We start from the raw sequence: 49,758 nt of genomic DNA on the forward strand, positions 1-49,758 counted from the left end.
TGGAGACTGCTTCGATGAACATCTAGACAGGGGGTTCCCATGTCCCGCGTCCAGCTCGCCCTGCGCGTGTCCGACCTCGAAGGCTCCGTGGCCTTCTACAGCAAGCTGTTCGGCGTCGAGCCGGCCAAGCGCCGCCCCGGCTACGCCAACTTCGCGGTGGAGAACCCGCCGCTGAAGCTCGTACTCCTCGAAGGTGAGCCCGGCCTGCCGACGGTGATGGACCACCTCGGGGTCGAGGTGTCCACCACCGAGGAGGTCAACGCCGCGACCAACCGCCTCACCGAGTCCGGCCTGATCACGCTGGAGGAGAACGACACCGAGTGCTGCTACGCGCTCCAGGACAAGGTCTGGGTACGCGGCCCCGGCGACGAGCCGTGGGAGGTCTACACGGTCAAGGCCGACTCGCCGCAGCTGGCGAAGGCGACCGAGAGCGCCTGTTGCGCCTCGGACGCGGCGGAGCAGCCCGCCGCTGTCTGAGCCGGATGCCACGAGGTCCCCACCGGCCTGCACGCCGGTGGGGACCTCTTTCGTGCGCCGGCGGCTACCGTGCCTCGGCGAATTTCAGCCGTTCGAGCTTTTCGACGTAGACGAACCGCTTCCCGTCCGGCGAGAAGCTCGGGTGGTAGGCGCGGGCGCCGCCGGCGATCCTCGTCTTCTTCCCGGTGCGGACGTCGACCGACCAGACCCCGCCCACGTGGTCCGACGCGACGGCGGCGATCACCGACCGGCCGTCCGGCGACACCGCCAGGTCGGCGAGGCCGGGAAGCTCCGTGATGAACCTGGCTGTGGCCGATCCGACGGCCCACTCCGTCAGGTGCCAGGTGAGATCGTCCGGACTCACCTCGGGCGGCAGCGGCAACCTGCCGAGGGAGTCGGGTGCGGTGATGAAGAACAGCCGTTCACCCAGCGCCGCAGGCGACCGCGCCAGCACCGTCGACTCGCAATCCGTGTCACCGCCGCTCAGGTTGAAGGTCACTCCGCCCACCGTCACCGGAGAGCCGAACTCGTACGCCTTCCCGTCGGCGAGCAGCTGGACTCCCCCCGGACCGCACTCCCGGGGCGCCTCCACGTATCCCCCGCCGCCACGGTTCACGAGTGCGGCTTCGGTGAGGAAACGCGTCGACGCCAGAGGCTCGAACGTCTTGTCGGCCGGCGAGTAGCTGAGCAGCTCGGTTTCGTCCCAGCCGCATTCGAGGGCCACCCCGAGGTCGCCGCCGGGGCCGGCGAACAGGAAGCTGAACAAGCCCGCTTCGCAGGTGGATACCGCTGGCGCGCGCTTGAGAACGGGTTCCTCGGCGCTCCCATCGGGTCGCTGCCGCCACACCTCGGCTACTCCCGAGCCCGAGGTCGAGGTCACCTCCCGCAGGTAGTAGACCCAGCCGTCGGCGGCCCAGACCGGATGGAACAGGGAGACTCGGTCCAGGAGCCCCGAGACCCGGCCACACCCGCTGAGCAGGATCACGGCCAGTACGAGGACCGGCGTCAGAGCCGTACGCAGCGCACGCACACGTGGCCTTCCGGTGGCATCCTGTCCGCCACTCGGCGGGCCCGCTCACCGTAGACGCGGGACGCGTCGCGCGAGTGCCCGCTCCACGCCGCGGTGCCTCCGTCGCGACGCACCGGGCAGATGGAACCACCGGGGCCGTCCGAGCGTCGGTATCGGTGTGAAGCTGCGCGCCGCGATTCTGCTCGCCCTGACCGCCCTCAGCCTCGGCCTCGTCGTGGTCGCCTCACCGGCGGAGCCGGCCTGGGCGTGCAGTTGCGCGCGCACCGGCGCGGACGAGCGTGCCGACCTCATCGTCGTCGGGACGATCACCGAGGTGACCGACACCGGGGTCCAGCTCGCGGTGGAGTCGGTCGAGAAGGGCAGCCTCCGGGCAGGGGCCACGCTCCGGCTGAGGGTGGGCCGCCAGGAGGAGAACTGCGGCTACGACTTCCGCGCCGGCACCCGGTACCGCGTGAACTCCCGCGACGGCGTCACCGGGCTGTGCGCGGGAATCACCGCTGCACCTGCCCAGGTGCCGACCACACCGTCCGCGCCCGCAGCCGCCCCGACGCTCGTCACGGCCTTACCGGCACCTGCGCAGGTGCCGGGCCGTCTGTGGCTCGTGGGCGGTGCCGTGCTGACAGTTCTCGCCGCCGGACTGGTCGCTGTGTCCATGCGACGGCGCCGGATCGAAGCGAAAAGGTAACGGGCAGACCGGACAGGCAGGCTTCTAGCGCACAAAGCAGAACGCCGACCTGCGTTCCCGCTGGTCGGCGCTCCTGTAGCCCGGCGAAAGGCTATGTGGCCAGGGGCGGGGTCGAACCGCCGACCTTCCGATTTTCAGTCGGACGCTCGTACCAACTGAGCTACCTGGCCGTGGTGCTCGGCACATGCTACCGCACGGGCCGATACGCAGAACGCCGCGCATCGAGCTGCGCGGCGTCAGCGCTTGCGGTCCTGACGGGACTTGAACCCGCGACCTCCGCCTTGACAGGGCGGCGAGCACTCCAACTGCTCCACAGGACCTGGCTGGTGTTGCATCCGGCGCGAGCCGGACCGTGCCCCCAACGGGATTCGAACCCGTGCTACCGCCTTGAAAGGGCGGCGTCCTGGGCCGCTAGACGATGAGGGCGGCCCCGCCATCATTGCACACTCGCAACTTCAAGCGGACTTGCTCCCATCCGGCCCCGCCGGAGGCAGGAGAAGCATATGTCATGCCTGCGCGGACGACAAAACCGGTATGGGGATGGCCGTGGTGGCGGGTGAAACCGCAGGTCAGCGGGGTAGGGCGATGCCGTACCGCCGCTTGAGGTCCGGGATCAGGTGCCGGCACGCGGCCATCGTCTGGGCCCGGTCGCCGCCCGCGTCGTGCATCAGCACGACCGAACCGTGCCGGGTGGCGCCCGTCACCCGCTTGATGATCGTCTTCGCCGGCGGGTGATCCCAGTCCTGCGGGTCCACGCTCCAGTGCAGCGGGCGCAGGCCCATCTGCTTGGCGATCGTGACCTCCTCGGCCGTCCAGCGGCCACCGGGCTGCCGGAACCAGGTGATCGGCGCCTTGGGCGCGGCGGCGTGGATCGCCTCGTTCGTCCGTTCCAGGTCGGATCGGATCTCGGCGGCGGAGCGCCGGCCCAGGTTCACGTCGTGGTGCCAGCTGTGATTGCAGAGCTGGTGCCCCTCCCGGACGATCCGGGCCACCAGTTCCGGGTAGCGCTTGGCCTGCTTGCCGACGACGCAGAAGGTGGCCTTCACGCGGGCCGCCCGAAGCTGGGCCAGGATCTGCGGGGTGTACCGGGGATCCGGCCCGTCGTCGAAGGTGAGCGCCACGCCGCTGCTCCCGCTGGCCCGGTGCAGGCCCGCCGGCAGCTTCTTCGGCACCGGGCGCAGCTTGGGCTTCGCGGGGGTGGTGTGTGCCGGTGAGGGCTTCGTCACCGGCGTCGGGGACGGCGACGCCGAGGCCGACGCCGGTGCGGCGGCCTTCTCGGGTGACTTGCCGGCCTCGCCGCAGCCGGTGACGAGAAGCACCAGGCCCAGGGCGAGCGCCGACAGGGCGCGTGGACGCATTCGTCGCTCCCGGAGGGGTCGGGGTCAGACGGACTTTCCGACCGTAGTGGACGCCGACCCGGAACGGGAGAGGGGCTCAGCTCGTCGTCGACTGGTCCAGCGAGTCCCGCACGGCCACGGCCAGCGACAACGCCTCGGCCAGGTCCACCGGCCGGACCACCCCGGCCGGCAGCGAGTCGGCCCGCCAGCCGGGCCCGGCGGCGAGCACCAGCAGCGGCCGGCGCGGCACCGCCAGCAGCGCGGTGAGCTGGCACGGGTCGGCCGTCGCCCGGATGTGCGACCAGAGCACCACCGCCGCCGGACCGGTCCGGTTGACAGCCTCGACCAGGGCCGGCACCGGTACGCGGGCACCGAGCATGCGATAACTCACACCGACCTCGGCCAGCGCGGCGGCGAGCGCCTCCAGCGGCAGCGAATGCTGCTCCTCGTCGGCACAGGAGAGCAGGATCCGGGGCGGCCCGGCGGTCGGATGCGCCCGCGCCACCGTGGCGAACGCCTCGGAGACGCACCGGGACATGAGGTGTTCCACCTCGATCAACCCGGAGGTGGCGGCGTGCCGCTCCCCGATGCCGGCGAGCACCGGCCGCAGCAGCCCCTCCCAGGTCGCCACCACCCCGTCGGCGGCCAGCGCGTCGGCGATGGTGCGGCCGATGGTCACCGAGTCCAGCCGCATGGCGGCACGAGCCAGCCCGCGCGCCGCCGGCCCGGCCCGGCCGACCGGGATGGTGGTGCCGCCGCCGTCGCGTACCGTCGAGGCCCGTGCCTTGAGGCCGAGCCGCTCCGGAGGCAGCACGGCCGGCGCCTGCCGGGCCCAGCGGGCGGCCTCGGCGGGCGCGACCCCCTCGGTGGTCAGCCGGCGCATGATCTCCAGGCGGGCGAGGTCGGCCGGCGTGTACCGCCGGTGGTGACCCGGCACGTGCTCGCTGGGGCCGAGACCGTAGCGCTGGTGCCAGGTACGCAGCGTGGTGACCGCCACACCCAGTCGGCGTGCGACGGCCCCCGCGCTCAGCGCCTCATCGGCCACCCGACCGCTCCGGTGCCTCGGTGGCCGGTACGCCCGGCCGGGACGCGTCGGTGGGGTGCAGCAGCCGGTTGACCACGCCGCCGAGCCACGGGGCGTACTCACGGGGGTGGGCGTCCAGGTCGGCCACCACCGCGCCGGGGTCGACCCAGCGCAGGTCGGCCACCTCGTCCGGGTCGGGCCGCGTGACCAGGTCGGCGGGTACGTCGGCGCGCAGCACGTGGTCGTACTCGAACTCGACCCGTCCGGTCGCCGGGTCCTCGGCGTAGTAGAGGTAGACGCCCACCTCGGTGAGGTCGACCGGGTCGACACCGAGTTCCTCGGCGAGCCGCCGGTTGGCGGCCTCGGTCAGCGACTGGCCGGGCAGCGGGTGCCCGCAGCAGGAGTTCGCCCAGCGCAGCGGGAACCGCGTCTTGACCGCGGCCCGCTGCTGCAACAGCACCCGCCCGTCGGGATCGACGAGGAGCACCGAGAAGGCGCGGTGCAGCCGCCCGGGTGGCTGGTGGGCGGTCGCCACCGTGGTCTCGCCGATCACCAGCCCGTCGTCGTCGACCAGCTCGACCAGGTGGGTCTCCCGCTCGCTCACGACATCGCCCCGGTGATCCGGGCCGCGGCGATCTTGCCGCTGATCAGCACCATCGGCACCCCCACGCCCGGCTGGGTGCCGGAGCCGACGAACACCACGTTCTCCAGCGTCCGGTGCAGGTTGGAGGGGCGGAACGGGCCGGTCTGGAAGAGGCTGTGCGAGGCGGCGAACGGGGTGCCGGCGGCCATGCCCTGCGCCGCCCAGTCGGCCGGGGTGACCGCCCGCATCACCTCGATGCCGTCGCCGAAGCCGACGTAGCCGCGCTCCTCCAGCGTGCTCACGAGCTGGTCGGCGTATCGCTGGGTGAGGTCGCCGGTCCAGTCGAACGGCGCCCGTTCCAGGTTCGGCACCGGGGCGAGCACGTAGTAGGTGTGCCTGCCGGCCGGCGCCACCGACGGGTCGGTGCGGCTCGGGTTCGTCACCAGCAGCGACGGGTCGGTCATCAGCTCGCCTCGCCGGATCACCTCGTCGAACGTCCCCTTCCAGGAGCGCCCGAAGTGGATGTTGTGGTGGGCGATCTTGCCATAGCCCTGCGTCGAACCGATGTGCAGCACCACGCACGACGGCGAGTAGGTCAGCTTGCGCTGCCGGCTGGGCGGCAGCAGGTCCTGGTAGGCGACCGGCAGGTCCGGGTTGAGCACCACCGTGTCGGCGGGGATGAAGTCGCCGTCCGCGGTGACGACGCCGGTGGCGCGGCCGTTGGCGGTCTCCACCCGGGTCACGGTGGTGCCGTACCGGATCTGCACGCCGTGCTTCTCGGCCGCGCCGGCCATCCCGCGGGAGACCGCGTGGATGCCGCCGCGCGGGAAGCACACACCGGCCACCGAGTCGAGGTACGCGATGACCGCGTAGATCGCCAGCGCGTCGTGCGGCGACAGGCCCGCGTACATGGCCTGGAAGGAGAAGATCCGCTGGGTACGCGGGTCGCGGAAGAACTGGTTGATCTTCGTCTGGAGCCGCCGGAAGGCGCCGCTGGCGAACAGCTTCAGCAGGTTGCCGGTGAGCAGGTCGGTCGGCGCGTCGAGGTTGCGCTCGATGAAGTCGGCCCGTTCCCACTGCCACAGGTTGCGGGCGTAGTCGACGAAACGCAGGTAGCCGTCGGCCTCGCGGGGACCGCAGACGCGGGCGATCTCGGCGGCCATCCGGGTGGTGTCGGTGATGACGTCGAGCGTCGACCCGTCCGGGTAGTACGCGCGGTATGCCGGGTCGAGCGGGGTCAGGCCGAGCCAGTCGGTCAGCTCCTCACCCACCGCGCCGAGCGCCTCGGCGATCAGGTCGGGCATGGTGAGGACGGTCGGTCCGGTGTCGAACTCGTACCCGTCGACGCTGAGCCGCCCGGCGCGGCCGCCCGGCACCGGCTCGCGTTCCAGCACCGTCACCTGCCGGCCACTGCCGGCCAGGTGCAGCGCGCAGGCCAGCCCACCCAGCCCGGCGCCGACCACTACCACCCGGTCGGTCCGTCCCTTGACGGTACGCATTCCGGCCCCCTTGCTCACGAAGTTGCTCATCATGCCCGCCGCGCCGTGGCGGCGGTGGCGAGGCCGGTCAGCGCGGTGCGCGCGGTCTCGTCGATCGGTGCGGTGCCGAGCGCGGCGAGCGCCTCGGTCACCCGGTCGGAGATCATCCGCTCCACCCGGGCGGTGGCCCCGGTGTCCCGGACCACGTCGGCCAGCCGGTCCACCTCGTGTGCCGAGGTGACCGAGCCGGCCCGCTCCAACGCGCGGCGCTGCGCCGGGTCGGCGAGCTGCCGGGCCAGCATCAGCAGCGTTGTCGGCTTGCCGGTACGCAGGTCGTCGCCGGCCGGCTTGCCGGTGGTCTCCGGGTCGCCGTAGACGCCCAGCAGGTCGTCGCGGAGCTGGAACGCCTCGCCGACGGCCAGCCCGTACCGGGTGTACGCGGCGATGAGCGGGTCGTCCGCGTCGGTGCCGGCCAGGCAGGCGCCGAACAGCAGCGGACGCTGGACGGTGTAGCTGGCGGTCTTGTACCGGGCCACCCGCAGCGCCCGGTCGACGGTCCAGCTCGCCGAGTCGTTCTCGCCGAGCACGTCCAGGAACTGCCCGGCGACCGTCTCGACCCGCATCTGGTCGTAGCAGCGGCGCACGTCGAGCAGCCGGTCCGCCGGGACCGCCGCGTGTGCCATGAGCCGGTCGGCCCACACCATGCACAGGTCGCCGATGAGGACGGCGACGGCTTCGCCGTACCGGTCGGGGTCGCCCGTGTGCCCGGCGGCCCGGTGCCGGGCGGCGGCGGCCCGGTGCGCGGTGGGCAGCCCGCGCCGGGTGTCGGAGGCGTCCATCACGTCGTCGTGGACCAGCGCGAACGTGTGCAGGAGTTCGAGCGCGGACAGCGCGGGGAGCACCGAGCACAGCGGTTCCTCGCCGCCGACCACACCCCGCCAGCCCCAGTACGCGAACGTGGGGCGGACCCGTTTGCCGCCGGCCAGCACGCAGTCGCGTGCCGTAGCGGCGAAACCACCCATCGCTGCGTCGATCTCGGTGAGCGATTCGACTTCCGCGGCCAGGAACGCCGCCAGCGTCTCATCGACCCCTTTGATCAGGTCTTTCGTGAACGCGGCCAGTACGCCGCGGACCGGATCGTCCGTCGCCCCGGCCTGAGCCGGCGCGACGCGGAGCGCATTACCCGCAACTGCGTCGTTGGCCATGCGGGGGAGCGTACCCTAGGGTTACGAGTTGCGTCGATTGCTGCGTCGAAACTGAGGAGGGCCGATGGACACGGATCTGACCGCTGCCTATGACCGTTGCCGCGAGCTGCACCGGCGTCACGGCCGTACCTACTATCTCGCCACCCGGCTGCTTCCCGCCTGGAAACGGCGACATGTGCACGCCTTGTACGGCTTCACCCGCTACGCGGACGAGATCGTCGACCGCACCGAGGACCTGCCGCCGGCCGAGCGGGCCGCCCGGCTGCGCGAGTGGTCGGATCGATTCGTCGCCGGGCTGCACGGTGCGTCGGTCGACGACCCGCTGCTGCCCGCGGTGCTGCACACCATCGCCGTGTTCGACCTGGACCGCGACGACTTCGCGTCGTTCCTGCGCAGCATGGCGATGGACCTGACGGTCATGTCGTACCCGACCTACGACGACCTGCTCGACTACATGGAGGGCTCGGCCGCTGTCATCGGCACCATGATGCTGCCGATCCTGGGCAGCTCCGACCCGGCGGCCGCCCGCGAGCCCGCCCGTCAGCTCGGCTTCGCGTTCCAGCTCACCAACTTCATCCGGGACGTCGCCGAGGACCTCGACCGGGGCCGGACCTACCTGCCCGACGAGGACATGGCCAAGTTCGACCTCACCCGCGACGACCTGCTCGCCGCCAAGGCCGCCGGCCGTACCACGCCGCGCATCCGCGAGCTGATCGAGTACGAGGTGACCCGTGCTCAGGCCCACTACGTCGCCGCCGCACCGGGCATCCCGCTGCTGGAGCCGGCCTCGCAGGCGTGCATGCGCACCGCGTACGCGCTCTACGGCGGCATCCTCGACGAGGTGGCCGCCCAGGACTACGACGTCTTCGTGCGGCGTGCCCTGGTGCCGCAGCGGCGCCGGATGGCGGTGGCCGCCCGGGCGCTGCTCACCCCGCCCGGCACGCCGGTGCGGGTGCCCGGCCCGGCGCTGGAACCGGCCCTGGCCGGATGACCGACCGTACGGCGGTGGTGCTGTTCACCCGTGACCTGCGGGTGCACGACCACCCGGCGCTCGCCGCCGCCTGCTCCGCGTTCGACCGGGTGGTGCCGCTCTACGTGCTCGACCCGGCGTTGCAGAAGCTCTCGCCGAACCGCACCCGCTTCCTGCACCAGAGCCTGACCGACCTGCGTGAGGCGCTGCGCAAGCGCGGCGGCGACCTGGTGATCAGGCGGGGCGACCCGGTGGCCGAGACGGTGAAGCTGGCCCGGAAGGTGGGCGCCGAGGGCATCGGGCTCTCCGCCGACGTGAGTCGCTACGCCCACCGCCGGGAACGCCGGCTGCGCGCCGAGTGCGACAGGCACCGGATGTTCCTGCGCCTGTTCCCCGGCCTGACCGTCGTCGAGCCCGGCGCGCTGCGTCCCGGCGGCGGGGACCACTACCGCGTCTTCAGCCCCTACTTCCGGGCATGGCAGGGAGTGCGGTGGCGGGACGAGCTGGCCGCGCCGAAGCGGGTCCGGCTGCCCGACGGCGTCGACCCCGGCCGGCTGCCGGACCCGCCGAAGGGCGACAGCCCGGACGCCGCCGTCGGCGGTGAGGCCGTCGCCAGGCGCCGGCTCACCGCCTGGCTGCCCACCCTCGATCGGTACGACGACATCCACGACGACATGGCCGGCGACGAGACCTCGCGGCTCAGCCCGTACCTGCGCTTCGGATGCCTGTCGCCGCTGGCCGTGGCGAGCCGGGCCGGCGACCGGGACGGTCCGTTCGTCAGGCAGCTCTGCTGGCGCGACTTCTACCACCAGGTGGTGTCCGGTTTCCCCGACCTGTCCACCGTCGCGTACCGGCGCGGCGCGCGGGAGGACTGGCGCGACGACGCGCACGCGTTCGGCGCCTGGGCCGAGGGGCGTACCGGCATGCCGATCGTGGACGCGGGCATGCGCCAGCTGCGCGCCGAGGGCTGGATGCACAACCGGGCGCGGCTGATCACCGCCGGCTACCTGACCAAGCACCTCGGGCTGGACTGGCGGCCCGGCCTCGAGGTCTTCTTCCACTGGCTGCTCGACGGCGACCGGGTCAACAACTCGGGCAACTGGCAGTGGGTGGCCGGCACCGGCAACGACACCCGGCCGTACCGCGGCTTCAACCCGGTGCGGCAGGCCGAACGCTACGACCCCGACGGCGCGTACGTGCGGCGCTGGGTGCCCGAGCTGGCGTCGGTGGCGGGCAAGGCGGTGCACCAGCCGTGGCGGCTGCCCGACGAGGTGCGCCGCACGCTCGACTACCCGCCGCCGCTGGAGGTGCCGGGCACCGACCCGGTCTGGCTCCGCTGACGCCGCCCACGGGCGTAAGCGCCGCGTGCGTCGCCCGCGGACGATCACGACCGCCGCCGGCGCGGACCTCCCGCGCCTCGCGGGCCGGCTTCCTCGGTTACCGTCGGTGAGCGTGTGCCCCGCCGGCACCCTTCACCTCCGGTCCCCTTTGCTCTGCAGCCATATCCGCACCGGTTGCGGAACGTGACCACCCGGGCCTCACGCGGTTTTCGGACCTGAGACGAAATGCCTGTTCAAAGCGGTGCTGCGCCGATGGCTGCAGAGCAAAGTCGGAAAAGGGAAGACAGGGCCGCCCGGCCAGCCGAATGCGCTGCGTAACGATGGCTCGGGATCACCGAGGGTGACCGACAGTCAGAGGCAGGAGTGCAACGCCTCGACCAGTTCCTCCACGCGGTCGTGGTCGGCCAGCCGGGCGGTCGCGTACGCGAAGGTGTAGCCGCGTTCCGGGTCGGCCCAGGCGCTGCTGCCGCCGATCCCGCCCATGCCCCAGCTGCCGTCCGGCTCCCACTGCATGCCGAGTGTCCAGTCCACCGGCCGGTCCAGCAGCAGATCCGGTCCGCTGTACTGCACCCGCGTCGCCTCGGTGACCAGTTCCGGGCTGAACAGGCGTACCCCGTCCAGGGTGCCGCCGGCGAGCAGGCCCGCGTACAGCCGGGCGAGCCCGGCGGCGGTCGCGTGCAGGTTCACCGCCGGGATCTCGGCGGCCCGCCACAGGTCGCTGTTCACCATCGCGACGTCGCGCCCGCCCGGCGGGTTGTCCAGCGCCCGCGCCCGCAACGAGCCCGGCTCGCCGCGCATCGTGTCCGGCCAGGCCGGATCCGCGTACGACAGGTCGGCGCACCGCCGCCGGGCGGCCTCACCCAGCCCGAAGGCCAGGTCCAGGCGCCACGGTCCGGCGATCTCCTCGGCCAGGAACCGGCCCACCGAGCGTCCGTCCACCCGGCGGACCAGCTCGCCCACCAGGTGCCCGTACGTCCAGGCGTGCTCGGCCGCGACGGTGCCCGGCGTCCACTCGGGCTCGGCCGCGGCCAGGTCGGCGCAGAGCAGGTCCCAGTCGGCGATCGCGGCGGCGGGCCGGGGCACCGGGAAGGCAGGCAGCCCGGCGGTGTGGGCGAGCACCTGCCGGACGGTGGCCGGGCTGCGGAACCCCGGCCAGTACACCGAGACCGGCGCGTCCAGGTCGACCCGGCCCCTGTCGACGAGCAGCAGCAGGCAGAGCGCGACCACCGGCTTGCCGGTCGAGTAGACGTCGACGAGCGTGTCCGGTCGCCACGGCCGGTCCGCCCCGGCAACCGGTACGACAGCGCCGGGCGGGACCGCAGCGGTGGTGCCGCCGACCAGTTCGATCACCGGTACGCCGTCGTGCCACACCGCCAGCGACGCGCCGGTCTCCCGGCCGGTGGCGAACAGATCGTGGAAGCAGTCCCGGACCGGGGTGAAGCGCGTGTGCATGCGGCCACGGTAGGCGGTCGCGTTCGTGACGAGCGCGGGAATTCGGGCCCGGTGCGGTGGCCGGTGTCCCGAAGGTACGGAATGCTTGCGGAATGGCGGAGCCGGAACTGGTGGACGTAGTAGTGGTCGGGCTCGGCGTCGGCGGCGAGGAGGTGGCCGGGCGGCTCGCCGAGGCCGGCCTCACCGTGGTCGGCATCGAACGGGACCTGGTCGGCGGCGAGTGCCCCTACTGGGGGTGCGTGCCGAGCAAGATGATGATCCGGGCGGCGAACGCGCTGGCCGAGGCGCATCGGGTCAACGAGCTGGCCGGGTCCGCCGAGGTGCGGCCCGACTGGGCGCCGGTGGCGAAGCGGATCCGCGCCGAGGCCACCGACACCTGGGACGACAAGGTGGCGGTGGACCGCTTCACCGGCAAGGGCGGCCGGTTCGTCAGGGGCAGCGGGCGGCTCGACGGCCCGAACCGGGTGCGCGTCGGCGACCAGGTGTTCCAGGCGCGCTACGGGGTCGTCCTCGGCACCGGCACCCGGCCCTCGGTCCCGCCGATCGACGGGCTGGCAGACACGCCGTACTGGACCAATCACCAGGCCATCGAGGTCGAGGAACTACCCGCGTCACTGCTGGTCCTCGGCGGCGGCGCGATCGGGCTGGAACTCGCCCAGGTCTTCGCCCGGTTCGGCGTCCGGGTGACTGTCATCGAGGCGGCCGACCGGGTGCTCGCCGTCGAGGAGCCGGAGGCGTCGGCGCTCGCCGCCGACGCGCTCCGCGCGGACGGGGTGGAGATCCACACCGGGGTCAAGGCCGGCCGGGTCGGCCACGACGGCGGCGCGTTCACCGTGTACGCCGACGGCGCCGAGTTCACCGGCGAGAAGCTGCTCGTGGTGACCGGCCGCAAGGCGCACCTGGAGGAGCTGGGCCTGGAAACGGTCGGGGTGGACGCCGGGCAGCGCTACCTGCCGGTCAACGACCGGATGCACGTCACCGACGGGATCTGGGCGGTCGGCGACCTCACCGGCGAGGGCGCGTTCACCCACATCGCCATGTACCAGGCCGGCATCGTGGTGGCCGACGTGCTCGACCACATGCGGCGTACCAAGGGCGGCCCTGATGCCAGCGGCACCGCGAGTGTGGTCGGCGGCGCGGCCGGGGTGGTCAGCGCGGTCGGCGGCGCGATGAGCGCGGGCGGGTCGGCAGCGGCGCCCGGCAGCGTCCCGGTCGCCGACTACCGGGCGCTGCCCCGGGTCACGTTCACCGACCCGGAAGTCGGCGCGGTCGGCCTCACCGAGCAGCAGGCCCGCGAGCGCGGCGTCAACGTCCAGATCGGGTACGCCGACCTCACCTCGTCGGCCCGCGGCTGGATCCACAAGACCGGCAACGCCGGGTTCATCAAGCTGATCGCCGACGCCGACCAGGGCGTCCTCATCGGCGCCACCTCGGCCGGACCGGCCGGCGGCGAGGTGCTCTCCGCGCTCGTCGTGGCGGTGCACGCGGCGGTGCCGATCAGCCAGCTCCGGCACATGATCTACGCGTACCCGACGTTCCACCGCGCCATCTCCGACGCCCTGCGCGCGCTGAAGTGACGCCTCAGCCGGCCGGCGCACCGTGCCGGCCGGCCCCGTCGGCGAACCGGCCGGCGCCGCGTACCCCGTCCACCGCCAGCGACTCCAGGCCGTAGGCCAGCTCGGTCGCCATCGCCTCCGGCTCGGGCCGCCCCGCGCCGTCCCGTACCGCCGCCCGGTCGTTGCGCAGGCACGTCTGCGGTGACCGGGCGATAGCGGCGCCCAGCTCCTCGGCCGCCGCGCGGGCCTCACCCGGCGCGACCAGCCGGTTGACCAGACCCATCGCGTACGCCTCGTCGGCGCCCACCGCGCGGCCGGTGAGGATCAGGTCCATCGCGCGGCTCTCCCCGATCAGCCGGGGCAGCCGGACCGTCCCGCCGTCGATCAGCGGTACGCCCCAGCGTCGGCAGAACACGCCGAGTGTGGCGTCCGACTCGGCGACCCGCAGATCGCACCAGAGCGCCAGCTCCAGCCCACCCGCCACCGCGTACCCGGAGATCGCGGCGATCACCGGCTTGGACAGCCGCATCCGGGTGGGGCCCATCGGCCCGTCGCCGTCGGGCTCGACCCGGTTGCCGCGCGGCGTGCCGACGGCCTTGAGGTCGGCGCCGGAGCAGAACGTGCCACCGGCGCCCCAGAGCACCGCCACCGCCGCGTCCGGGTCGGCGTCGAATGCGCGGAACGCGTCGGCCAGCGCTCGTGCGGTCGGCCCGTCCACGGCGTTACGTGCCTCGGGCCGGTCCAGGATCACAGTGGTCACGGCACCGGCGTGCTCGACGCGTACCCCCATGGGCCCAGCATGCCCGCGACGGCGCTGTCGCGGCTACGGCCTATTTGATCGTGCCGGGCCGGGCCAGCCAGCGCATCGGCTGGCCGGTGACGGCACCGACCTGGTCGAAGTCCCGGTCGTAGTGCAGCAGCGAGAGCCCGTGGTACTCGGCGGTGGCGGCGATGAGCAGGTCGACCGCGCCGGCCGAGCGGTGCGTCCCCCGCGCGGTCAGCTCGCCCTGGATCTCGGCGGCGCGCTCGTAGATCCGGTCCGGCATCGTCACCCAGCTGAAGGCGACCCGGAGCTGCTCCGCCAGCAGGCGCGTCCGGTCGGCGACGGACCGGGCGGTGTAGAGGAACTCCAGCTCGATCAGCGGGCACACGGCGAGCAGGCCGGCGGTCACCTGCTGATCCCAGCGAGCCAGCACGTCGGGATCACGCAGGAGCCGGACGAGGGCGCTGGTGTCGATCAGGTAGTCGGCCAGCTTCACGAGCGGTAGGCGCCCTTGTCGAGCAGTTCGTCGAAGTCACCGGCCTGCCCGCGCTCCGCCAGCTCCGCGAGCGCCCGGGCGCGGCGCAGTCGCGCCGCGCCCTCGCGGAGAGCGACGTTCACCGTGTCCTTCTTGGTCTTCGTGCCGAACGCCTCGGCGGCATCCGCCAGCGCCTCGTCGTCGACGTCCACCAGGATCTTGGTCATCGCGGCTCCCTATATACGGTCGGCCGCCCGAGTATATCCAGCGGGGATGCCGTGCGCGGGAATTCCGGGGCGTCCGGTTTGGGGGCTCTCCTGCCGGGAAGTCGGAACAGGTGCGCGAACTACTGACGAAGATCGAACAGGCCACCGGTCTCGACCGGGTGGGTGACCGCTTGCAACGCGCCGTCCAGGGCACGCTGCGTTCCCAGCGGGTACGCGACGCGCTGCACGGCGTGTGGCTCGGCCATCCGCTGCACCCCGCGATGGTGCAGGTGCCGGTCGGCGCCTGGATCTCCGCCGCCGTGGTGGACCTGCTGCCCGGCCAGCGCCGCGCCGCCACCGCCCTGGTGGGTCTCGGTACGGTCAGCGCGCTGCCCGCGGCGGTCGCCGGGCTCAACGACTGGGCCACGCTCTCCCGGGACCAGCGCCGGGTCGGGCTGGTGCACGCCGCCGCCAACACGGTCGGCCTGGCGCTGTTCGCCGGCTCGCTGGCGGCCCGGCTCAACGGGCGGCACGGCCTCGGCCGGACGCTGTCCTACCTGGGGCTGTCCGCCGCGAGCGGTGGGGCGTACCTGGGTGGGCACCTCGCGTACAAGCAGGGTGCCCAGGCCAGCCAGAGCGTCTCCGAGCTGCACCTGATCAGCGACGGCTGGCACCGGGTCGGCGACCTGAGCAGCCTGCCCCGGCACGAACTGGTCACCAAGAAGATCGACGACGTCTCGGTGATCCTCTACCGGGACGGCGACGACGTCACAGTCATGCTGGAGCGCTGCCCGCACCAGAGCGGCCCGCTCGGCGAGGGCACGATCGAGCAGGTCGACGGCCACGCCTGTGTGGTCTGCCCCTGGCACGGCAGCGCGTTCCGGCTCGACGGCGGCGAGGTGGTGCACGGCCCGGCCGCCAACGACCAGGTCGTGCTGCCCACCCGCGTGGTGTCCGGCCGGGTCGAGGCCCGGCTGCCCTGAGTCAGTCCCGCCGGTGCCGCCCGCTGGACAGCGCCCGGGCCGGCACCGGCCGCTTACGCAACCCGAGCAGCGCGCCGATCTGCGCGCCGACGATGCTCGCCACGGCCAGCACCGCCGAGATGGCGAGCGGACGGTTGATGCCCTCCTCGGCGGTGGCCCGGGACGCGCCCGCCGACATGGCCGGCGGCTGACCGACCGGCGCCTCCACCGTGGGCGTCGCGTCCCGCGGGGTGGGCTTCGGCTTCGCCTTCGGGGTGGTCGACGAGGCGCCGCCGCCACCCGGCTTCACCGGTGCCGTCTCGGCCGGCTTGGTGACCACGATCCGTCCGGCGGCGTGCCGCCGGGCACCCGAATCCGTCGCGCCATCGGGCAGCGTGATGAGCTGACCCGGGCGGATGCGGTCCGGGTCGGCGAGCCGGTTCAGCCGGGCCAGCTCCTTGTACCTGTCGAAGTCGTCCAGGTAGCGATCCGCCACCTCGCCCAGGTAGTCGCCCTTCGCCACCCGGTACACGGCCGGGTCGTCCGCCTTCGACGCGACCGGGGCCGGCGGCGCGACCCGGCTCGGCGCGGTGACGGCAGAAGCGGCGACCGCCGGTTGCGGGGCGGTCAGCGCGGCGGCACTCGCCGCGGCCGGGCTCGCGACCAGGATCAACGCGACCGAACCGACGAGCGCGGCTGCCGCCTTCTGCTGACGGTGCATGCCGGGCAGCTTCGGCGCCGGCCGGCGTACCGCCGCCGCGAGCAACTCCACCACGACGGAGAACGCGAACGTGGCCCAGCCGAACCAGCCCACCACCGCCAGCGCGCGCAGGAACAGTCGACCGTCGTCGCGGCTGGTCAACGCCGTACCGACCTCGGCCAGCGTGGGCAGGTGATCCGGCAGCGGGTTGCCGGCGAACGCCAGCAGCGCGACCGGCCCGCCGGCCAGCACGCCGACGAGCACGACGAGAGCGCCGAGGCCGGTGAGAACCTGGCCGGCGCGGCGGACGGGGGAGCGTCGGGGTGCGCCCATGGCGGCCTTCCCTTCCTACGGTGGTCCGGTGAGCGCCCGAGCGGTGGCCTCACCGGTGACGGTGGCGGTCTCTTGCACGCCGAACAGACTCAGCAGGTTCCGGCTGTAGGTGATCTGCACGCTCACCCGGATCTGGGTCTCGGTGCCGACCACGGGGAAGTCGACGTCGTGGTCCTGGACGCCGCCTGCGGCGTTCAGGTAGGCGGCGACCGCGGCGCGGGCGGCGACCTGGTCGATCTGCTTCGGGCCGCCCTCGATGGCCCGCGCCCGGTCGATCATCTGGCCGCCGGCGCGGGCCGCCTCGGCGGCCAGGTTGTCCGCGCGCTGGAGTGTGCGCAGTTGACCCGCGCCGTCGTAGGCGAGGCCGATGATCGCCAGTACGCCCGTCATCGCCACGGCCAGGAACAGGCTCACCCGGCCGTTCTCCGCCTCGCGCCGCCCGGTCATCCGCGACTCCGGTAGGTGTCCAGAGGCGAGGTGAAGCTCGCCGAGACGGTCTTGCCACCCGGCACGCCGGGCAGGCCGGGCGCGCTCAGGTCGTCGAAGGAGACGGTGCAGGTCACCGTGACGGTCACGGTCGCCGGCACGCCCGCGGCGCTCTGGTACGCGGCGGCGAAGCTCGTCGTCGTCCCGGCCACCGAGCCCGCGAGATCGAGCTGGGGCTGGCCGGTGCAGTTCAGTCCCGCCCAGCCGAGCTGGTCCCAGGCCGCCGCCTCGGCGGCCTCCGCACCGTCGTCGGCGTTACGGGCGAGCGAGGCGGCCCGGGCGGCGTCGTGGGCGGCCGACTCCACCGCCTCGTCCGCGACAGCGGTCCGCCCGGCGACCCCGGCCAGCACCATCAGCCCGATGAAGGCGGGCGCGAGCACCGCCACCTCGATCGAGACGGAACCCCGGTCCCGCCGCGCCCCGGCGCTCATCCGGTGGTCCAGCGTTCGGCCGGGCCGTGCGCGGTCTGCGTGACCTCGAACGAGACGCCCGGGATGACCGACAGGGAGCGTCCCTGCACCGTGCAGGTGACGCCGGTGGCGCTCTCGACGCAGGTCGGGCCGGTCTGCTCCCAGTCGACCAGCCAGTCCCCGGACTGTTGCAGGAAGCTGATCGCCCGTTGCCGGCCGGCGTCCGGCCCGGCGTCGATCGTGCGCTGGGCGTTCACAGCGGTCTGCGCGGCGTTGAGCGCTGTGGACCGGGCCACGAACCAGACGGCGACCTGGATCGAGCCGAACAGCATCACCAGGATCACCGGCATCACCACGGCCAGCTCGACCGGGTTGGCGCCCCGCTCGCCCTCGGCCAGGCGGGCGCGGAGGGCGGCGGCGATCCGCCCCGGGCCGGGCGGACCGGCGGGCCGGCCGGCGTGCGCCGGCCGGCTCCGGGCCGTACGGGCGGGGCGGGGCATCACGGGGCCTGCGGCGCCGTGTTGTTCGGGATGGCGTTCATCCAGTTGTTCGCCTTGGCCAGGGCGAGCCCGGTGACCGCCATGGCCACTGCGACCAGGCCGAAGATGATCACCGCGGTCGGCACCGGGCTGTCGCCGCGCTCGGAGTCCCGGCGCAGCTCGGCGAGGCGGGTGCTCACCGCCACGTACAGGTAGGCGTAGAGGTGCATGGTCGTCTCCTTCTCGAAGGTGGGTTCACAGACGGGCGAGGAACGGATAGACGGCGAAGCCGAGCAGGACGAACACCAGTAGCGAGCCGGGGATGTCCAACTTGCTGGTGACCCCCTCGGCCCGGGCCAGGTTGTCGGTACGGATCTGGTCGCGCAGCGAGTCGGCGCGGGACCGCAACGTCTCGTGGACCTGGGCGCCCTCGCTGCCGGAGGAGCGCATGATGGCGCCCACGTCGCCCAGCTCCGGGATGCCGATGCGCTCGGCCAGCTCCTGCAACTCGTCCCAGGGCGAATGCATCTGGAGCTGGGCGAGCCGCAGCGCCTCCCGGATCCGGTCGAAGACCCAGCCGTCGCAGACCGCCGCCGCGCGTTCCAGCGACTGCACCGGGCCGTGCGCGGCGGACAACTGCAACGCCACCAGGTCGAGGTAGGTGCAGACCGCCTGCCGGAACTCGTCCCGGGCGGCGTCCGCCTTGGCGAGGACCGCGCGGTGCGCCAGCAGTCCGGCACCGAGCGCCAGGCCCAGGCTGGCCACCACCGGTACGGCCACCGGCAGCGCCACCCCGCCGACGAAGAGCACCGCCGAGGCGACCGCCGGGGTGGCGAAGCCGATGAGCGCGGACAGCAGCACGGACAGCGCGTACTGCTCGGGGGTGCGGTCGAGCAGGGCGAGTTGCCGGTGCGGCGGGCGAAGCCAGCGGGCGAACCCACCGAGCCAGTCCGGCCCGGCGCCGGCGGCCGGGGCCTGGCCGGGCGGCTGGTGCAGCCGGCGCAGCGCCGGGCCGAGCGCCGGGGTGGCCGGCAGCGTCTCGCGGACGACGAGGAACAGCCCGAGCCCGACCGCGCACCCGCCGAGCACCGCGATCGCCAGCTGCCAGTTGAGTGCACTCATGCGATCGCCTCCTCCAGGTCGGGCGCCGGCAGGAACCGCGCCGGCCGGGGCGGCTGGCTCATCGAGCGCACCCAGACCAGCAGGCCGACGAACGCCGCGCCGAGCACCGCCATCACGAGCTGACCGGTCACCGTCCCGTACGGACGGATGTAGTCGCTGTTCACCAGCCCGTACGCGAGCGTCGCCAGCGTCATGCCGGTGAGGAAGCGGACCGCGAACCGGGGCTGGGTGCGCTTCGCCTCGACCTCGCGCCGGGTCGCCACCTCGGCCGAGGCGGCGGTGGCGATCGACCCGAGCACGTCGCCGAGGCGCTCGCCCCGGTCGGTGAGGTGCAGGATCAGCGCGGCCACCACCTGGTCGGCGACCGGGTCGGCGATCTCGTCGGCGAAGGCGAGCAGGGCGGAGCGGGCCAGCCAGCCGGCCTGGAGGCGGGCGGCGAGTGTGCGTACCTCCTCCTGGATCTCCTCCGGCGCGGTGGCGATGGTGCCGATGATCGCCTGTTGGAGTCCCTGGCCGGTGGCCGAGATGTCCTTGAGCCGGCGGGTCCACTCGCCTACGGCTTCGACCCGGGCGATGGCCCGCTGCTCGGCGCGGCCGACCGCGAACAGCCACGGCACGCCCGGCACCGCGAGCGCCACCAGCAGGCCGACCACCGGCAGCCCGGTGAGCAGGAACGCCGCCGCCCCGGCGACCACAGCGGCGCCGAGCAGGAGCTGGTAGCGGCGCTGGTCGGCGCGGCTCGCGCCGGAGCCGGTCCAGAGCCGGCTCAGGCCCGGCCCGGTACCTGGTGCCGGACCCGGCGGCCGGCGGGTGCCGACGAGCGCGACGACCGTCAGCACCAGCCCGGCCACGCAGGCGGCGCCGGAGACCAGGGCGATCAGTTCGATCTGCGTCACGCCGTTCCTCCGCTCGGCCGTGCCCCGAGGCGGGTGTGCCGGGGCCGCCGCCACGCGCCCATGCCGGCCTCGACGAACCGGGTGAGCAGGCGGGCGTCGTAGCCGACGCGCAGCAGTTGGTCGCGGATGCGTTCGGGCAGGTGGCGGGGGACCGCCCGGCCGTCCGGACCGGGGCCGAAGACGGTCGTCGTGGTGATCCGGTTGCCCTCGCCGACGCCGATGACCTCCTCGACGTGCGACACGAACCGGTGCTTTCGGCCGCCGATCGCTGTCTCGTCCTCGACCGTCACGTAGACGATCAGGTCGAGCGCGTTACCCGCCATCCGGCGGGCCTGGTCGACAGTCATCTCCCGGCCGTGGGACAGCGCCAGCTCGATGATGCGTTCGCTCACCCCCGAGGGGGTACGCGCGTGGATGGTGCACATCGACCCGCGGCTGGTGGTCATCGCCTGGAGCATCGGCACGATCTCCCGGGACCGCACCTCGCCGACGATGATCCGCAGCACGCCCATGCGCAGCGACACCGGGATCAGGTCGGCGATGCTGACCTCACCCGCCGGCCGCCCGTCCGCGCCGCGCTCGCCGTGCCCCTCCCGGGACTCGAAGCTCATCACCGCCCGGTGCTTGTGCCCGCGCCGGGCCGGCAGCAGTTCCCGGCTCTCCTCCAGCAGCACGTACGGCTCGTCGGCCGGGATCTCGTCCATCAGCGCGCGGATGACTGTGGTCTTCCCGGCCCCGGCGAGCCCGGCGACCATGATGTTCAGCCCGGCCCGCATGGACGCGCGGAGGAAGTCGCGCAGCAGCGGATCGATCATCTCGTCCAGGTCGGGCCGGCCGCCCGCGATGTCCTCCAGGCTCACTTCGAGCGTGTTGTGCTTGCGGATCACCGCGTACGGGCGGTGACTGACCAGGAACACGGCGGCGAGCCGGCTGCCGTCGGGTAGTTGCAGGTCGAGCGTGGGCTTCGAGGTGGACAGCGACCGCTCGGTGGCACCGGCCCGGCGGGCCGCCGCCTGGAGGATCTCGACCAGCTCGTCGTCGGTCTCGGCGATCGGCTCGGCCCAGTCGACGCCCCCGCCGTGCCGGGTGATGCGCACCTGGTCGCAGCCGAGGATGTGCACCTCCTCGATGCTGTCGTCGACGAGCAGCGTCTGGAGCCGGCCCAGCCCGACGAGTTCGGCTGTCACCTGGTCGAGCAGCAGGCGTTCCTCGTCGGCGGCCATCGGCGTGCCGGCCCGGCGTACCGAGTCGGCGTACGCGGACACCACGGCTACCGCCAGCCGGGCGCGCTCGACCTCTTCGGCGTCGGCGTCGAACTCGCGTCCGCGCTGCCAGTGGGTGAGCCGCTCGCTCAGTTCCCGGCGCAGCTCGCGGACCACTGCGAAGTCGACACGGGGGCGTGGCGGTGGCGGGGGCGCGGCGGGCATCGGACCGGGTACGTGGTGCCGCCCGTTCGGCGGGGCCAGCGGCGGGACAGTGGAGACGACGCCCGGCTGCTGGACGCGCGGGTCGTGGGAGACCGGCTCAAACCGCACCGGACACCCCCGGCACGCTCGGCGCGGTCACCGCGCGCGGTGTGGCCGCCGCCCCGGGCCAGGCCAGCCGGGCGCGCCGCCGGTCCAGCAGCGCCCGTACCGGCACCTCCAGGGCGCCGGCCGCGCGCATCAGCGGCCGATTGGCCCGTACGGTGCCGCCGTGGGCTAGCACCTCGGCGGTACGCGGGTCGTGCGGCAGACGGGCGATCACCGGCAGCCGCAGCGCCTTGCTGATCTCGCTGGTCCCGTGCCCGTCCCCGACCACCAGGAGGCGCAGCGTGCCGGGCGGTACGCGGTGCTCGGTGAGGTCCCGCTCGATCGCGCGGGCGGTGGCCCGGGTCGCGGAGAGGTCGGGCAGGTGCGCGCGGGTGACGAGCAGCACCACCGCGGCGGCCCGCAGCAGCGGCCACGGTGGACCGCCCACCGCGAGCCGGCCACAGTCGACCAGTACGTCGTACGGCGGTTCGCCCCGTTCCAGCCCGGTGAAGTAGTCGGCGAAGCGCTGCCAGAGCGGGATCACGCTGCCGGCCTGGGCCGGGTCCACCACGCCGGGCAGTAGCAGCCGCTCGCGGCGGGGCGCGTCCAGGTCGACCAGCTGGGACCAGAACGCGTGCTCCAGGCTGCCGTCGCGCAGCTCGCCCACCGCCAGCTCACCGATGCCGCGCGGCCCGTCCAGCGCCCCGCCGAGGTATCCGGCGAGGATCGAGCCGCCCGCCGGATCGCACTCGGCCAGCACGAGCCGCCGGTGCCAGCTCAGCGCGGCGGCGAGCGCGGCGGTGGTGACGCCCGGCGAACCTTTCGCCGACACCAGGGCGATGATCGCCATCAGGCCGCCTCGGTGAGCACGAGCGCGATCCGGTCGTCGGCGGCGAGCGCCACGACAGCGGGCACGTCCCGTACGGCAAGCGCCAGGTAGACCACCACGTCACCGTTCTGCGGCGTGGCGGTGTCGATCACGGTGCCCTCGAACCGGGTGCCACCGCCACGGGACGCCTCCGAACTGCCGCCGGTGGCGTTCGACGGCGTGCTGACCAGCAGCACCTTGTCGCCGGGGTGCAGCTTGCGGGCCGGCACCTGCTCGGGTTCGAGCCCCAGCGCGATCTGCTGCTGACCGGCGCCGAGCAGCGGGGCCTCGGTGAGCTGCGCCTCGGTGAGCAGCGTGCCCGGGGTGAGCCGGACGGCCGCCCGCAACCCCAGCACCTCGTCCATCCGGTCGGCGGGGACGGGCCGGAGTTCCCGGCCGCCGGAGACGCGTACCGGCACCAGGTCGTCGGCGCTCAGTTGCTGTCCCACGTCGACCTGCCGGGCCACCGCCAGGTACGTGCCGGTGGAGCTGACCGAGGTGACCGCGAACGCGGCGCCCAGACCGCCGAGGGCGATCAGCAGGACCGCCAGGCCGAGCAGGCCGGGGCGGACGCGTCGTTGCCGGACCACCTTCGGCGGCGCGACCGGCGCCTCCACCGGGGTTCCGTTGCGGGCTGCCACGACACTCATCGGGTCACCACCTGAAGCTCGTTGATCTGTACCGTGACGACACCGCTGGACCGGCTCTGGGCGATCACGCCGCTCTCGCCGCCGCCGGACCACTCGACGGTCCAGAACGTCGTGGCGCTCACCTCGTAGGTGCCGGCCTCCGGATAGCCCTGGTCGAGGCCGCAGTCCGGTGAGGTGGAGCCGGCCCTCGGCCCGTCGGCCCGGTACGGCGTGCCCGGCCCGTCGCAGGTGACGTCGATGTCGTCGGACATGTGCCAGACGATCCGGTCCACCTTCGCGGTGATCTCCACGGTCAGTCCCCGGTCGGAGGCGGACGCGGACAGCGGCCCGAAGTACGCCTCGCCCGGGCTGGCCCACATCCAGACGGGCAGCCCGACCAGGCCGGGGCCCTGGCTGCGCCGGGGCGCCACGGCGGCGCGGGGCGGGAGCAGCGAGATCGACGCAAGCGCACGGCGGGCCAGTTCCTCCGGGTCCGGCGGCGCGCCGTAGCCGGGCGGCGGCGCGTCGAGAAGCGCCCGGCGCAGGCTGCCGAGGTCGCCACCGTTGCAGGTGAGCTGGTACCACTGCTGGCCGGGAGGCGCTTCTCCCTGCGGCTCCTCGAGCTTGTAGTAGCAGCCGTCGGCGTTGTTGAACCAGCCGAGAATCGGGTGGTAGCAGGGGATGGCCCGGCCGTTCCACTGGCACTTCGGCGTACCGCCGCCGTTGCCGCCCCCGCCGCCGTTGTCCCCGCCGCCACCCGGTCCGCCCGGTCCGCCGGGGGTGCCGGGGTCGTCGTCCCAGACGTCGCAGTCGGTCTGTTCCGGCGGGCACGAGCCGCCCGGGTCGGCGGCGCGGGCTGGTGCGCCGGTGAGCGTCAGCAGGGCGGCCAGGCCGGCGGCGAGCAGCAGCCGGCGGAGCGTCCCGGCCCGGGCCGGCCGGGCCGGGACACCCCTTCCTCCCCAGGTCAGCACGGCTGGTCCTGGTGCGCGGCGCCGCCGTTGACGCGCCACCGGCCGTCCGGGTACCGGACCGCCGTGGCGGTGGCCAGGTAGCGCCCGCCGCGCGTGCCGGGCACGGCCTTGCGGTCCTTGGCGTAGACGAGCCGGTAGCCGCTCGCGTCCAGGCAGTCCTGGATCTCGACGGTGGGCGGGCGCGCGGTCAGGTCGACCGACACGACCTCGGGGTCGGAGAGCAGTTTCCCGGTACGCATCGCGCCGTGCTCCTTCGCGTCGAGAATCGCCATTCGGACCCGAGTCAGCAGCGGATCAGCCAGAAAACGGGTCAGAGCGGGATGGGACGGATCGCTGCGCGCACTGGCTGCCCGGGACGCGTCGAGATAGCCGGAATAGGCGGCCAGGGCCGCTTTTCCGGCCGCGTTCTCCTCGGCGCTGGAATGGGCGGCGGGTGCGGCGGCGCGGCCGGTCAGCGGACGGGTGGCCGCCTCCGGCTCGGTGCCGCAGCCGGTCGAGCCGACCACCAGCGTGACGCTGAGCAGGAAGATTTCCCATCGGCGGGATTGCCGTGTGCGCAACGCCGATCCCTCCTCGGTGCCGGCCCGGGGCGATCACGCCGACCCGCTCCGGGCATGCGGAAGCGCGCCCGGAACTGTCACTCCGGGCCCCCGTCGCCATCACTTGTATTGACCTGTACTGATCGCTGCGGATTCTGTGCCCTGACTCCTCCGACGCCAATTGATCGGGGGTTGCGTCGTACCCAAGGGGCGAGCATAGGCTCACGTCCGCCGATGCAACAGAGGCAATTCACGTGAACACGGTGAGTGAAGACGGGAGGTGGTGGCTGGTGTGTGTCACCACGGTGACGAGCGGGCTTCGGCGGGGTTCCGGGCCGGCTGGTGTGTGCTCACCCGTACGCGCCGCGGCGGTGGCGACGGGCCGCCGGTATGGGTGGGGAGCGTGCCGCTCGTCCGATCCGTCCCGCCGGTCCGGCGGGGTTCACGCCGTGGCTCGTCCCGGCCGGTCGCGCGTCGCGCCGCACGCCGCCGCGGGCTTCCCCCGTCACATCCGCGCGACCGATAAATCACTCTGCGTGCTCCACGACGGAACGCACGGCGACCGGACGGGGGATCCGGCATGACGGCTGAACGGGTGCGGCGTACCGGACCTGTGGCCGATGCCCGCCGTCCGAGCGCCCGGCTGGCCGCCGCCCTGACTGTCGTACCCCTGCTCCGGCTGGCGGTGGTGCGCTACGCCGTACCGCCGGGGTGTCCGGACCGGACGGCGTGCGACGGCTGCGGCGCCCCGATCGGGCTGGGCCGGCCGCTGCCGGCGCTCGGCCCCGCCGCCCGCTGCCCGGCCTGCCGGGCCCGGGTCGGCGCGGCGCCCGCGGTGGTGGAGGTGGCGTTGCTGCTCGCGGTGGCCGTGCCGGTGTTCGCCGGCGGCGCGCCCGCCGCGCGGCTGGCGCTGGCGTGGTGGCTGGTCTGGGCGGTGCCGATGACGATCGTGGACGCGATGGCGCACCGCCTGCCCGACCGGCTCACCTGGCCGTCCGCCGCCGGCGTGTGGGCGCTGCTCGGGGTGGCCGCGCTGACCGGCCCGGGCGTCGACCCGCTGGTACGCGCCGTCCTGGCCGCCCTGGTGCTCGGCGGCGGCTTCGCCGCGACCACGCTGCTGTTCGGGCGGCGCGGATTCGGTCTCGGCGACGCCAAGCTGGCGCTCGGCGCGGGCGCGCTGCTCGGCTGGTACGGCTGGCCGGTGCTGGTGGCCGGGCTGGTGCTCGCGCTCCTGCTCGCCGGGTCGGCCGGGGTGGCGCTGCTCGCCGCCCGGCGGGTCCGCTGGTCCGGGCACCTGCCGTTCGGTCCGTTCCTGGTGCTCGGCACCGCCGCCACGCTGGTACTCGTCACCGTGTGATCGGCCACCCGCAGGTGCGGGCGGGTTCGCCACGGGTACCGGAGTCCCAGCCACCTCCCAGCCGGGTCTGGTTCGGTGGCGGTCCAGGCTTCGGACTCGGGAGGGCACGTGCCGCACGGCGACGACGGTTGGCGGATCCGGCGCACGAGCGCGGACCTGGACCGGCTGGGCGAGACCGAGTCCGTCTTCGCGCTCGCCAACGGCTGGGTGGGCTGGCGCGGGACGCTCGACGAGGGCGAGCCCTGCGGCATGCCCGGCAGCTACCTCAACGGGTTCCACGAGCAGCACGAGCTGACCTACCCGGAGAGCGGATACGGGTTCCCGGAACGCAGCGACACCGTGATCAGCGCGCCGAACGCCGCCCTGATCCGGCTCTGGGTCGACGACGAGCCGCTGGACCTGGGCACCGGCACGGTCCGGCGGCACCACCAGGAGCTGGACCTGCGCGCCGGGGTGGTCCGGCGGGAGACCGAGTGGGTCTCGCCGGGTGGCCGGGGTGTGCGGATCCGCAGCACCCGCCTGGTCTCGCTGACCCGCCGTCCGGTCGCCGCCGTCGACTGGGCTGTCGAACCGCTGGACGAGCCGGTCCGGCTGCGGGTCGGCGCCGACCTGCTCGCCAACCAGCGGGTGCCGGAACGCGCCGACGACCCTCGGGCCGCCTCGGTGATCCACGACCCGCTCACCGGCGAGATCCGCCGCGACGACGGTCTCGACGGGGTGCTCGTGCACCGGACCGGGCGCAGCGGCCAGCGGGTCGCCGTCGCCGTCGCGCACCGGGTCGAGGCGCCCGACGAGATCGCCACCGCCACCGAACTGACCGCCGACCGGTTCCGGCTGGCGCTGTCCGGTCCGGTACGCCCCGGCGAGCGGATCCGGGTCACCCGGTTCGCCGCGTACGAGTGCGCCGACGTCGACGGCACCCCGGCCGGTGAGCTGGCCGACCTGGTCGTCGCGGAGGCGGACACGGCCCGGGACGACGGGTTCGACGCCCTGCTCGCCGAGCAGCGCACCTCGCTCGACGCGGCGTGGGCCACCGCCGACGTCGAGCTGGACGGCGACCCGGAGCTGCAACTCGCGGTCCGGTTCTCGGTGTTCCACCTGCTCCAGTCCGGCCGCGCAGACGGCGACCGGACCATCCCGGCGAAGGGGCTGACCGGAAACGGCTACGACGGCCACGTGCTCTGGGACACCGAGGGCTACGTGTTGCCGGTGCTGACGTACCTGGCGCCGGAACTGGCCCGCTCGGCGCTGCGCTGGCGGCACGCCCACCTCCCCGAGGCTCGCGAGCGGGCGGCCGAGCTGCGCCTGACCGGTGCCACCTACCCGTGGCGGACGCTCAGCGGCCGGGAGTGCTCCGGCTACTGGCCGGCCGGCAGTGCGGGCCTGCACGTCAACGCCGACATCGCCGACGCGGTGCTGCGGTACGTGGCGGCCACCGGCGACACCGCGTTCCTCGCCGAGTGCGGTGCCGAGGTGCTGATCGAGACCGCCCGGCTGTGGCACGGCTACGGCCACTTCGACGACGGCGGCGCGTTCCACCTGACCGGCGTCACCGGCCCGGACGAGTACTCCGCGCTCGTCGACGACAACGTCTTCACCAACCTGATGGCCCGGCGCAACCTGCGCGGTGCCGCCGACGCCGCCGAGGGCTGCCCGGAGGTGGCCGCGCGGCTCGGCGTCGACGCCGCCGAGGTGGCCGGCTGGCGGGCCGCCGCCGACGCCATGTTCGTCCCGTACGACGGCAAGCGCGGCGTGCACGAGCAGTCGGCCGGGTTCACCGCGCAGCCGGAGTGGGACTTCGCCGGCACCGGCGAGGACGACTACCCGCTGCTGCTGCACTTCCCCTACCAGGAGCTGTACCGCAAGCAGGTGGTCAAGCAGGCAGACCTGGTGCTGGCCATGCTGCGCTGCCCGGGGGAGTTCACCGCCGAGGAGAAGACGCGCAACGTCGCCTACTACGAGGCCCGGACCGTCCGGGACTCGTCGCTGTCGGCGTCCGCGCAGGCGATCCTCGCCGCCGAGGTCGGGCACCTCGACCTGGCGTACGACCTGTTCGCCGAGACGGCGTTCCAGGATCTCGCCGACCTGGGCGACAAGACCGCCGACGGGCTGCACCTGGCGTCCCTGGCCGGCGCCTGGCTGGTGGTGGCGCAGGGCTTCGGCGGGCTGCGCGACGACCGGGGCGTGCTCGCGTTCGAGCCGCGGCTACCCCGACCGATCACCCGGCTGGCGTTCCACCTGCGCCGGCACGGGCACCGGCTGCGGGTCACGCTCACGCCGCAGGAGGCCCGCTACGAGCTGCCGGACGCCGGGCCGGGCGACGCGGTGGAGCTGTGGCACCACGGCGAACAGCTCCGCGTCACCGGTGACGGGCCGGTCACCCGGCCGATGCCGCCGGTGCCCGACCCCGGTCCCGAGCCGCAGGCTCCGCCCGGCCGCCGTCCGGAACGGCGCGCTCAGGAGGCGGCCGGCGGCGGCGACTGAGCCGGCAGGCCGGACATCCGGGCGACTACTTCCTCCAGCGCCTCGAACGCGTACGCCCAGTTGTGGCACTTGAAGCTGCGCAGCCCGGTGATCGGGGTGCGGCAGTCGGCACAGTGGACACCGGCGATCGCGTCCGGCACCTCGGTGTTCACGTACTTGCGCTCGCCGAGGATCACCCGCGCGATCATCGTGTGGTCGTGCACGCCGTGCAGCGCGGACGCGACGATGTCGTACCAGGTGACCCGCCGCCCGCACTTCGGGCAGTCCGGCTCGTCGCCGCTGACCCACAGCGGCGCGCCGATGCTGCGCGCCGGCATGTTCAGCAGCTTCTCCAGCCGCCGCACGTCCGCCTCCGGGGTGGTCCACCGGTGCCGCCCGGGCAGTGACGCGGGCGAGTCGTAGACGGCGCGGAACACCGCCGGCTCGACCTCCACTGTCTCCCGTTCACCTGTCATCGGAACCTCCTCGCGCCGGCGTGTCCCACCGTCGTACCAGGTGGAGACCGGGATCGGCTGGACCGTCGACACGACGGGTCAGCGGTGTGTCGCGCAGAGTGCTAGACATCGAGGCGTGACGGAGGCTGAGAACCGACCCAATGTCGCCCGGATGTACGACTACTACCTCGGCGGCTGCCACAACTTCGCCGCCGACCGGGCCGCCGCCGAGGAGATCCTGAAGATCTTCCCGGATACCGGCGTCGCCGCGCAGAGCAACCGCGCGTTCCTGCGCCGGGTCGTGCGCTGGGCGGCCGAGCAGGGCGTACGCCAGTTCCTCGACATCGGCGCCGGCCTGCCCACTCAGGGCAACGTGCACGAGGTGGTCCGCGCGGTCCGCCCCGACGCCCGGGTGGTCTACGTCGACCACGACGAGGTCGCCGTCGCGTACGCCCGGCGGTTGCTGCCCACCGACGGCCGCACCGTCGTGCTCCAGGGCGACCTGCGGCGTCCCGGCGAGCTGCTGGCCGACCCGACGCTGCGGGACACCATCGACCTGAGCGAGCCGGTGGCGGTGCTGCTGCTCGCGGTGCTGCACTTCGTGCCGGACGCCGACGACCCGTACGCGGCGGTGGCGACGCTGCGCGACGCCACAGTGCCGGGCAGCGTGCTCGCGCTGTCCCACCTCACCCTGGACGGCCTGCCGGCGCTGCCCACCGAGCAGGGCACCGCGATCTACCGCCGAAGCAGTTCCCCGCTCGTGCCCCGCACCCGCGACGAGGTGGCCCGCTTCCTGGACGGCTACGAGCTGGTCGAGCCGGGCCTGGTCAAGGTGGCGGACTGGCGGCCCGACGGCGAGCCGCAGGCCGCGGTGTCGCACGGCTACGGCGGGGTCGGCGTCCGCCGCTGAGGTGCGGTCAGTCCAGGCCGTCGTGCGCGGCCCAGAGCGCGGCGGCGCGGTCGGCCGCCGCCGCCACGAGCGCGGCCAGTTCCGGCCGGTCCGGCACCCGGAACGACACGTACGCGCCGCGTCCACCCGCTGTGGGCCGGCCGTACGCCTTCGCGGCGAGACGCCCGTCCGGCAGCAGCCTGACGTTGAGCGTGGTCAGCGTGAACTCCTCGCCGCGCCGGGTGTCGGTCCAGCGCAACTCCTCCGGCACTGTGACGTTGATGGCGAGGGCGCTGACGTCGGGGTAGGCGGCGCTGCTCATCGCCCGATCGTCGCACGATCGCCTGCTCAGCGGCGCAGCGTCGTCTCGCGGGTCATGTGGGACAGCTTCTCCGGGTTGCGCACCGCGTAGAGGCCGCTGATCCGGCCGTCGTCGAGGCGTACCGCGACGACGGTGTCCAGCTCACCGTCGAGGCGTACCAGCAGCGCCGGGTAGCCGTTGACCTGCACCGGTTCCATCGATGCCACGGCGGCGACCCGGCGCCAGCCGCCCGCGAGCAGGCGGGCCACCTTGTCGCCGCCGGTGACCGGCCGGGTGATCGCCTGCTTGATCCCGCCACCGTCGCCCACCAGCACCGCGTCCGCGGCAAGGACGCGGAGCAGCCCGTCCAGGTCGCCGGTCTCGACCGCCCGCCGGAACGCGTCCAGGGCGTCGCGGGCCTCGGCCGCCGGGACGGTACGCCGGGGGCGGCGCGCCGCGACGTGGGCCCGCGCCCGGTGCGCGATCTGCCGCACGGCGACCGGAGTGCGTTCGACCGTCTCGGCGATCTCGTCGTAGCCGACGTCGAACACCTCCCGCAGCACGAACACGGCCCGCTCGGTCGGCGTGAGCGTCTCCAGCACCAGCAGCATCGCCATCGACACGCTCTCGGCAAGCGTCACGTCGTCGGCGACGTCGGGCGCGGTGAGCAGTGGCTCGGGCAGCCAGGAGCCGACGTACGACTCCTTGCGCCGGCCCAGCGTGCGCAGCCGGGACAGCGCCTGCCGGGTGGCGATCCGGACCAGGTAGGCGCGCCGGTCCCGGATCTCGTCGAGGTCGACGCCGGCCCAGCGCAGCCAGGTCTCCTGCACCACGTCCTCCGCGTCGGCGGCCGAGCCGAGCATCTCGTACGCGACGGTGAAGAGCAGGTTCCGGTGCGCGAGGAAGTCCTCGGTGGCCGGGTCCGCCATGACTGACTCCTTCGCCGCTCGGGTCCGTTCCCCACCAGACGCCGCCCGCCGCCGCCGTGTGACATCGGGTCGCTGTGGCGGTCCTCACCCGGCGTCGCCGTCACGCCGGACGCGTCCCCGGCATCTCGTGGTCGTCAGACACCACCCCAGCAGAGAGGGCGCCACCATGCAGACCCGATTCAACCTGTTCGAGAACCCGGTCTCGGCGACGTTCATGAAGCGCTTCGCCGGCGCGGGCCTGGTGATCCACCAGTCGTCGCTGCCCCGCACCGTCCAGGAGTTGGTGTCGCTGCGGGCCAGCCAGATCAACGGCTGCGGCTGGTGCATCGACATGCACACCAAGGAGGCGGTGGCCGGGGGTGAGAGCGCGGTCCGGCTGAACCTGGTCGCCGCCTGGCGTGAGTCGACGGTGTTCACCGAGGCCGAGTGCGCGGCGCTGGCGTTCGCCGAGGAGGGCACCCGGCTCGCCGACGCCCACCAGGGCGTGTCCGACGAGACGTGGGAGCAGGTGCGCAAGCACTACGACGACGACCAGATCGCCGCGCTGGTGTGTCTGCTCGGGCTGATCAACGCGGCGAACCGGTTCGCGGTGCTCGTGCACCAGCGCGGCGGCTCGTACGAGCCGGGCATGTTCGCGGCGGCGATGAGCTGAGCACGGGCGTCATCGCAGGTTCCAGAAGAACGACCGGACGTCGTCGACGAACAGCTCCGGCACCTCCAGCGCGGCGAAGTGACCACCCCGGTCGAACTCGCTCCACTGCCGGATCGTGTACGTCAGTTCGGCGATCGGCCGCACGGACCGGGTGATGTCGTGCGCGAACACGGCTACTCCGAGCGGGGGCGGGCAGGGCGCGGGCGGGCCACCGAACGCGCTCTCCCGCACCAGCCGCGCGGACGAGGCGGCAGTGCCGGTGAACCAGTGGACCGAGACGTCGGTGAGGATGCGGTCCACGCTGACGACCGATGCCGGGTCGGTCCACTCGGTGAACTTCTCCGCGATCCACGCGAGCTGCCCGACGGGTGAGTCGTTTAGTGCGTACGACACGGTCTGCGGCCGGCTGGCGTACAGCACCTGATGGGGGTGCCGCTGCGTCTTGAGCCGCATGATCCGGGCCAGCCGGTCGCGGTCCTCGCCTGACAGTGCGGCCTCCCCGGTCCAGCCCGGTGGCGGGGGCGTGGGCAGGTAGTTGAGGTGTACGCCGACGACGTGCTCCGGGTCGATGCCGCCGAGCCGGGTGGAGATGACCGACCCCCAGTCGCCGCCCTGCGCGCCGTACCTTCGGTAGCCGAGCCGGTGCATCAGCTCGGCCCAGGCGCGGGCGACGCGGTCGACGTCCCAGCCGCGTTCCCGGGTCGGCCCGGAGAAGCCGAACCCGGGGATCGACGGTACGACCAGGTGGAACTGTTCGGACAGCGGGCCGAGCACGTCGAGGAACTCCACGACCGAGCCGGGCCAGCCGTGCGTGAGGATCAGCGGCAGCGCGTCCGGGTCGGCGGAGCGTACGTGCAGGAAGTGGATGTTCTGCCCGTCGATGGTGGTGGTGAACTGCGGGTACCGGTTCAGCTCGGCCTCGGCCGCCCGCCAGTCGTACGCGGTGCGCCAGTGCTCGGCCAGCTCGCGTACCCGGGTCAGCGGGATGCCGTAGTCCCACCCGGCGTCCGGTAGCTCGTCGGGCCAGCGGGTGCGGTCCAGGCGGTCGGCCAGGTCGTCGAGGTCGGCCTGCGGGACGTGGATACGGAACGGCTCGATCACTGTCGTGCTCCGATCGTTGGTGGCACTAACGTTGGTGCGACGAACGATAGCGCAGATCGTTGGGGGCGCCAACGTCTCCGGTTAGACTGGGCACGTGGACAACCCGGAGCCGGACCTCGTACCGACCCGCCTGGCCGGCCTGCCGAGCTGGCTCATCACCCAGACCGCCGTACGCGCCGGGCGGCTGGTGAGCGACGGGCTCGCGGCGGTCGACGCCCGGGGCTACCACTTCCGGCTGCTCGCCACGCTCGACGAGTTCGGGCCGGCCAGCCAGGCGACGCTCGGCCGGCGCAGCGGCATCCACGTCAGTGACGTGGTGGCCGCACTCAACGAACTCGCCGAGCGGGAGTTCGTCACCCGCAGCCCGGATCCCGCCGACCGGCGGCGCAACGTCGTCACCATCACCGCAGCCGGGCGGCGGCAGTTGCGGCGGCTGGAGAAGCGACTCGCCGCTGTGCAGGACGAGCTGCTCGCGCCGCTGTCGCCGGACGAGCGCGCGGACCTGACCCGGCTGCTCGCGCGGGTGGTGGCCCACCACACCCGCCCGCCCGCCTGACGGCTGCCCTCCGGCACCGTCCTCATTCACCGCCTACCATTATCGTTCTCGATAGTGATAACGTCTGCGGCGTGACGATGTCGATGGAGCGGTGGGCGGAGACCGCGCTGCACCCGGTGCGGATCCGCATCCTGCGCGCGGCCGCCGGTGCCCGGGTGACCACGCACGACCTGGTCGAGCTGCTGCCCGACGTCCCGCAGGCCACCCTCTACCGGCACCTGGCGACGCTCGTGAAGACCGGGATGCTCGACGTGGTGCAGGAGCGCAAGGTCCGCGGCGCCGTCGAGCGGGTGTACGCGCTGCCCGCGCACGGCGCGGCGCTGGACCCCGCCGGCCTGGCGACGGCGACGCCGGAGGACCACGCGCGCTACTTCACCGCGTTCGTGTCGAGTCTGTTGTCCGAGTTCTCCCGCTACCTCGCCCGGGAGTCCGTCGACTTCGTCGCCGACGGCGTCGGATACCAGCAGCTCGTCCTGCACCTGACCGACGCCGAGCTGCACGAGTTCGCGGCCGGGCTCAACGCGCTGGTCGGCCCGTTGCTCGCCCGAGGCCCCGGCGACGGACGGATCCCCCGGCTGCTGGCCACCGTCCTGATGCCCGCCGAGCGCCCGGCGACCCCCGGCGACACGCACACGCACACGTCAGCGCACCACTCCGACACGACGAAGGGCGACGACTGATGGCCTCGGTAACGCTTGACCGCGACGTGATCGACATCCGGTTCACCGGATGGGAACGGATGTGGGTCGGGCGGGAGCGGTTCACGCTGCGCCTGTCCGCCGTGCGGTACGCCGCCCCGGTGGACGAGCCGATCCGGCTGGCCCGTGGCGCCCGGCACGGGTACACGGTGTCCGGCTTCGCCAAGGTCGGCATCTGGGGCATCTTCGGCGGTCCCCGGCAGCTCGTGGCGGCCCGGCGCGGTCAGCCCGGCCTGCACCTGGTGCTGGACCGCGCGGCGGCCGGCGGGGAGTTCGACGAGGTCGTCGTCTCCGACCCGGCCGCATCGCACCTGGCCGAGACCATCGGGCGTGCGACGGGGAGCCGGCCATGACCGGTGACCGGCTGGCGATCGAGGCGTCGGGCCTGACCAAGCGCTACGGCGGCGTCACCGCCGTCCGCGACCTGACCTTCACCGTGCGACCCGGCGCGGTCACCGGCTTCCTCGGCCCGAACGGCGCCGGCAAGACCACCACGATGCGCATGCTGACCGGACTGGTGACGCCCACCAGCGGCACCGCCACGATCGGCGGGCAGCCGTACGGCCGGCTGGCCCAGCCGTCACGGACCGTCGGCGCGGTGTTCGACGGCAACGCGTTCCACCCCGGCCACACCGCCCGTGACCACCTGGGTGTCTACGCCGCGATGGCCGGCTGCCCGGACCGCCGAGTCGCGGAACTGCTGGACCTGCTCGGCCTCGCCGACGCCGCCGACCGTCGTACCCGTGGGTTCTCCACCGGTATGCGCCAACGGCTCAGCCTCGCCACGGCGCTGCTCGGCGACCCCCGCGTCCTGCTGCTCGACGAGCCGTCGAACGGCCTGGACCCGGAAGGCATGTCGTGGCTGCGCGGCCTGCTGCGCCGGCTCGCCGACGAGGGCCGCACCGTGCTGGTCTCCAGCCACGTCCTGCACGAGGTCCAGCAGGTGGTCGACGACGTGGTGGTGATCCGGCGCGGCGAACTCGTCGCCGCCGGGCCGTGGTCCCGGCTCACCGGCCCGCCGACGGTGCTCGTCACCTCGCCGGACACCACCGACCTGGCCGCCGCCCTGACGGCGGGCGCCGGGTCCGTCGAACCGGCCGGGCCCGGCCGACTGCGGGTACGCGGACTGGATGCGCCGCGCGTCGCCGACCTCGCCGCGGACCACCGGCTGCGGATCCACGAGCTGCTCACCGAGACCACAAGCCTCGAACAGCTCTTCCTCGACCTGACCACCGACCCGGCGGAGGCCCGATGAACCTGCTCAGAGCGGAACTACGCCGGGTGCTGGCGACCCGGATGTGTACCGGGCTGCTGCTCACCGCCGTCGCGCTCGGCGGCGGCCTGGTCGGGCTGATGGCGCTCGTCGGACCGGAGAACTTCGACCCGCCGATGCCCGGCCTGCACACCGAGGAGGGCCTGCGGTCCATCCTCGGCATCCTCGGTTTCACCGCCTTCGTGCCGGCCGCCGCCGGGGCCCTCGCGGCGACGTCCGAGTACCGGCACGGCACCGCCGCCGTCACGTTCATGTTCGCGCCGCGCCGAGGGCGGGTGCTCGCCGCCAGACTCGCCACCCACGCGATCGTCGGCCTCGGCTACGGCATCGCCCTGGCCGGCTCCGCCGCGGTGGCCCTGTTCACAGTCGCCGCCGCGCGTGGCGTGTCGCTGGGCCTGCCCGCCCCCACAGTGCTGGCGCTGCTCGCCCGCATCGGCGTCGCGATGGCGGTGTACCTGCTCGTCGGCACCGGCGTGGGTGCGCTGCTCCGCAACCAGGTCGCTGCCGTGTGCGTCGTGGTCGGTTACCTGTACCTGGCCGAGCCCGTCCTGATGATGATCCCCGGCGTCAACGCGCTCTACCCGCTCCTGCCCGGCGGAGCCACCGCCGCGCTCACCGACTTCACGTACGTCGCCGACGCGATGTCCGCGCAGCTCGGAAGCGACGCCGTCGCGCTCCTGCCACCGGCGGCCGGCGCCTTGCTGCTGACCGGGTACGCGCTCGCCGCCGCCGCGCTCGCCGTGGTCGTCCCGATGCGCCGCGACATCACCTGAGTGTCGCCGTTTCGTCGCCGTCCGGCGTATCAGGGCTGGCGCCGGCCGAAGACGATTCGTACTCTGGTCATCCGACGTCCGGGGTCGACGATGGGGGAGGGTCGACGCTGCATGGACCCGGTCCTCGCCGGTCTGCCGACCGACCGCGTCGTCGCCCTGCCCGGCGCGGACGCCGACGCGGTCGCCATGGCGATCGCCCACGGCCACGCGGAGCTGGCCGCCGTCGTGCACCGCCCGGTCTCGGCGTGCACCATGCCCGCGGACTTCGTGCACGCCGTGCTGGACCGGCTCGAACGGGTCGCCGTCGAGTTGCTGCCGGCCTGGCTGCCCGAGGCCGCGCACGACGTCCGCCCGGACACCTCCGGACTCGCCGCCGTACGGGCCGCGGCCGCCGCGCGCTCGCGCCGTGACCGCTACCCCGGTGCGTTCCTGTCCGACCTGGCTGTCTTCGCGGTGACCGGGCGACGGTCCGGCGCCACGACGCTCCCGCTGCGCGCCCAGGCCGCCGCGTTGGCGCGTCTCGTCGCCGACGCATTCGGCAGACGGAAAGTGGTGCTGCTCGCCGAGCCGGTCCACGGTGACGGCGCGGTGACGGCGGCCGGGGCCGCGTGGCTCGTGCAGCACGGTGGCCCGGCGGTCTGGCTGGCCGGAGCCGGTGCGGCCGGGCTGGACGGACTTCCGGCATTCCGCGTCGCACCGCCGGCCGCGCCCGTCGGCCAGGTACCGGTGGCGGGCCGGCCGCACCCGGGCAGCGACGCCGAGAAGAGGCTGGAGGCGGCGCTCGCGGCCCAGAGCTGGGCGGCCGGACGGCGATGGAACCAGAGCTACCAGTCGCACCGCCTGGCCGCCCCGGTGCGGCTGGATCTACTGTGGCCGGACGAGCGGTGCGTGGTGGAGATCGACGGCCCGGAGCACTGCCGCCCGGTCCGCTTCGAGGCCGACCGGCAACGTGACGTCCAGCTGCAACTGGACGGCTACGCCGTCCTGCGCTTCACCAACGCCCGAGTAATCCACGACGTCGGCACCGTGGTCACGCAGATCGGCACCTATCTGCGGGCACGTCGCCGAGACCTGGCGGAAGGACTGCACCATGGCCGGCGATGACCTGACCGCATCCGAGAGCGCGATCCTCGTCGTGCTCATGGCCGAGGCGCGGGAGGTGCTGAACACCGAACTCCGCGACCGTTACGGGCTGGACGTACGCAAGCCGCAGCGCGACAAGCTCACCCGCCTGCACTACGTCGCCAGCCGCAAGAGCGGCTCGACGTACGCCCTGCAACTGGACGACAAGGGCTGGGTACGGATGCAGAGCGACCTGGACTTCACGCTGCGGGGAGCGAGCGCGCTCGGCGCCGCGCTCACCGCGGTGCAGGCGCACCTGCGCGATCGTGTCCTGGCGCGCAGCGGCTGTGCGACGCTCGCCGAACTCTTCGCGCTCACCGACGTGCGCGCGCCCGCCGCCGCGCCGGCCGGGTCGCTGGAGGCGCGTGTCGTCGCCGCGTACCGGGCGCTCGCCGACGAGCCCGGCGCCTGGGTGAGCCTGCGGCGCCTGCGACCGTTCTTCGCCGACGTGCCCCGCGACGACCTGGACGAGGCGCTGCGGCAGCTCAGCCGGTCCGAGGGCGTCACCATCGCGCCGGAGTCGAACCAGAAGACGCTCACCGAGGCGGACACCGCTGCCGCGCTCCGCCTCGGCGGGCAGGAGAACCACCTGCTGGCGATCGGCGTGTGATGAACGAGGCGGAACGGAACGCGCTGGCCGCCCTGCGGTTCGACTGGGCGCCGGTGCCCGACGACGTGTGGCGGCCGTTGCCCTTCCACGTCGAGGGACTGCACGTCCCGGTCCTCCGGGACGTGCTCGCCGGGGTGGACGAGGCCGCGGCGAACCCGCACGGCAGCCCGCTCGGCCTGGTCGTCCAGGGTCAGCGCGGCTCCGGCAAGACCCACCTGCTGGGTGTGATCCGCCAGCAGGTGCAGGAGCGTGACGGCTACTTCTTCCTGGTCGGTCTGCTCGACGCCGGCGGCTTCTGGGACGGCGTGCTCGCCGCGATGCTCGACGGCTTGTCCCGGCCGGTGCCCGGCAGCCGCGAGACGCAGCTCAAACTGCTGCTGCGGCGCCTGTCCGCCCTGGTCGGGGCACCCCGGACGGCGCGCCGGGCCGTCATGGGCGACACCGAACTGACCAAGGCGGCGCTCGACGCCTTCCTCGACGGGCTCGGGGACTTCGACAGGCACGCGGCCCGCACCTGCCAGGAGACGGCACGCGCGCTGGCGCTCAGCGCCTCCGAGGACATCTCCCACCGCGACATCGCAGAGAACTACTTCCTCTCCGGCGAGGAGGTGGCCGCCGGGGAACGCGCGGCCTGGGGCATGCGCCGCGTTCCGCGCCCGGCCCAGCAGATCGTGCAGGACCTGTCCTGGCTGCTCGCCCTCACCGGCCCGTCGGTGGTGGCGATCGACCAGATCGACACGCTCATCGCCCAATTGGCGATCCAGAGCGATCCCGCCCTCGCCGGTGCCGCCGCCATGAGCCCGGAGCAGGCGCTGATGCTGGCCCGGATGGCGGACGGCCTGATGGCGCTGCGGCAGACGACCCGGCGCACGCTCACCGTCCTGGCCTGCATCCCGAACTCGTGGACCATCATCAAGTCCACCGCCGCCGACACCGTCGCGGACCGGTTCCGGGAGACGCCGCCGCTGCGCCGCATCGACGACGCCGACGTGGCCCGGGCGATCATCGAGAAGCGGTTCACCCTCCGCTACCGGGAGGCGGGGTTCGTCCCGCCGTACCCGTCGTGGCCGGTGTCACCGCGCGCCTTCGCCGAGGCCGGTGCGTTCACCCCGCGTCAGCTGCTCATCGAGATCGACAAGCACATCCGCGAATGCCTCGCCGACGACGAGGTCCGGGAGATGACGAGCCTCGACGAGCCGCCCATCGCGGAACCCCGGGCTCCCCGGCCCGCCCCGGTGACCGCCACCGGCGAGGAGATGGACCGCTACGACGCCCGGTTCGCCGAGCTGCGGGAGGCCGCCGACGTCACCGGCCCGCTGCGTCGCGCATCCGAGGACGGGGCCATGCCGCCACTGCTCGCCGCCGGGCTCACCGCCTGGATCCTGGAGCGGGGCGACGCGGGCGAGGCGTTCAGCGTCGACCCGCCGCCGAGCACCGACCCGCCGCTGCACGCCCGGCTGCGGCTCACGCTCGACGAGCGCACCGAGGACCAGGTGCACTGGTGTTTCCGGGCGATCGGCGACGACCACCACGGCAACGCCGCGCTCGCCCGGCTCCGCAAGGCGAGCGTGGCCGCCGCCCTGGACACCGGATCGGGGCGACGGAAGCTGTTCCTGCTGCGCAACCGTGCCTGGTCGACCAGCGCGGCCACCAGCAAGGCGGTCGGGGCGTTCACCGCGGCGGGCGGCCAGACGCTCGGCGTCGACGAGGAGGACCTGCGAGTCCTCTCCGCGCTGCGGGTCATGCTCGCCGAGGCCACCATGGACCTGCAGGGCTGGCTGGCCGAGCGCCGGCCGACCCGGGAGCTGAAGTTCCTCCAGCACGCCCTGGCCGACGTGGACCGCTGGACCACCGACGCCGGACCGCCGCCGGAGCCCGACGAGCCGTCGCCGGCCGCCGCCGCTGCCACCGGCCCGGCCGATCCCTCGTTCGTCGTCGGGCACCGGTACGACGACGGGGAACCGGTGCCGCTGGCGCTGGAGGCGCTGCGCAAGCACACCACGATCTTCGCCGGGTCCGGCTCCGGCAAGACGGTCCTCATCCGCCGCATCGTCGAGGAGTGCGCGCTGGCGGGCGTATCGGCCATCGTGCTCGACCCGAACAACGACCTCGCCCGCCTCGGCGAGGGATGGCCCGAGCCGCCCGCGCAGTGGCGGCCGGGTGACGCGGACCGGGCCCGGGACTACCTCGCGCACACCGACGTCGTCGTCTGGACGCCGCGCCGCAACTCGGGCCGCCCGCTGAGCTTCCAGCCGCTGCCCGACTTCACCGGCGTACGCGACGACCCGGACGAGTTCGCCGAGGCCGTCGAGGCGGCCGTCGCGTCGCTCGCGCCACGCGCCATGGTGACCGGCCGGGCCACCCGGGCGCACCTCGGGCTGGCCGTGCTGCGCAAGGCCGTCGAGCACTACGGCCGGCGCGGCGGCTCCCGGTTGCAGGGCCTCGTCGACACGCTCGCCGACCTGCCGGACGGGATCATCGACCTGGACGACGCCGACAAGATCGGCCTCAGCCTGGCGCAGACCCTCACCGCCGCCATGGTGAACGACCCGCTGTTCGGCGGCGAGGGCACGCCGATGGATCCCGGCGTGCTCCTCACCCCCGCACCCGGCAAGCGGGCCCGCGTCTCCGTGGTCAGCCTGGTGGGCCTGCCGTCCGACGACGTACGGCAGAGCTTCGTCAACCAGCTGCAGATGGCGTTGTTCGCCTGGATCAAGAAGAATCCGGCCGGGGACCGGCCGCTGCTCGGGCTGCTCATCATGGACGAGGCGCAGACGTTCGCCCCGTCCGGCGCGATGACCGCGTGCACCCAGAGCACACTGGCGCTGGCCGCCCAGGCCCGTAAGTACGGCCTCGGTCTGATCTTCGCCACCCAGGCGCCGAAGGGCCTGCACAACCGCATCCCGGGCAATGCGGCGACCCAGCTCTACGGCCTGATGAACAGCCCGATCCAGATCGAGGCGGCCCGGGAGATGGCCCGCGCGAAGGGCGGCGACGTGCCGGATATCTCCCGCCTCACCGTGGGCGAGTTCTACCTCGCCGCCGAGGGCGCCGCGCCCCGCAAGATCCGCACCCCGCTGTCGCTCACCCACCATCCGCGCAGCCCGCTCACCGTCGAGGAGGTGCTGGACCGGGCGCGCGGCGGTCAGGGGCGCAGCACGTAGCGCCCGCGTACCCCGCCCTCGGCCATCGCCCGGTGCGCGTCCGCCGCCCGGTCCAGCGGCAGCACCGCGTGCACCCGGGCCGGCAGTTCACCGGCCGCGGTGCGGGCGAGCAGGTCGGCGAGGCGTACCCCGTCGGTGCGGGTCTCGATCACGCGGACGGTGACGCCGCGCTCGGCGGCCGGCTGCGCGTTGGGCCGCACCCCGACGAACACGCCGCCGTCGCGGACCAGGGTGAGTGCTCGCTCCTGCCACGCGGCGGTGTCGGCGACCGCGTCCCAGCCCGGTTCGGCGGCGGTGGTGAAGCCGGCGCCGAGGCTGCGGACGAACTTCTCGTCCCCGGCCCGCGCCAGGCCGGTCACCCGCCATCCCCGGGCTGCGGCGAGCGCGAGGACGTAGCCGCCCACCGCGCCGGCCGCCCCGGTGACCAGCAGCCGGCCACCGGCGGGCGGCTCGCCGAGCGAATCGACGACCTGCGCCGCGGCGAGGCCGTTGAGCGGCACTGTCGCCGCCGCCACCAGGTCCAGATCATCGGGTACGACGGCGAGGCCGGCCTTGGGCACGACGAGCTGCTCGGCGTACGTGCCGTAGTCGCGGTCGAATCCGACCACCAGACCGGCGACAGGGGCGCCGGCGGTCAGGTCCACGCCCGGGCCGACGGCGTCGACGGTGCCGGCGAAGTCCCAGCCCAGGCCGGTGTGGTGCGGCTGGTCGATCAGTCCCAGCGAGTGGAAGAAGCCGCCCGCCACCCCGAGGTCGACGGGGTTGACCGCCGCCGCCGCGACCGCCACCCGGACCTCGCCGGGCCCCGGCTCGCGCTCCGGAACGTCGATGATCTCGATCGCGTCGGGTCCGCCCGGATTGCGGACGACGGCGGCGCGGAAGGTACGCGTACCCATGATGGTGTCTCCTTGTTCGTGAGGGATGCCCTGCTCCACGATGGAGGGGTAACTTTCCTTCGGGAAGTACGCACTTCGGAGTGCGTTGGGTACCCCCGGGTGGGAGGCGCGGACGATGCCGACGCAGACGGCGGCGCAGAAGCGGGCGCAGGCGCGGGAGGAGTACGACGCGTTCCTCGCCGGCTGCCCGAGCCGGCAACTCCTGGACCGGATCTCCGACAAGTGGGTGGCGCTGATCCTGGCCGCGCTCGGCCGCGACGGCCCGGACCGCAACGCGGAGCCGCGGGCCATGCGCTACTCCGAGTTGTCCCGCCGCCTGGCCGGGGTCAGCCAGAAGATGCTCACCCAGACGTTGCGCTCACTGGAGCGCGACGGCCTGGTCACCCGCACCGTGACGCCGAGCGTGCCGGTGACTGTCACCTACGAGCTGACCGACCTGGGCCTGTCGCTGCATCGGCTGACGTACGGCATCAAGGTGTGGGCCGAGGCGCACATGGACGAGGTGCACGCCAACCGCGAGCGGTACGACGCCGCCGTCGATCGCTGACCGGTCGCGCCGGGATTCTCCGAAACTTTCGGTACTCGTCTCGGTTCTCTTTGCGCTTCGCTCTCACTGCTGTCCATGGGCTCCCGCGCTGATCAGCCGGTCGAGTCCATGTTCGCGTTGACATCGACATTGACCGATCGTGCCGTCGCGGATATCTTCCCAGGGAAGTTACCGGTACATCTTCGAAAAGTTTCAGGGCAGTGACGCGGGGGTGGGCACACCGCCGGCTCCCATCCGCGTCCAGCCGGGCATCGCCAGCGCATCATCGTCCGATATGCAGAGGAGTGTCATGAAACATCTACCCAGGCGCAGCCACCGCATGGTGCTGGCCGCCGTTACCAGCGCGCTGGCACTCGCCGGTGCCGCGCTCGTGGTGCCCAGCCTGGCCCAGGCAGCGGCGAGCACGCTCGGTGCCGCCGCGGCACAGTCGGGCCGTTACTTCGGCACCGCCATCGCGGCGAACCGGCTGGGCGACTCCACGTACAGCACCATCGCGGCGCGTGAGTTCAACATGATCACCGCTGAGAACGAGATGAAGCCGGAAGCGCTCCAGCCCAACCGGGGCCAGTTCAACTTCAACTCCGGTGACCAGATCTACAACTGGGCGACCCAGCGTGGCCTGAAGGTCCGTGGCCACACGCTGGCGTGGCACGCGCAGCAGCCGGGTTGGATGCAGAGCCTGAGCGGTAGCAACCTGCGTCAGGCGATGATCGATCACATCAACGGTGTGATGGCCCACTACCGGGGCAAGCTCGCGGCGTGGGACGTGGTGAACGAGGCGTTCAACGAGGACGGCAGCCGTCGTCAGTCGAATCTGCAGGGCACCGGTAACGACTGGATCGAGGTGGCGTTCCGCACGGCGCGGGCGGCCGACCCGTCGGTGAAGCTCTGCTACAACGACTACAACATCGAGAACTGGTCGTACGGCAAGACGCAGGGCGTCTACAACATGATCCGGGACTTCAAGTCCCGGGGTGTGCCGATCGACTGCGTGGGTCTGCAGACCCACTTCACCGGTGGTAGCTCGCTGCCGGGCAACTTCCAGACCACGCTGCAGAACTTCGCCGCGCTGGGGGTGGACGTGGCGCTGACCGAGGTCGACGTGACGAACTCCTCGACCAGCCAGTACGCGGGTCTGACCCAGGCGTGCATCAACGTGCCGCGCTGCATCGGCATCACCGTGTGGGGCGTGCGTGACAGCGACTCGTGGCGCTCGAACGAGAGCCCGCTGCTGTTCGACGGCGGAGGCAACAAGAAGGCCGCGTACAACTCGGTCCTCAACGTCCTCAACTCCGCGTCGCCCAACCCCACGCCGACCGCGACCGTGTCGCCGACCGCCGGACCGACCGGCGGGCCGACCACGCCGCCGCCGACCACCGGCGCGAGCCGGATCGTCGGCAACCAGTCCGGCCGATGCATCGACGTACCGAACTCCTCGCAGAGCAACGGCACCCGGGTGCAGCTCTACGACTGCCACGGCCAGACCAACCAGCGGTGGACCTACACCTCCAGCCGGCAGCTGACCGTGTACGGCTCGATGTGCCTGGACGCCGCCGGCTCCGGCAACGGCTCGGCCGTCCAGATCTACAGCTGCAACGGGCAGACGAACCAGCAGTGGAACGTCAACTCCAACGGCACCATCACCGGAGTCCAGTCGGGCCGCTGCCTCGACGTCTGGGGCACCGGTAACGGCCAGCAGGTGCAGATCTACGACTGCAACGGCCAGGCCAACCAGCGGTTCCAGCTCGTCGCGACGAGCTGACCTCCTCGTACGGAAGGCGCGCGACGGACGGGCCCGGTATTGACGCGAACACCGGGTCCGCCCGTCGCGCCTCTGAGCACTAGGCTGGATCGGAGTGTGTGAGGCGGCCGCGCGCGGGGGAGCGGAGACGGCAATGGTCATCGTGGTCTTCGACGCCGACCGGGAGTGGTACATCCAGGGGCGCGTCTACGCGAACATCGTCGAGTCGGTGCCGGCCGGGATGCTCCAGGACGACGACCTGGAGCTGCACATGTGGCCCGCCCGGGCGATGGGCCTGCTGAGGTTGCCGAGCATGGAACCGGATCGAGCCGAGCGAATCGCGGTAGCGCTCGTCGAGGGCGTGAACCGCCGGCTGCGGACGATCGACCAGAGCGACACCGAGATGGTCACGTTCTACGAAGGCCTGCGAGAGATCGCCGCCCGGCACGCCTGATTCGTGCCCGCCGGGTCAAGGGACAAGCAACTCCGAGCGGTACTCGGCGGCCAGCGCGGCGGTCCGGTTCCGGCGCTCGGCCTGCTCCTCGTCGGTGAGGTCCGGTGGCGTCGCGGTGGGACCGTCGACCTTGTCGCCGACGCGCAGGAAGTACTCGTCCTGCCCGGCCGGCGTGCACATGCAGAGCAGCCGCGCGGGCTGGTCGAACGAGTTGCGGAAACGCCGGGCGGAAACCGCACGTCGATCAGGCAGTACCGGCCGGCCGTCTGCTCGCCGGTGACCAGGATCGTGTAGGTGCCGCCCGCGATGGCGAGGTGCGGGAGGGCGGGGTCGTCGGGGCGGGCGTGGACGAGGGTCCGGGTCGGATCGTCGGACGGGATCGCACCGCTGGCCATCGGCTCTCTCCTCGCTCGTCGGTCTGCGGATCGATCCCCCTCCTAGCAATCCGGCAAGCCGCTAAACCTGGCGCTCTCGGCTGCGATCGTCAGGATCCGCCGCGGCGTGCGAGTCGGTCAGGTTCCGCTCGGCGGCCTCGCCCTTCTCAAGCTCTGCCATCGATCGGCGCAGTGCGGCAGCGTTGCTCGGGTCGCGAAGGAGGTACTCGGTTTCCCTCGACTCGCCTTGCGCCGGCGGCACGATCATCACAGACTCCTGGCCGGATCGAGTCATCGTTTCCTCCGCGTCATCGTGACGCGGAGGAGTCAGTGTTCCGTACTCCTGGCGTCGGTAGAGCCGTTTCCCGCGTCCAGCCGAGAAAAACGGCGGTGCAGCACTACAGCTCACCTCTAGCCCTGCGCGCCACCAGTTCCAACACGGCGATCACTGTGCCGGCACCCACGATCTCACCCTCGGACACGAGTCGCCGCGCCTCCTCCAGCGGAATCCAAGCGACCCGCTCGGTCTCGTTGACGTCCACCGGTGCGCCGATGTGCTCCGCCTCGCGGGCAAGGAACAGCAAGTTCTCCGCGTCCGCGGTCGCCACCCACGGCTGGAACGACAGCAATGGTTCTACTGCCTCGGGACGCCACCCGGTCTCCTCCTCGACCTCCCGGACTGCGCACCTTGCCGGATCCTCGCCCTCGTCGACGTAGCCGCCGGGCAGCTCCCACACCCACCGGTCGAAGACAAACCGGTGCCGTCGCATCAGAAGCAGGCGCTCCTGGCCGTCGAGTACAGCAACCATGGCCGATCTGGGCGCCCGGATCACGTACTGCTCGAAGCGGATCCCGTCTGGAAGCTCCACGTCCGCGATGCTCAACCGGGAGCGCCGGCTGCCGTCGACAACCCGCTCACCATGAATCGTCCACCGCGTCGACCTGTCAGTCAGTTCCTCCGTCACCCGGCCAGTATTCGACCGGTGGCACCGGAACGCTGTCGAGCGGTGCCCTGCCGGCTCGACTCGGTCCCGACCGCCCCTTCCTCCGCGCCGGTGTACGAACCCTGCTGATCAGGCTGACAGGCGCGGCCAAGATCGCGGCCACGCCTCCAGGCGCATGACGATTCGCAGGAGGCTAGCCTCAAACGCGGCCTCCTCAAGCTCGCCTCCTCGGCGGCGGGACCACAACTCGCTCAGGTCATCTTCGATGGCACCCAGTTCGACGAGTCGGTCGGCGCAGTCGAGGCTTCTCTGATGCGCCTCGGCCGGGCTGCCGGAGTCGGTGGCCATCTTGTCGGTGACCACGGTCAGTGTGCAGCGTGCCTCGGCCGTGATGCCACGGCCGGCGGTCTCGACTGCCCGCAGGGTTCCTTCGGGCCCTCGAACGATCTCGACGAACAGGCCGAGCAACCGCGAATTGCGCACGAGCGGTCCGTCCGTCATCGCCTACCCTCCAGCTGTTCGGTCCGCTGCCGCTTCGGAGAGCACTCTGACACGGAGGCCGGGCTGGCGGTTGGTCCACTGCTGCACTTCGCTGCGGTACCGCCCCGGTAATGGCAACAGCGACCCCAGTCGGGGCCGCTGACCTGTGGGAGAGTGGGCCGCCAGGGACTCGAACCCTGAACCTATGGATTGCCGGCGAGCGGGCCGGGTCGGGTGCGGTGCGAGGTCATCCGGCTTGCTGACGCGTTTCTCGGCCTGGTTCGGCTGGCACGGTTGCTGTACTTCGCTGCTGTACTGCTGGCATCAGATCAGACGTTGGATGCGGACCTTGGGGCGCTCGTTCCTGAGGTGGCCTTGCTTGTGCTGGCGGACCTGCTCCTCCCAGACCTCCTGGTCGTAGTCCAGGTCTGGCGGGGTCCACTTGTGAGAGCCGTCGCTGTAGTGGAACTTCTCGTCCCCGGGCCGAAGGATGCTCATCGGGTCCAGCCGAGGAATCGGTGGTGCAGGTGGCCGGCGGGGACGTGGGCCAGGTCCTGGGCGGCGTCAACGAGCTGGGCGGCCAGGTAGAGAGCCATCGACACCGGGGCGCGGTCGTACTCGGCTCGCAGCTCGCGGCGCCGCGTCTGGCAGGGCCAGTCGGCACCGCAGCCGCCGCAGGTCCAAGCCGGTGTGACCGGGAGGTGAGTCCTCATCTCCGCAGCTCCTTCGCCGCCTCCTGGTTCGTTGGGCGGGCGTCTTGCCGGTCGTTCTCAGAAGGCCAGTGGCCTCGATTGATCGGGATCCGATGCGTTGTACGACAGGGCAGCTCGCTTCCGCATCGGCAGACCCTCCGCCATCGCACCCATGACCAGACCGGCCGGTGCCGCCTGGCCAGAGTGAGCGCGACGGCGATCAGGTACTCCTCGTACGAGACACGAGGCATCGGGCCTCCCCTCGGCTCTCGATCAAGGTTGCGGGTGCCCCCGCAGACCGGCTCACAGCGTGACGCTGCAGCTCACATCACCGTAACGACGTAGGACTGTAGATACAATAAGATGTAGAGCTGTTGGACACGTAGCGTCACTTTCGTGATCGACCCGAGTGCGGATCGCGCCGTGTTCCGGCAGCTCGCAGACCTCCTGCGAGACCGGATCACATCTGGCGACCTCGCGCCCGGGGCCTCACTGCCCAGCGAGCTGCGGTTGGCTCAGGAGTATGGGCTGAGCCGCACCAGCGTCCGACAAGCGGTAGCACTGCTCCGGTCGGAAGGGCTCGTAATCGTGGAACCGCCGCGCGGGACGTTCGTCCGGGCCGTCGAGCCGACCGAAACGGTGGCTCTCCTCAAGGGCGACACCGCCGCTGCTCGGATGCCTACCCCTGTCGAGCGGCGCGAGCTGGAGATGGGCGAGGGCATCCCGGTCATCGTGATCTTCCGCGCCGATGGCTCCCGCGAGCTATACGCCGCCGACCGCATCCGCGTCGGCCGCTGACGCAACCTCGGCGAACCCCGGCGGGCGGATGTGGTCTCGAGCTGTCGGCCGCTGCCATCCGGTGGCAACCCGCGTCGGCGAGCAGGTAGCGATCGTCGCCGGCTCACGTCCGAGGTCGACGCGCATCGAGGCTCGTACTGCTTTCTTGCTGCCTCGCCGCTGCCCGACGCCCGAGATCTACGAACTTCACGGATCACCGCACTACTACCCCATGCGGTCCAGCATAGGCGCGAGCCTCAACACCTCGCATTTCATCTTCTCACCTGCTTCTTCCAACGAGATTCGCCCTCTTGAAATCAGAATCGCCCCAGCAGCGGGTATCCCCCTCAAATCTAGGGCGATATAGAGGCCAATAGTCTCATCGATGGGGTCGAAGAACGGGTCGAACATGAACCACTCCATCCGCTCATGCGAAGCAGGGTCCATCAGGGAAAAGTACCGAACCATACCCTTTCGCTCTGAGACATGGCCGGAGTAGGTCAGTCGCGTGCTAACGAAATCCTTATCGGTAGGGTCATATTCGCGAATGGATAGCCTGTCAATCAGCGGCGAGTATGAGACCCTCATCCTTCGCTCAATTATTCTGCCAGTGCCTCTGGTGCTGCTCGTGTAGGACCACCACAGACCCAGGTACTTCCTCCTCCCCGGCATGCGCGTGTACTTGACGAAGATGTATCCCTGTCGCGCCATCAGCGGGGCCAGGCCGACAAGAAAGCCGGCAAGCACCTCAGGCCAGTTGACTGCCCCCATGAACCCTCCATCGAGACGACGGAACGCTACGTGTGCACGACCCAAGGTAGCGATGAGGGGCAACGAGTCACGAGGACGGTTGGGGCCAAGCGGCAGCCAAACCGAAGATCGTTGCCCGTCTCCAGCAGCAGGCGACATCTCGCTTACAAGCTCTGTGCACTGCATCCGCGCACGTCCGGGAGCGGCCGCACGCTCGGAGCCTCGTCCATGCCAGCGCTCGTCAGCGTGCCGCCGTCCGGCGGCGTTGCTGTCAGCGTTGCTGTCGACAGCTGTTCCGCCCGCGACCCAGGTCGACCCCTGCTGGTGGAAGGGCCGCTCTCATGCAGGTGGGCATCCGTGCGCAGCGGCGAGCTGCTCCTCAGGTGGCTTTTGCAGTCTCCCGCCGTTCGCTCACCGGCTCTTCATCGCCGCCCTGGTCCTGGCTGCGCTTCACCAGCCGATCCAACTCCCACATGGCGCGCACCCGGGCCGGCGTCTGCCACCATCGACCGTCGAGGATCATCGCAATCTGTTTCGACAGGTCATGAATCAGGCGCGCCTTGTCGTGGCGGGTACGGGCCGACAGCATGACTCCCTGCACGGTACTGATGTACGACATAACCAGCTTCATCCCCGGGCCGAGGAAGGTGCCGGCATGCCGGTCCATGGAGTCAACGAGCACCTGCGCCTGGTCGCGCAGCCGCTCGTATTGGCGTTTCCGCTCGGCGAGCAGACTGTCTCTCGCCTCCCCAGTGGCGTCTTTCGGCATGTCGATGCAGAGGAATGCGGCGGGCAGAGCAACACCCGTGATGGCGGCCGACAGTTCACGTCGGGAGCGGAGGGCCCCCAGAATCCGTTCCTTACGGGCTTCGAGACGTGGTTTCGCCGCATACTCGACGGCAAGCGTGACCAGGAGCGCGGTCACGGCGGATGTGGCGACGGTGTCCCAGTTGATCGACGGCATTTGAGGAGTGTGCCGGTCGGTGGCGCTTCCATGACTGCGACACACCTGCACGAGACCGCTGCTCCCTGCGGGGCACGTCGTACGAGTCATCAGCTCTGAAGCGCCGCCCGGGCACGCCCCATCTGCGCAACTTCGGGAGAATGGCCACATGATTGCTGGCACGTGGCCAGGGACTCGAACCCTGAACTCCTCCGGAGGTTGCACTGAGCCATTTTCATGGTGACGGCGCAGGTCACGGGCGGTGTGGGAGGCCGGTGTCCAGGTAGGACGAGGCTCCCGGTAAGACAGCAATCGACCAAGATCAGATGC

57 protein-coding genes and 3 tRNA genes are annotated in these 49,758 nt (G+C 72.5%); 22 read left to right on the forward strand and 38 right to left on the reverse strand.

Annotation, left to right across the window (positions count from 1 at the left end; translation table 11 throughout):
- Positions 1-39: 39 nt before the first annotated feature.
- Complete coding sequence (locus NMK34_RS01085; RefSeq protein ID WP_013283444.1) at positions 40-477, forward strand: ArsI/CadI family heavy metal resistance metalloenzyme; 438 nt, start codon at positions 40-42, stop codon at positions 475-477.
- Between the two features lie 64 nt (positions 478-541).
- Here the strand turns inward: NMK34_RS01085 and NMK34_RS01090 are convergent, their stop codons facing one another.
- Entirely contained in the window at positions 542-1,462 is a 921-nt protein-coding gene (locus NMK34_RS01090; RefSeq protein ID WP_316250303.1) for a hypothetical protein, read from the reverse strand.
- Positions 1,463-1,664: 202 nt separating this feature from the next.
- Between NMK34_RS01090 and NMK34_RS01095 the strand changes: the two genes are divergently transcribed.
- Complete coding sequence (locus NMK34_RS01095) at positions 1,665-2,192, forward strand: hypothetical protein (RefSeq protein ID WP_318331847.1); 528 nt, start codon at positions 1,665-1,667, stop codon at positions 2,190-2,192.
- A gap of 96 nt (positions 2,193-2,288) precedes the next feature.
- Here NMK34_RS01095 and NMK34_RS01100 read toward each other — a convergent pair.
- The 8 genes from NMK34_RS01100 to NMK34_RS01135 form a co-directional block, all read right to left on the reverse strand.
- Positions 2,289-2,362: transfer RNA gene (locus tag NMK34_RS01100), tRNA-Phe, on the reverse strand.
- A 76-nt stretch (positions 2,363-2,438) separates the two neighbouring features.
- Positions 2,439-2,512 (reverse strand) — tRNA-Asp (locus NMK34_RS01105).
- Positions 2,513-2,545: 33 nt separating this feature from the next.
- Positions 2,546-2,618: transfer RNA gene (locus NMK34_RS01110), tRNA-Glu, on the reverse strand.
- 143 nt (positions 2,619-2,761) lie between these two features.
- Positions 2,762-3,550 (reverse strand): polysaccharide deacetylase family protein, encoded by a 789-nt coding sequence (locus NMK34_RS01115; protein ID WP_318331848.1) that lies wholly within the window; start codon positions 3,548-3,550, stop codon positions 2,762-2,764.
- 76 nt (positions 3,551-3,626) lie between these two features.
- A complete protein-coding gene (locus tag NMK34_RS01120; RefSeq protein ID WP_318331849.1) occupies positions 3,627-4,574 on the reverse strand; it encodes a MerR family transcriptional regulator in 948 nt (315 codons plus the stop codon).
- Complete coding sequence (idi, locus tag NMK34_RS01125; protein ID WP_047891876.1) at positions 4,564-5,157, reverse strand: isopentenyl-diphosphate Delta-isomerase; 594 nt, start codon at positions 5,155-5,157, stop codon at positions 4,564-4,566. The genes NMK34_RS01120 and idi overlap by 11 nt, the downstream gene beginning before the upstream one ends.
- Positions 5,154-6,635, reverse strand: coding sequence for a phytoene desaturase family protein (gene crtI, locus NMK34_RS01130; protein ID WP_318336244.1), 1,482 nt, complete (start codon positions 6,633-6,635; stop codon positions 5,154-5,156). The genes idi and crtI overlap by 4 nt, the downstream gene beginning before the upstream one ends.
- Positions 6,636-6,664: 29 nt before the next feature.
- Positions 6,665-7,819, reverse strand: coding sequence for a polyprenyl synthetase family protein (locus NMK34_RS01135; RefSeq protein ID WP_318331850.1), 1,155 nt, complete (start codon positions 7,817-7,819; stop codon positions 6,665-6,667).
- A 64-nt stretch (positions 7,820-7,883) separates the two neighbouring features.
- On the opposite strand from NMK34_RS01135, the gene NMK34_RS01140 reads away from it, so the two are divergent.
- Positions 7,884-8,810 carry a phytoene/squalene synthase family protein gene (locus NMK34_RS01140; RefSeq protein WP_318331851.1) on the forward strand — a complete coding sequence of 309 codons (927 nt, stop codon included), beginning with the start codon at positions 7,884-7,886 and terminating at the stop codon, positions 8,808-8,810.
- Positions 8,807-10,129 carry a deoxyribodipyrimidine photo-lyase gene (locus NMK34_RS01145; RefSeq protein ID WP_318331852.1) on the forward strand — a complete coding sequence of 441 codons (1,323 nt, stop codon included), beginning with the start codon at positions 8,807-8,809 and terminating at the stop codon, positions 10,127-10,129. Before NMK34_RS01140 ends, NMK34_RS01145 begins: the two co-directional genes overlap by 4 nt.
- A gap of 351 nt (positions 10,130-10,480) precedes the next feature.
- On the opposite strand, the gene NMK34_RS01150 is transcribed toward NMK34_RS01145, so the two are convergent.
- Positions 10,481-11,581, reverse strand: a complete 1,101-nt coding sequence (locus NMK34_RS01150) for a serine hydrolase domain-containing protein (RefSeq protein ID WP_318331853.1) — start codon at positions 11,579-11,581, stop codon at positions 10,481-10,483.
- Between the two features lie 92 nt (positions 11,582-11,673).
- Between NMK34_RS01150 and NMK34_RS01155 the strand changes: the two genes are divergently transcribed.
- A complete protein-coding gene (locus NMK34_RS01155; protein ID WP_318331854.1) occupies positions 11,674-13,158 on the forward strand; it encodes a dihydrolipoyl dehydrogenase family protein in 1,485 nt (494 codons plus the stop codon).
- A gap of 4 nt (positions 13,159-13,162) precedes the next feature.
- Here the strand turns inward: NMK34_RS01155 and NMK34_RS01160 are convergent, their stop codons facing one another.
- The 3 genes from NMK34_RS01160 to NMK34_RS01170 are packed head-to-tail and all read right to left on the reverse strand — an operon-like array spanning position 13,163 to position 14,602.
- Entirely contained in the window at positions 13,163-13,927 is a 765-nt protein-coding gene (locus NMK34_RS01160; protein WP_318331855.1) for a crotonase/enoyl-CoA hydratase family protein, read from the reverse strand.
- A gap of 40 nt (positions 13,928-13,967) precedes the next feature.
- The gene (locus NMK34_RS01165) at positions 13,968-14,396 is read right to left on the reverse strand and encodes a PIN domain nuclease (protein WP_318331856.1); all 429 of its coding nucleotides are present in this window, start codon (positions 14,394-14,396) and stop codon (positions 13,968-13,970) included.
- Positions 14,393-14,602: a type II toxin-antitoxin system VapB family antitoxin gene (locus tag NMK34_RS01170; RefSeq protein WP_030500628.1), complete on the reverse strand. Its 210-nt coding sequence runs from the start codon at positions 14,600-14,602 to the stop codon at positions 14,393-14,395. Before NMK34_RS01170 ends, NMK34_RS01165 begins: the two co-directional genes overlap by 4 nt.
- 110 nt (positions 14,603-14,712) lie before the next feature.
- On the opposite strand from NMK34_RS01170, the gene NMK34_RS01175 reads away from it, so the two are divergent.
- Positions 14,713-15,564 carry a Rieske 2Fe-2S domain-containing protein gene (locus NMK34_RS01175; protein WP_318331857.1) on the forward strand — a complete coding sequence of 284 codons (852 nt, stop codon included), beginning with the start codon at positions 14,713-14,715 and terminating at the stop codon, positions 15,562-15,564.
- A 1-nt stretch (position 15,565) separates the two neighbouring features.
- Here NMK34_RS01175 and NMK34_RS01180 read toward each other — a convergent pair whose 3' ends face one another.
- Genes NMK34_RS01180 through NMK34_RS01235 form a run of 12 tightly spaced genes read right to left on the reverse strand, consistent with a single transcriptional unit; the run spans position 15,566 to position 24,508 of the window.
- Positions 15,566-16,576 (reverse strand): LysM peptidoglycan-binding domain-containing protein, encoded by a 1,011-nt coding sequence (locus NMK34_RS01180; protein ID WP_318331858.1) that lies wholly within the window; start codon positions 16,574-16,576, stop codon positions 15,566-15,568.
- 15 nt (positions 16,577-16,591) lie between these two features.
- Positions 16,592-17,023, reverse strand: coding sequence for a pilus assembly protein TadG-related protein (locus NMK34_RS01185; RefSeq protein ID WP_318331859.1), 432 nt, complete (start codon positions 17,021-17,023; stop codon positions 16,592-16,594).
- On the reverse strand, positions 17,020-17,493 hold the full coding sequence (locus tag NMK34_RS01190) for a TadE/TadG family type IV pilus assembly protein (RefSeq protein ID WP_318331860.1): 474 nt from the start codon (positions 17,491-17,493) through the stop codon (positions 17,020-17,022). The genes NMK34_RS01185 and NMK34_RS01190 overlap by 4 nt, the downstream gene beginning before the upstream one ends.
- A complete protein-coding gene (locus tag NMK34_RS01195) occupies positions 17,490-17,972 on the reverse strand; it encodes a TadE family protein (protein WP_318331861.1) in 483 nt (160 codons plus the stop codon). Before NMK34_RS01195 ends, NMK34_RS01190 begins: the two co-directional genes overlap by 4 nt.
- Positions 17,972-18,181, reverse strand: a complete 210-nt coding sequence (locus NMK34_RS01200) for a hypothetical protein (RefSeq protein WP_013283462.1) — start codon at positions 18,179-18,181, stop codon at positions 17,972-17,974. The genes NMK34_RS01195 and NMK34_RS01200 overlap by 1 nt, the downstream gene beginning before the upstream one ends.
- Positions 18,182-18,206: 25 nt before the next feature.
- The gene (locus tag NMK34_RS01205) at positions 18,207-19,073 is read right to left on the reverse strand and encodes a type II secretion system F family protein (protein WP_318331862.1); all 867 of its coding nucleotides are present in this window, start codon (positions 19,071-19,073) and stop codon (positions 18,207-18,209) included.
- Entirely contained in the window at positions 19,070-20,023 is a 954-nt protein-coding gene (locus tag NMK34_RS01210; protein WP_412098841.1) for a type II secretion system F family protein, read from the reverse strand. The genes NMK34_RS01205 and NMK34_RS01210 overlap by 4 nt, the downstream gene beginning before the upstream one ends.
- Positions 19,966-21,504: a CpaF/VirB11 family protein gene (locus NMK34_RS01215; protein WP_318331863.1), complete on the reverse strand. Its 1,539-nt coding sequence runs from the start codon at positions 21,502-21,504 to the stop codon at positions 19,966-19,968. The genes NMK34_RS01210 and NMK34_RS01215 overlap by 58 nt, the downstream gene beginning before the upstream one ends.
- Entirely contained in the window at positions 21,494-22,330 is an 837-nt protein-coding gene (locus tag NMK34_RS01220) for a ParA family protein (protein ID WP_318331864.1), read from the reverse strand. The genes NMK34_RS01215 and NMK34_RS01220 overlap by 11 nt, the downstream gene beginning before the upstream one ends.
- A complete protein-coding gene (locus tag NMK34_RS01225; RefSeq protein ID WP_318331865.1) occupies positions 22,330-22,998 on the reverse strand; it encodes an SAF domain-containing protein in 669 nt (222 codons plus the stop codon). The genes NMK34_RS01220 and NMK34_RS01225 overlap by 1 nt, the downstream gene beginning before the upstream one ends.
- A complete protein-coding gene (locus NMK34_RS01230) occupies positions 22,995-23,948 on the reverse strand; it encodes a hypothetical protein (protein WP_318331866.1) in 954 nt (317 codons plus the stop codon). Before NMK34_RS01230 ends, NMK34_RS01225 begins: the two co-directional genes overlap by 4 nt.
- Positions 23,942-24,508 (reverse strand): hypothetical protein, encoded by a 567-nt coding sequence (locus NMK34_RS01235; protein WP_318331867.1) that lies wholly within the window; start codon positions 24,506-24,508, stop codon positions 23,942-23,944. Before NMK34_RS01235 ends, NMK34_RS01230 begins: the two co-directional genes overlap by 7 nt.
- A 559-nt stretch (positions 24,509-25,067) precedes the next feature.
- Between NMK34_RS01235 and NMK34_RS01240 the strand changes: the two genes are divergently transcribed.
- Both NMK34_RS01240 and NMK34_RS01245 read left to right on the forward strand, forming a co-directional pair.
- Positions 25,068-25,844, forward strand: coding sequence for an A24 family peptidase (locus NMK34_RS01240; protein ID WP_318331868.1), 777 nt, complete (start codon positions 25,068-25,070; stop codon positions 25,842-25,844).
- Positions 25,845-25,952: 108 nt separating this feature from the next.
- A complete protein-coding gene (locus tag NMK34_RS01245) occupies positions 25,953-28,328 on the forward strand; it encodes a glycoside hydrolase family 65 protein (RefSeq protein ID WP_318331869.1) in 2,376 nt (791 codons plus the stop codon).
- Here the strand turns inward: NMK34_RS01245 and NMK34_RS01250 are convergent.
- Positions 28,301-28,783, reverse strand: coding sequence for a hypothetical protein (locus NMK34_RS01250; protein ID WP_318331870.1), 483 nt, complete (start codon positions 28,781-28,783; stop codon positions 28,301-28,303). The genes NMK34_RS01245 and NMK34_RS01250 overlap by 28 nt on opposite strands.
- A 115-nt stretch (positions 28,784-28,898) precedes the next feature.
- On the opposite strand from NMK34_RS01250, the gene NMK34_RS01255 reads away from it, so the two are divergent.
- The gene (locus tag NMK34_RS01255; RefSeq protein WP_318331871.1) at positions 28,899-29,672 is read left to right on the forward strand and encodes an SAM-dependent methyltransferase; all 774 of its coding nucleotides are present in this window, start codon (positions 28,899-28,901) and stop codon (positions 29,670-29,672) included.
- 7 nt (positions 29,673-29,679) lie between these two features.
- Here the strand turns inward: NMK34_RS01255 and NMK34_RS01260 are convergent, their stop codons facing one another.
- Both NMK34_RS01260 and NMK34_RS01265 read right to left on the reverse strand, forming a co-directional pair.
- Positions 29,680-29,973, reverse strand: coding sequence for a hypothetical protein (locus NMK34_RS01260; protein WP_318331872.1), 294 nt, complete (start codon positions 29,971-29,973; stop codon positions 29,680-29,682).
- Between the two features lie 26 nt (positions 29,974-29,999).
- The gene (locus tag NMK34_RS01265) at positions 30,000-30,881 is read right to left on the reverse strand and encodes an RNA polymerase sigma-70 factor (protein ID WP_318331873.1); all 882 of its coding nucleotides are present in this window, start codon (positions 30,879-30,881) and stop codon (positions 30,000-30,002) included.
- A gap of 166 nt (positions 30,882-31,047) precedes the next feature.
- Between NMK34_RS01265 and NMK34_RS01270 the strand changes: the two genes are divergently transcribed.
- Complete coding sequence (locus tag NMK34_RS01270) at positions 31,048-31,533, forward strand: carboxymuconolactone decarboxylase family protein (RefSeq protein WP_194802153.1); 486 nt, start codon at positions 31,048-31,050, stop codon at positions 31,531-31,533.
- 9 nt (positions 31,534-31,542) lie between these two features.
- Here NMK34_RS01270 and NMK34_RS01275 read toward each other — a convergent pair whose 3' ends face one another.
- Positions 31,543-32,634, reverse strand: coding sequence for an epoxide hydrolase (locus NMK34_RS01275; protein ID WP_318331874.1), 1,092 nt, complete (start codon positions 32,632-32,634; stop codon positions 31,543-31,545).
- 94 nt (positions 32,635-32,728) lie between these two features.
- On the opposite strand from NMK34_RS01275, the gene NMK34_RS01280 reads away from it, so the two are divergent.
- From NMK34_RS01280 to NMK34_RS01315, 8 genes are all read left to right on the forward strand, one after another.
- Entirely contained in the window at positions 32,729-33,190 is a 462-nt protein-coding gene (locus NMK34_RS01280) for a MarR family transcriptional regulator (RefSeq protein WP_318331875.1), read from the forward strand.
- A 77-nt stretch (positions 33,191-33,267) separates the two neighbouring features.
- Complete coding sequence (locus tag NMK34_RS01285; protein WP_318336245.1) at positions 33,268-33,870, forward strand: helix-turn-helix domain-containing protein; 603 nt, start codon at positions 33,268-33,270, stop codon at positions 33,868-33,870.
- Entirely contained in the window at positions 33,870-34,241 is a 372-nt protein-coding gene (locus NMK34_RS01290) for a hypothetical protein (protein ID WP_318331876.1), read from the forward strand. Before NMK34_RS01285 ends, NMK34_RS01290 begins: the two co-directional genes overlap by 1 nt.
- Positions 34,238-35,143 (forward strand): ABC transporter ATP-binding protein, encoded by a 906-nt coding sequence (locus NMK34_RS01295; protein WP_318331877.1) that lies wholly within the window; start codon positions 34,238-34,240, stop codon positions 35,141-35,143. Before NMK34_RS01290 ends, NMK34_RS01295 begins: the two co-directional genes overlap by 4 nt.
- Entirely contained in the window at positions 35,140-35,934 is a 795-nt protein-coding gene (locus tag NMK34_RS01300) for an ABC transporter permease (protein WP_318331878.1), read from the forward strand. The genes NMK34_RS01295 and NMK34_RS01300 overlap by 4 nt, the downstream gene beginning before the upstream one ends.
- Before the next feature lie 111 nt (positions 35,935-36,045).
- Complete coding sequence (locus NMK34_RS01305) at positions 36,046-37,038, forward strand: endonuclease domain-containing protein (RefSeq protein ID WP_318331879.1); 993 nt, start codon at positions 36,046-36,048, stop codon at positions 37,036-37,038.
- Complete coding sequence (locus NMK34_RS01310; RefSeq protein ID WP_194802146.1) at positions 37,025-37,666, forward strand: hypothetical protein; 642 nt, start codon at positions 37,025-37,027, stop codon at positions 37,664-37,666. Before NMK34_RS01305 ends, NMK34_RS01310 begins: the two co-directional genes overlap by 14 nt.
- Positions 37,666-40,830: an ATP-binding protein gene (locus tag NMK34_RS01315; protein WP_318331880.1), complete on the forward strand. Its 3,165-nt coding sequence runs from the start codon at positions 37,666-37,668 to the stop codon at positions 40,828-40,830. The genes NMK34_RS01310 and NMK34_RS01315 overlap by 1 nt, the downstream gene beginning before the upstream one ends.
- On the opposite strand, the gene NMK34_RS01320 is transcribed toward NMK34_RS01315, so the two are convergent.
- Positions 40,812-41,726, reverse strand: a complete 915-nt coding sequence (locus NMK34_RS01320) for an NADP-dependent oxidoreductase (RefSeq protein ID WP_318331881.1) — start codon at positions 41,724-41,726, stop codon at positions 40,812-40,814. The genes NMK34_RS01315 and NMK34_RS01320 overlap by 19 nt on opposite strands.
- Positions 41,727-41,841: 115 nt before the next feature.
- Here NMK34_RS01320 and NMK34_RS01325 point away from each other — a divergent pair, with 115 nt between their 5' ends.
- From NMK34_RS01325 to NMK34_RS01335, 3 genes are all read left to right on the forward strand, one after another.
- Positions 41,842-42,273, forward strand: a complete 432-nt coding sequence (locus tag NMK34_RS01325; protein ID WP_318331882.1) for a helix-turn-helix domain-containing protein — start codon at positions 41,842-41,844, stop codon at positions 42,271-42,273.
- Positions 42,274-42,562: 289 nt separating this feature from the next.
- Positions 42,563-44,035 carry an endo-1,4-beta-xylanase gene (locus NMK34_RS01330; protein ID WP_318331883.1) on the forward strand — a complete coding sequence of 491 codons (1,473 nt, stop codon included), beginning with the start codon at positions 42,563-42,565 and terminating at the stop codon, positions 44,033-44,035.
- A 133-nt stretch (positions 44,036-44,168) separates the two neighbouring features.
- Complete coding sequence (locus tag NMK34_RS01335) at positions 44,169-44,468, forward strand: hypothetical protein (RefSeq protein ID WP_318331884.1); 300 nt, start codon at positions 44,169-44,171, stop codon at positions 44,466-44,468.
- Between the two features lie 15 nt (positions 44,469-44,483).
- Here the strand turns inward: NMK34_RS01335 and NMK34_RS01340 are convergent, their stop codons facing one another.
- From NMK34_RS01340 to NMK34_RS01365, 6 genes are all read right to left on the reverse strand, one after another.
- On the reverse strand, positions 44,484-44,648 hold the full coding sequence (locus tag NMK34_RS01340) for a hypothetical protein (protein WP_318331885.1): 165 nt from the start codon (positions 44,646-44,648) through the stop codon (positions 44,484-44,486).
- Positions 44,649-44,924: 276 nt separating this feature from the next.
- Positions 44,925-45,110 carry a hypothetical protein gene (locus tag NMK34_RS01345; protein ID WP_318331886.1) on the reverse strand — a complete coding sequence of 62 codons (186 nt, stop codon included), beginning with the start codon at positions 45,108-45,110 and terminating at the stop codon, positions 44,925-44,927.
- A 130-nt stretch (positions 45,111-45,240) separates the two neighbouring features.
- Complete coding sequence (locus NMK34_RS01350) at positions 45,241-45,807, reverse strand: NUDIX hydrolase (protein ID WP_318331887.1); 567 nt, start codon at positions 45,805-45,807, stop codon at positions 45,241-45,243.
- A 108-nt stretch (positions 45,808-45,915) separates the two neighbouring features.
- Positions 45,916-46,287 (reverse strand): hypothetical protein, encoded by a 372-nt coding sequence (locus NMK34_RS01355; protein ID WP_318331888.1) that lies wholly within the window; start codon positions 46,285-46,287, stop codon positions 45,916-45,918.
- Between the two features lie 303 nt (positions 46,288-46,590).
- Entirely contained in the window at positions 46,591-46,764 is a 174-nt protein-coding gene (locus tag NMK34_RS01360) for a hypothetical protein (protein WP_167796963.1), read from the reverse strand.
- A complete protein-coding gene (locus NMK34_RS01365) occupies positions 46,761-46,979 on the reverse strand; it encodes a flavin reductase (protein WP_318331889.1) in 219 nt (72 codons plus the stop codon). Before NMK34_RS01365 ends, NMK34_RS01360 begins: the two co-directional genes overlap by 4 nt.
- 375 nt (positions 46,980-47,354) lie before the next feature.
- Here NMK34_RS01365 and NMK34_RS01370 point away from each other — a divergent pair, with 375 nt between their 5' ends.
- Positions 47,355-47,756 carry a winged helix-turn-helix domain-containing protein gene (locus NMK34_RS01370; RefSeq protein WP_318331890.1) on the forward strand — a complete coding sequence of 134 codons (402 nt, stop codon included), beginning with the start codon at positions 47,355-47,357 and terminating at the stop codon, positions 47,754-47,756.
- A 204-nt stretch (positions 47,757-47,960) separates the two neighbouring features.
- Here NMK34_RS01370 and NMK34_RS01375 read toward each other — a convergent pair whose 3' ends face one another.
- Entirely contained in the window at positions 47,961-48,506 is a 546-nt protein-coding gene (locus tag NMK34_RS01375) for a hypothetical protein (protein WP_318331891.1), read from the reverse strand.
- 358 nt (positions 48,507-48,864) lie between these two features.
- On the reverse strand, positions 48,865-49,449 hold the full coding sequence (locus NMK34_RS01380; RefSeq protein ID WP_318331892.1) for a hypothetical protein: 585 nt from the start codon (positions 49,447-49,449) through the stop codon (positions 48,865-48,867).
- Between the last annotated feature and the right edge of the window lie 309 nt (positions 49,450-49,758).

It is taken from the genome of Micromonospora sp. BRA006-A (genome assembly GCF_033433935.1).
Classification (GTDB): Bacteria; Actinomycetota; Actinomycetes; order Mycobacteriales; family Micromonosporaceae; genus Micromonospora; species Micromonospora aurantiaca.

Excerpts from the sequence above, each read along its gene's own strand:
- NMK34_RS01185 (WP_318331859.1), bottom strand. The coding sequence starts at position 17,023 with ATGACCGGGCGGCGCGAGGCGGAGAACGGCCGGGTGAGCCTGTTCCTG.
- NMK34_RS01115 (WP_318331848.1), bottom strand. The coding sequence starts at position 3,550 with ATGCGTCCACGCGCCCTGTCGGCGCTCGCCCTGGGCCTGGTGCTTCTC.
- NMK34_RS01270 (WP_194802153.1), top strand. The coding sequence starts at position 31,048 with ATGCAGACCCGATTCAACCTGTTCGAGAACCCGGTCTCGGCGACGTTC.
- NMK34_RS01310 (WP_194802146.1), top strand. The coding sequence starts at position 37,025 with ATGGCCGGCGATGACCTGACCGCATCCGAGAGCGCGATCCTCGTCGTG.
- NMK34_RS01190 (WP_318331860.1), bottom strand. The coding sequence starts at position 17,493 with ATGAGCGCCGGGGCGCGGCGGGACCGGGGTTCCGTCTCGATCGAGGTG.
- NMK34_RS01195 (WP_318331861.1), bottom strand. The coding sequence starts at position 17,972 with ATGCCCCGCCCCGCCCGTACGGCCCGGAGCCGGCCGGCGCACGCCGGC.
- NMK34_RS01170 (WP_030500628.1), bottom strand. The coding sequence starts at position 14,602 with ATGACCAAGATCCTGGTGGACGTCGACGACGAGGCGCTGGCGGATGCC.
- NMK34_RS01265 (WP_318331873.1), bottom strand. The coding sequence starts at position 30,881 with ATGGCGGACCCGGCCACCGAGGACTTCCTCGCGCACCGGAACCTGCTC.
- NMK34_RS01380 (WP_318331892.1), bottom strand. The coding sequence starts at position 49,449 with ATGCCGTCGATCAACTGGGACACCGTCGCCACATCCGCCGTGACCGCG.
- NMK34_RS01360 (WP_167796963.1), bottom strand. The coding sequence starts at position 46,764 with ATGAGCATCCTTCGGCCCGGGGACGAGAAGTTCCACTACAGCGACGGC.
- NMK34_RS01340 (WP_318331885.1), bottom strand. The coding sequence starts at position 44,648 with ATGTGCACGCCGGCCGGGCAGGACGAGTACTTCCTGCGCGTCGGCGAC.
- NMK34_RS01155 (WP_318331854.1), top strand. The coding sequence starts at position 11,674 with ATGGCGGAGCCGGAACTGGTGGACGTAGTAGTGGTCGGGCTCGGCGTC.
- NMK34_RS01315 (WP_318331880.1), top strand. The coding sequence starts at position 37,666 with ATGAACGAGGCGGAACGGAACGCGCTGGCCGCCCTGCGGTTCGACTGG.
- NMK34_RS01205 (WP_318331862.1), bottom strand. The coding sequence starts at position 19,073 with ATGAGTGCACTCAACTGGCAGCTGGCGATCGCGGTGCTCGGCGGGTGC.
- NMK34_RS01345 (WP_318331886.1), bottom strand. The coding sequence starts at position 45,110 with ATGATCGTGCCGCCGGCGCAAGGCGAGTCGAGGGAAACCGAGTACCTC.
- NMK34_RS01330 (WP_318331883.1), top strand. The coding sequence starts at position 42,563 with ATGAAACATCTACCCAGGCGCAGCCACCGCATGGTGCTGGCCGCCGTT.
- NMK34_RS01135 (WP_318331850.1), bottom strand. The coding sequence starts at position 7,819 with ATGGCCAACGACGCAGTTGCGGGTAATGCGCTCCGCGTCGCGCCGGCT.
- NMK34_RS01180 (WP_318331858.1), bottom strand. The coding sequence starts at position 16,576 with ATGGGCGCACCCCGACGCTCCCCCGTCCGCCGCGCCGGCCAGGTTCTC.
- NMK34_RS01145 (WP_318331852.1), top strand. The coding sequence starts at position 8,807 with ATGACCGACCGTACGGCGGTGGTGCTGTTCACCCGTGACCTGCGGGTG.
- NMK34_RS01305 (WP_318331879.1), top strand. The coding sequence starts at position 36,046 with ATGGACCCGGTCCTCGCCGGTCTGCCGACCGACCGCGTCGTCGCCCTG.
- NMK34_RS01260 (WP_318331872.1), bottom strand. The coding sequence starts at position 29,973 with ATGAGCAGCGCCGCCTACCCCGACGTCAGCGCCCTCGCCATCAACGTC.
- NMK34_RS01320 (WP_318331881.1), bottom strand. The coding sequence starts at position 41,726 with ATGGGTACGCGTACCTTCCGCGCCGCCGTCGTCCGCAATCCGGGCGGA.
- NMK34_RS01290 (WP_318331876.1), top strand. The coding sequence starts at position 33,870 with ATGGCCTCGGTAACGCTTGACCGCGACGTGATCGACATCCGGTTCACC.
- NMK34_RS01335 (WP_318331884.1), top strand. The coding sequence starts at position 44,169 with ATGGTCATCGTGGTCTTCGACGCCGACCGGGAGTGGTACATCCAGGGG.
- crtI (WP_318336244.1), bottom strand. The coding sequence starts at position 6,635 with ATGCGTACCGTCAAGGGACGGACCGACCGGGTGGTAGTGGTCGGCGCC.
- NMK34_RS01220 (WP_318331864.1), bottom strand. The coding sequence starts at position 22,330 with ATGGCGATCATCGCCCTGGTGTCGGCGAAAGGTTCGCCGGGCGTCACC.
- NMK34_RS01160 (WP_318331855.1), bottom strand. The coding sequence starts at position 13,927 with ATGGGGGTACGCGTCGAGCACGCCGGTGCCGTGACCACTGTGATCCTG.
- NMK34_RS01085 (WP_013283444.1), top strand. The coding sequence starts at position 40 with ATGTCCCGCGTCCAGCTCGCCCTGCGCGTGTCCGACCTCGAAGGCTCC.
- NMK34_RS01200 (WP_013283462.1), bottom strand. The coding sequence starts at position 18,181 with ATGCACCTCTACGCCTACCTGTACGTGGCGGTGAGCACCCGCCTCGCC.
- NMK34_RS01295 (WP_318331877.1), top strand. The coding sequence starts at position 34,238 with ATGACCGGTGACCGGCTGGCGATCGAGGCGTCGGGCCTGACCAAGCGC.
- NMK34_RS01365 (WP_318331889.1), bottom strand. The coding sequence starts at position 46,979 with ATGAGGACTCACCTCCCGGTCACACCGGCTTGGACCTGCGGCGGCTGC.
- NMK34_RS01285 (WP_318336245.1), top strand. The coding sequence starts at position 33,268 with ATGTCGATGGAGCGGTGGGCGGAGACCGCGCTGCACCCGGTGCGGATC.
- NMK34_RS01355 (WP_318331888.1), bottom strand. The coding sequence starts at position 46,287 with ATGACGGACGGACCGCTCGTGCGCAATTCGCGGTTGCTCGGCCTGTTC.
- NMK34_RS01375 (WP_318331891.1), bottom strand. The coding sequence starts at position 48,506 with ATGGGGGCAGTCAACTGGCCTGAGGTGCTTGCCGGCTTTCTTGTCGGC.
- NMK34_RS01240 (WP_318331868.1), top strand. The coding sequence starts at position 25,068 with ATGACGGCTGAACGGGTGCGGCGTACCGGACCTGTGGCCGATGCCCGC.
- NMK34_RS01325 (WP_318331882.1), top strand. The coding sequence starts at position 41,842 with ATGCCGACGCAGACGGCGGCGCAGAAGCGGGCGCAGGCGCGGGAGGAG.
- NMK34_RS01250 (WP_318331870.1), bottom strand. The coding sequence starts at position 28,783 with ATGACAGGTGAACGGGAGACAGTGGAGGTCGAGCCGGCGGTGTTCCGC.
- NMK34_RS01225 (WP_318331865.1), bottom strand. The coding sequence starts at position 22,998 with ATGAGTGTCGTGGCAGCCCGCAACGGAACCCCGGTGGAGGCGCCGGTC.
- NMK34_RS01300 (WP_318331878.1), top strand. The coding sequence starts at position 35,140 with ATGAACCTGCTCAGAGCGGAACTACGCCGGGTGCTGGCGACCCGGATG.
- NMK34_RS01150 (WP_318331853.1), bottom strand. The coding sequence starts at position 11,581 with ATGCACACGCGCTTCACCCCGGTCCGGGACTGCTTCCACGATCTGTTC.
- NMK34_RS01140 (WP_318331851.1), top strand. The coding sequence starts at position 7,884 with ATGGACACGGATCTGACCGCTGCCTATGACCGTTGCCGCGAGCTGCAC.